Source organism: Kitasatospora sp. P5_F3, from assembly GCF_054049135.1.
In genome coordinates this window covers 1-56,187 of record NZ_JBFUMY010000056.1, presented here as the reverse complement: position 1 = coordinate 56,187, position 56,187 = coordinate 1, and the positions used below count along the sequence as shown (strand labels likewise).

Here is a 56,187-nt window from a genome sequence, read left to right as displayed (position 1 = left end):
CGGTGTCGCCGGGCTGGACGCGGCCGTTGTGGACCCCGACCTCGTAGGCGGTGGGGAAGATGTCGGCGAGCAGCAGGGCTGCCTCGTCGGTGACGCCGTCGGGCAGCCTGTGCAGGGAGTTGTCGGCGAACGGGGTGCGGACGTACTCGGCCTGGGTGCCGTCGATGAGGTGGCCGAGGATCCAGCCCCCGCCGCCGGTGCACTGGCCGTACACCGCGCGGCGGCAGTAGCCGCAGCGGCCGCAGGCGGAGATGCAGGAGACCAGCACCCGGTCGCCGGGTGCCAGGGTCCGTACTCCGGGGCCGGTCTCGACGACGGTGCCGACGGCCTCGTGGCCGAGCACCCGGCCCTCGGTGACCTCGGGTACGTCGCCCTTGAGGATGTGCAGGTCGGTGCCGCAGATGGTCACGGCGTCCACCCGGACGACGGCGTCCTCGGGCTCCCGGACGGTCGGGTCCGGGACTTCGCCCCAGGTCCGGCGGCCCGGGCCGTGGTAGGTCAGTGCCTTCATGTCCAGTTCACCCCTCGTGGAGTTCCGGCCGGGGCGCTGCCCCGTCCCTTCCAGCCTTACCGCTGGACGAGCCGGGCGGCGAGGGCCGGGCGGGCCCGGCTGTGGGCCGGTCGGCCCTGTCGCCCGGGGCGGTGCCGGGCCGGGCCGCCTAGGCTGGGAGCGAAGCCAAGCGGACCGCGGCCAGTGCTCGGGAGGAACCGGTGGGCGACGAGGCCGGAGCCGGCTCGGTGCCGCAGCTGCGCCTGGACGACCTCCTGGACGAACTCCAGGCCCGACTGGACGCGGCGCGCGGCACCAGGGACCGGGTGCACAGCCTGTTGGAGGCGGTGCTCGCCGTCGGCCGGGACCTGGAGCTCACCCAGGCGCTGCGGCACATCGTGGAGGCCGCGGTGACCCTGGTGGACGCCGAGTACGGCGCGCTGGGGGTGATCGGCGAGGACCAGTGGTTGTCGCAGTTCATCCCGGTCGGTGTGACGGAGCAGCAGATCGCACGGATCGGGCCGCTGCCGTCGGGCCACGGCCTGCTGGGCGAGCTGATCCGCCACCCGGCACCGCTACGGACCGCGAACATCGCCGACCATCCGGCCTCGTACGGATTCCCGGCCGAGCACCCGCCGATGCACACGTTCGTCGGGGTACCGATCCGCATCCGGGACAAGGTGTTCGGCAACCTGTACCTGACCGAGAAGCGCGGCGGCGGCGAGTTCGACGCGGAGGACGAGTCGGTGCTGGCCACCCTCGCGGTGGCGGCGGGGGTGGCGATCGACAACGCGCGGCTGTACGCCCAGGCGCGGTTGCGCGAGCGGTGGCTGACAGCCAGTGCCGAGGTGACGCGGAGCCTGCTGTCGGGCAGCTCCGAGCAGGAGGTCCTCGATCTGCTGGTGGCTCGGGCGGCCGAGGTGACGGGTGCGGACCTGGCGGTGGTCGCATTGCCGGTGACGGGCTCGGACGAACTGGAGGTGCGGATCGCGGTCGGGTTGGGAGAGCGGCAGCATCGCGGCCTGGTGGTCCCCGTGGAGGGTTCGTTCGTCGGGGAGGCGGCCCGCACGGGTGAGCTGGTGGTGAGCTCCGATGTCCGTAAGGACCCTCGGATCACCGCCGGACCGCCTCGCTGGGAGGGCCTCGGTCCTGCCGTTGCGGTGCCGATCGGCACGACGGAGCACGGCCTGCGGGGCGTGCTGATGTTGGCCAGGGCGGCGGGCCGGCCGCTGTTCGAGGCGGACGAGTCGGGACCGCTGCTGGGTTTCGCCGGACAGGCGGCGGTCGCGATGGAGCTGGCCGAGCGGCGCCGGGACTCCGAGCAGGTGGCCCTCCTCCAGGAGCGCGACCGGATCGCCCGGGACCTGCACGACCTGGCCATCCAGCGGCTGTTCGCCACCGGGATGACCCTGCAGGGGGCTACCAGGTTCATCGACCACCCGGAGGCCACCGACCGGGTGCTGCGGGCGATCGACGATCTCGACGAGACCTCGAAGACCATCCGGGCCACCATCTTCGGGCTGCGGACCAGGGAGTCCGGGCCGGCCGCGCGGGGGACGCGGGCGCGGGTGGTCGAGGTGGTCGAGCGGGCGGCGGAGGTGCTCGGGTTCATGCCGGGCCTGCGGATGACCGGCCTGCTGGACGTGACGGTGCCGCCCGAGGTCGTGGACGAGGCGCTGGCCGTCCTGCAGGAGGCGCTGTCGAACGCCGCGCGGCACGCGGAGGCGACCAGGGTGGAGGTGTCGGTGGCGGCCGGGGCGGAGCTGCTGCTCACCGTGACGGACAACGGCCGCGGCCTGCCCGCCGGCGGGCGGCGCAGCGGTCTGGCCAACCTGGCCGACCGGGCCGCCGCACTCGGTGGGAGCTTCGAGGCCCGGGCGGGTGCGGAGGGCGGGGCCGAACTGGTCTGGCGGGTACCCCTGCTCGGGTGACGCGGTGTCAGCCGTCGGACTCCAGCACGGCGGCGACCGGCAGCCGGGGGGTCGGAGAGCCCTCGGGTCCGTAGCCCAACCGGATCAGCATCTGTACGTGCTCCGGTCCCAGGTCGGGATCGCGGGCCTCCCAGCGCAGTTGGGGCCACTCCATGGCCTGGTGCAGCAGCGAGGCACGGACCTCGTGCGCGGTCGCCGCCAGCAGGACGTGCTCCAGTGCCAGGCCGGCCCGCAGCCAGTCCACGGGCCGGTCGTGTGTGGTGGTCAGCACCGCGATCCGGGGGGCGCCCTCGAAGGCGGTGGGCGGCAGGTGTTCGGCGGGGCGGAGGGCGGCGAAGTCCCGCATCGGGAGGTGCCCGGTCCGGTCCTGCGGGCCGAGGGCGGCGGCGGGTATGCCGTAGGCGGGGGTGCCCGGGCCCTGGATCCAGGCGCGGCTCTCGCTGCGGTGTTCCGGGTCGGTGGTGTTGCGGCGTTCGGCCTCGGCTGTGAGCTGGAGCAGCCGGTCGGTCTCGGACCGGTCCGGGAAGTGGAGTGCTGCCCCTTCGGTGCGGGCGGCGCGGGTCAGTTGGTCGAGGACGACGGGTGGGACGGGTTCTGCGGTGAACGGTGTGCGGATGGTGTGGCGGCGCCAGATCGCCTCGAACAGTTCGGCGGTGCCGGGAGAGGACGCGGTGGCGTGGCGGTCCAGCTCGACGGAGGCCAGCAGGTCGGGGTCGCTCGCGTCGGGCAGCAGCCACACCTCCGGGGCCCAGCCCAGCTGGCGGGCCGCGACCCGGAGGTTGAGCACGGCGGCGCCCACCGAGATGTGCAGGGCCCGGCCCGCGGGATCGGTGGCCGGCAGCGAGCGCTCACGCAGGGCGCGCACGTCGAGGGTCGAGGACTCCGGGCGCAGGCGGAACCGCCAGGGCTGGCTGTTGTGCAGGGACGGCGCGGCGACGGCGGCGGAGACCAGCTTCTCCAACGCGGCGGCGTCGAGGACGGTGGCGGACATGACGGCCTCTCAGGTGGGCGCAGTTCCGCCGGAGGCCGGCCCGCGCCCTTGGCGCAGGGTCTCCAGGCGGTGGCGGTACTCGTCGGTGTCGATCTCGCCCCTGGCGTACCGCTCGGCGAGCAGCTGCTCCGGACCGGGAGCAGCGGGAGCGGAACCGGGGTGCTGCTCGGACAGGCGGTCCAGCCGGCGGAGCAGAGCGAGGCCACCGACGACGACCAGCCCCAGGAAGAGCAACATGCCGATGGCCATCAGGCCGAAGCCCCAGCCGTTCATGCCGTGGTCGTACTGGTACATCATCGTGGGCTCCCGGTCGGGGCGTGGCGAGGGCTGCTGCTCTCACCGCCACTGTCCGCCCGGCGCACCTGCCGCGGCTTGGGCCGGTCGGCCCCAATACGTGGGCCGACGGGTTCAGTGCGGGCGGCCCGGGTGCTGGTCGGGGTGGGGGCCCGGGTCGGCGTGGGCGGCCAGGACGGCGGCCTGGAGGCGGCGCTCGACGCCGAGCTTGGCGAGCAGCCGGGAGACGTGGTTCTTGACGGTCTTCTCGGCGAGGTACAGCTCCTGGCCGATCTCCCGGTTGGTCATCCCCTCGCCGACCAGGGCGAGGATCTCCCGCTCACGGGGCGTCAGTCGGGCCAGCGTGGCGTCGGGTTCGCTCTCGTCGTGGTGACGCAGGCTCTCCATCAGCTGATGAGTGGTGGCCGGGTCCAGCATCGACTGCCCGGAGGCGACCGTGCGCACCGCGTGCACCAGGTCGGCGCCCTTGACCTGCTTGAGGACGTACCCGGCCGCCCCGGCCATGATCGCGTCCAGCAGCGCGTCGTCGTCGTCGAAGGAGGTGAGCATCAGGCAGACCAGTCCGGGCAGCCGGTCCCGTAGCTCCCGGCACACCGTCACCCCGTCGCCGTCCGGCAGCCGTACGTCCAGGACCGCCAGGTCCGGCCGCAGCGCGGGCACCCGGGCCAGCGCCTGGGCGCAGCTCTCCGCCTCTCCGACCACCTCGATGTCCGGCTCGGCCTCCAGCAGGTCCCGGACCCCTCGGCGGACCACCTCGTGGTCGTCGAGGAGAAAGACCCGCACGGGCCGGTCGGAGGCACGGGGCTCGGTGACGTCCATCGCTGCACTCCTGAGGCCGAAGGGAACCGCTCCTCCGATTCTGTGCGAGCCCGCCGCCCGCTGCCTGAGCGGGCTACCGGCCGTGGGGCCGGACGAGGACACCCTCCAGGCCCTGGACAGCCGGTCCGCTCCCGGGCGCACCGGTGCCGCCGCCGTGCCGATTGACGGTGATGACGGAGCCGAACCCGGCCCGGTGCCCGGCGGTCACCGTCTCCTGGTTGTCCGTGAACAGGACCGCGCGGCCGGGCGTGCTGTGCAGCAGCTTCAGCGCGAGCTGGTGGAGGGCCGGTTCCGGCGGGCCGGCGAGGTGATTGTGCTCGGCGTCGGTGGCGTCGACCATGCCGTCCAGCAGGTGCGCCAGGCCGACGTTGCGCAGCAACTCCGCGCAGTGCCTGCCGGTGGAGACCGCGGCCGTCCGGATCCCGGCGGCGCGCAGGTCGAGCAGCAACAGGGCGGCACCGGTCCTGGCCTTTACGCCCTCGGTGCGCAGGAGTCCCACGAACCGCTGGTCCGCGTGACCGACCAGCAGGTCCAGCAGGTCCGTGCCGGAGGGTCCGAGGTGCCGGCAGGCCAGGTCCGACCGGTAGCCGTGGGCCCGGAGCAGCTCGGCGGCGGTGTCCCGGTCCAGCAGGGCGGTCAGTCCGGTGCGGAGCTCGGCCGGTACGGAGAGTGCCTGCTGGGGACGGCCGGTGGCCCGGGCGTACTGCGCGGCGTAGGAGTCCAGGGTGTCCTGCCAGGCGGCGGCGCGCAGGGCCCGGGAGTCCGTCAGGACTCCGTCGGCGTCCAGGACGGCGGCCGCGACCGTGCCGGGATCGATGGTCACCGAAGCCGGTTCCCGGAGCGGCAGTTGGGATGAGGAGGTCACCGGGGTTCGCCTCCGTCCTGTCGGTCCGGTCAGGGATCACCTCCACCGTCTGCTCTGCTGCACCCCGGCGACAGGGCCCACCGGCCGGGAGGACCGGGGCCGACCGGCCCTCCCGTGGGTGGTCAGCGGGCCAGGTCCCGGCGGGCGAACAGGGCGAAAGCCGCGCCGATCCCGGCCAGGCCCACCGCGGTGAGCAGGCCCAACGAGGCCCACGGGACGGTGCCGTCGGCGAGCGCGTCGCCCGGGGTGTAGTAGTGGAACGGGCTGGCGTAGCGCAGTGGTGCGGCCGGTGACCAGGCGAGGGCGACGAAGTTGAGGGCGAACCCCACCGCGCCGAAGGCGATCACCGTGCCGATCACCTGGGACCGGCTGCGGGCGACGGCGGAGACCGCCAGCGCCGGTCCGATCATGCAGAGCGCGAAGCCGCAGCCCAGCAGCCCGGCCACGAACACGCCGGTCACGGACACCTCCCGGTGCAGGTCCGGGGAGAGGGCCACCCCGGCCGCGATGGTGAGGGTCGCCGCCAGGTTGAGCAGCAGCGCGGCGAGCAGCAGTGCCGCGGTCCGCTCGCCCAGCAGCCGGGCCCGGGAGACCGGACGGACCATCAGGAGTTCGAGAGTGCCGGACTCGACGTCGGCCGCCACCGCGGCGGCGGCCAGCGAGCCGACGGCGGTGAGCTGGATGGCGATCCAGAACGGGTGTACCAGTCCGGCCCCGAGCAGCCCGGGGTAGCTGGCGATCGACACGTCACCGGCCGAGCCGCTGAAGGCCTTGAAGGCTCCTGGCGGGGTCTTGCCGGCTCCGGCGAACAGCTGCATCGGGGAGATCGTGCCGGTGATCACCACGATCAGCGTCTCGAACAGCACGATGCCCAGCACCAGGGCCGCCAGCATCCGCCGACGTCGGTGCAGCGCCAGCCAGAGCAGTGGCAGCCGTGCTCTCATGACTCCTCCTCAAGTGTGGTCGGGGCCTCGGGGTGCGGGGCCTCGCGGTAGAGGTCGAGGAACGCCTCGTCCAGTCCCGCCTCCTCGACCGTCAGATCGGCCACCGGCAGGGTCAGCAGCCCGCGCAGCGCGTCCAGCACCTCGTGCGGCGGCACCAGCAGCTCGACCCGGTCGCCCTGCCACTGCGGCGACCACCGGTCGGCCGGGCCGAGCGGCCGCTGTCCGAGGCCGTCCGCGAAGACCAGCCGGACCCGGCGGGCCCGGGCCTCGCGCAGCGCGGCTACGCTGCGTACCGTCACCAGCCGCCCCGCCCGGACGATCGCCACCCGGCCGCAGGCCCGCTGCACCTCGGGCAGGACGTGGCTGGAGAGCAGCACGGTGCGGCCGGCGGCCCGGGCCTCGGCGAGCAGCTCGAAGAAGGTCTCCTGGACCAGCGGGTCGAGCCCCTCGGTCGGCTCGTCCAGCACCGCGAGCTCCGGGTCGTGCTGGAACGCCTGGACCAGGCCGAGCTTCTGCTTCATTCCCCGGGAGTACTCCCGTACCGTCCTGGCGAGCACCGCGTCCGAGAGCCCGAGCCGGTGGCAGAGTTCCGCCTGCCGGGGTGTCGGTGCGCGTTGCAGGTCGGCCAGCAGGTCGAGGGTCTGACGTCCGGTCAACTCGGGGTACAGGCGCAGCTCGCCGGGCAGGTAGCCGAGGGCCGGGGCCAGTCGGAGGTGGTCGGCGAGCGGGTCGAGGCCGAGCACCCGGACCTGCCCGCTGGTCGGCCGTAGCAGCCCGGCCAGGCAGCGCAGCACGGTGGTCTTGCCCGCACCGTTCGGCCCGAGCAGCCCGAACACCTCGCCCCGGCGGACCGTGATGGCGAGCTGCTCGATGCCGACCGTGCGGCCGTAGTACTTGGTCAGCGCACCGAGTTCGATCGCGGGGGCCGGGTCTGCCACAGGACACCTCCTGGTCGGGCGCCGGAGGAGGGCGCGCCGTGCTGTCGGGATACCCGTTGGGGTGTCGCCTACTCTGTCGGCGCCCGGCAGCCGGAGCGAGAGCCGACCGGTCCACCGGGCCGGGCCGTCCGGCACTGGCCCGCTACCGCGTCGCCCCGGGCCGGGTGGCGGGTGCAGCGGCCGGGGCCTGAGATCATCGGGTCCATGGGCGAACGACTGATTGCGGCATGTGACGGCGCGGCCAAGGGCAACCCGGGTCCGGCGGCCTGGGCCTTCGTGGTGGCGGACGGCGAGGGCCGGCCGCAGCGATGGCAGGCCGGTCCGCTCGGCCACAGCACCAACAACGTGGGCGAGTTGACGGCGTTGGAGCAGTTGCTGGCAGCCACCGACCCGGGCCTGCCGCTGGAGGTGCGGCTCGACAGCACCTACACCCGGGACGCGGTGACCAAGTGGCTGGCCGGCTGGAAGCGCAACGGCTGGAAGACCGCGGCCGGCAAGCCGGTGGCCAATCAGGAGCTGATCCAGCGGATCGACGCGCTGCTCACGGACCGCGAGGTCACCTTCGTCTACGTGCCCGCCCACCAGGTGGACGGCGACCCGCTGAACGCCATCGCCGACCAGGCCGCCAGTGACGCCGCCCGTACCCAGCAGGCGGCCGGCGGCACCGACGTCGACCTCCCGGTGCCCGCCCCCGTCAGTGCCTCCGCGCCCCGGAGCCCGCGTCGGGCGGCCGCCCCGTCGAGCGCTTCCGGCAGTCGGCCGGCCCGGACCCTGAACGCCCGGTTCCCGGGGACCTGCCCGTGCGGACGGTCCTACGGAAAGGGCGAGACGATCACCAAGGTCGGGTCGGGCTGGGGCCACCCGGAGTGCGTGGAGTCGGCCGCCTGACGCCGCGTCGGCCGTGGTGGGCCGAGCGGCCGTGCGGCCGTGCGGGCGGGTGTGCCGAGCTGCGATCATTCAGGTGGGGTCGCCGAGTGGTCGGGTGAGATCGGGTGAGGCCGTGACGAGGAGTCGAGTGCCGACAGCCTTCCGGCAGCGCGCCGAGCACATCGCCAAGGCGGTGTGGCAGCGCGGCCGGGAGATCGAGCTGCTGCACCGCGCGATGGCGTTCGCCGCGCTGTGCTTCGTCACCCTCGTTCCGCTGCTCATCGTGATCGCGGCCGCGTCGCCGACCCGGGGTATCGGAATCTCCGACTGGATCATCGACGGCCTGGGCCTGTCCGGCCGCTCGGCGCAGGCGGTGGACGAGCTGTTCGCCGCCCGGCGTGAGGTGCTGACCACCACCACCGCTCTCGGCCTGGCTGCCCTCTCGTTCTTCGGCATCTCGCTGATGACCGCGATCCAGAACGCCTACGAGCGGATCTGGCGGGTGGAGTCGGCCGCCTGGCACGCCGCGTGGCGACAGGTGGTCGCCCTGGCGGGCCTGATCGGCTACATCCTCGTCGCCGCCTGGAGCGGAGTGCCCTGGCACGACACCGCCGCCCAGCCCGCGCTGCGGGCCTTGGCCACCCTGGTCGGCGGTGTGCTGTTCTTCTGGTGGCTGCAGCGCCTGCTGCTCGGATCCCGGATCCGGTGGCGCACCCTGCTGCCCGGCGCTGTCGCCACCGTCGCCGCCCTGGTCGGCCTGCGGGTCTTCTCCCGGCTGGTCTTCGCGCCGCTGATCGCGTCCAACGCCATCACCTACGGCGTGATCGGCACCGTCTTCGTGGTGCAGTCCTGGCTGATCGGGGTCGGGTACTGCGTCTATGCGGGAGCGATCGCCGGTGAGGCGTTCCACCGCGCGCACCCCTTGCAGCACCTGCACGGCCCGCCCTGATCCGGGCCGGTCCGGCGGATCGCGACGGCGTGGCCCGGGGGCGGTCGCGGTCGGCTGGGGGTATGCAGGAGTCATGGACGTTCGGCGGCGTCTCGCGGATCTCCGGTGGTCTCGGCAGCAGAGCCGCGCGCTGGTGGTCATTCCGCTCGCGCTGATCGTCGTGATCTCCGTGCTGGACGTCCTGGCGCCGCCCGAGGTCCACCTCGGGCCGATGCTGGTCGCCGCGCCCGCGATCACCGCCTCGTTCGCCGGCCCGAGGACGACCGCCGCCGTCGGCGCCCTCGCCGTACTGGCCCAGGCCGTCGTCGCGGCAGCGCGGACCACCCTGGTGGACCTCAACCACTCGGTCCAGATCACCTCGCTGGCCCTGATCTCCGCGCTCGTGACGCTCTTCGCCTACCTCCGTGAGCAGCACGAGAAGAAGATGACCCAGCTGCGTTCGGTGGCCGAGGCCGCGCAGACCGTGGTCCTACGGCCGCTGCCGCCCCGGATGGGCCCGCTGCGGATCGCCTCCGTCTACCTCGCGGCGGAGGCCGAGGCGCAGATCGGCGGCGACCTGTACGCGGCCGCGCGGACCGCGCAGGGCACCCGGTTCCTGGTCGGTGACGTACGGGGCAAGGGCCTGGCGGCGATCAGCGACGCCTCCCTGCTGCTCGGGGCCTTCCGGGCGGCGGCCTACCTGCAGCCGGACCTGCCCACGCTGGTCACCCACCTGGAGGGGGCCGTCTTCCGCGACCGCGAGGATCCGGGCAACCCGGTGGAGGAGGGCGAGCAGAGCCAGGAGTCGTTCATCACCGCGGTCGTCCTCGACATCCCCGACACCGAGCCGACGATCCACCTGGTCGACTGCGGACATCCGCCGCCGTTGGTCCTGCGCGCCGGCAAGGTCAGGTCCCTCGAGGTCGGCCAGCCCGCGCCTCCGCTCGGCCTCACGGGCCTGGTCGGTGCCGACTTCGTCGTCGAGACCTTCGCCTTCGAGCCCGGCGACATCGCGCTGCTCTACACGGACGGGGTGATCGAGGCCCGCGACCAGTCGGGGGCGTTCTATCCGCTGGCGGAGCGGATCGCCTCCTGGCCGCCCTGCGATCCCGGGACCCTGCTGCGGCGCCTGTCCGCCGACCTCGTCGCGCACGCCGGCGGGCGGCTGGGCGACGACGCGGCCATGGTGGCCGTCGAACGGCTTCCGGCGGCACCCGACAGCCCGTGACAGCCGGGCGGACGTGCGGACGGCCCGCCCCGGCGTGCGGGGCGGGCCGTCCTGGCACCGGGGTCAGCAGGTGGTGCCGTACACCTGGAACTCGTACAGCGAGTAGCCGTACGACGTGCCGCGCTGGGTGCCCAGCATCCTGACGTGGCGTCCGCTGCCGGTGAGCGACGTCAGGTCCTCGGTGCCGCCGTGACCGGTGCTGGTCGAGTACACCGTGGTCCAGGTCTGGCCGTCGGGGGAGACCTGGAGGGTGTACGCCTTGCCGTAGGCGGCCTCCCAGGTCAGCTTGACCCGGCTGATCTGCGCGGTGGCGCCCAGGTCGACGCTGATCCACTGCGGGTCGGCGCCCTCCTGGCTGCCCCAGCGGGTGGTGGTGCTGCCGTCCACCGCGTACTGCGGGCCGAGCCTGCTGCTCTCGACCGAGGAGGCGGTGGCCGGGCGGCCCTGGGAGAGCAGGACGGCCTGCCCCGCGCAGCCGGGCGGGGTGGTGACCGCCAGTGCCGTACCGGCCGCCGAGGTGTTGCCCGCCGCGTCCCGCGCCTTGACGGTGTAGTTGTGGCTGGTCGCGGGCGCCACCGAGGTGTCGGTGTAGGCGGTACCGGTGGCGGTGCCGAGCTGGGCGCCGTCCCGGTAGACCTGATAGCCCGTCACCCCGGTGTCGTCGGTGGCGGCGTCCCAGGCCAGGGCGACCGAGGTCGCGGTGACCGCCGTGGCGCGCAGCCCGGTCGGGACGGTCGGCGGCTGGGTGTCGCCCGGGCCGCCGGGCCCGGCCGGGACGACGGTGGCCGGGGTGTTCCAGCCGGAGATCCGCACCGAGGGCGCCGAGCCCAACAGGTCGGCGGCGCGGTACGTCCCGGTCAGGGTGACCGATTCGCCGGGCCAGAGGCTCACCTGGTTGTCGGACCAACGCACCGGCAGCACCGGGGTGTTGGCGGCGTCGACCAGGTGGACGTCGGTGAGCAGGGCCGGTGTGGTGCCGGTCCCGGTGTTGGTCAGGGTGACCGTGGTGGTGGCGGTGCCGTCGGCCGCCGTCGCACTGGCGGCGGTGGCCGAGACGTTCGCCTGGGCCAGCTGGGAGAGTCCGGCCAGCGAGGCGTAGCTGCTGGTCGGCGTGTAGTACCAGGTGGTCTTGCTCCAGTTGAGCACGTCGGGCGTGGTGGACAGCCAGTAGACGTTGCGGCTGACCTCGCGCCCCGAGCCGTCGGTGAGCACCAGCTTGGCGAGGTAGGTGCCGGACAGTCCGCTCACCGTCGCCGGGACGGTCAGCGCGACCGCCTTCCCACCGTCGCCGGGAGCACCGATCCCGGTCGCGGTCTGGTCGAACTTCCTTGTGCCGTCGGTGTTGTAGAGGCTGACCCGGGCGGTCAGGCCGCTCGCCGCCGCGTGCTGGTTGTTGACCACGACCACCGAGCGGTCGTCGTAGGAGTACTGGATGTGCAGCGGCTCGTTGGCCTTCTTCGCGCCGAAGTAGGCGCCGCCCTGGTCCAGGTAGCGGTCGAAGAGCTGCCAGTGCAGGGAGGTCCAGCCGCTGTTGAACATCCAGTAGACGACGCCGGTGGACGGCTTCGTGCTGTCGGTGAAGTTCCGCCCGTACGCCTCGAACTGGGCCCGTACGGCCTCGTAGTTGGCGAGCTGGGCCTTGCGGACGTAGTCGTCCAGGCCGGTCGGCGCGCCGTAGCGGCCGGTCAGTGCCTGGTCGAAGAGGGCCAGGTCGTCGAAGGTCTTGGACGGCGAGCGGTGGTACTGCGCCGTGCTGGGGCTGTTCCACAGCGCGGTCAGCTCGGTCGGCGACATCATCCGCTTCAGGGTGTCCATGGTCGGGATGTCGGGCCCGGCGCTGGTCTCACCGTTGAAGCCGGTGGCGCCGCCCTCCTGCTTGGCGTACCAGTAGTTCGGCGGCACGTAGTCGTACGGGCCGGTCATCTTCAGGCCCGAGCTGCCCAGGATCGGCGAGGAGGTCACCGAGGCGGCGGGGACCACGGGGGTCGGCCAGTCGGCTGCGGTGAGCGCGTCGAGGTAGTTCTTCTCCTGGGTCGCGTCCGGGGCGAAGTCGCTGCCGATCATGAAGGAGATGACGCTCGGGTGGTTGCGCAGCCGGGCCGCCTCGGCGGCCATCGAGGCCTTGGCGATCGGGTAGTCGGCGGCGGTCCAGGTGTCGCCGGGCTCGCCGCCGTTGGTCTGGCCCTCCCACTTGTCGCAGCACTCCCAGCCCGGCAGGGTCAACACGCCGTAGCGGTCGGCGAGTTCGAAGAACTCGTCGGGTTCGATGTGGCCCTCCAGCCGGATCGTGTTGAGGCCGAGGTCGAGCGCGTACCTGAGGCGGTCCTCGACGTAACGCTGGTCCCAGCGCAGGAACAGGTCGGGGGACCAGCCACCGCCCTTGATCAGCAGCGGGCGGCCGTTCACCGAGTACTGGCGGGCGCCGTCGCTGTTCAGCGGCGCCTTGACGTCGCGGATGCCGAACCGCTCGTGCGCGCTGTCGGTGACCGTGCCGGCGACCGTGGCGGTGAGGTCGAGGTCGTACAGCGGTTGCGCGCCTTGGCCGGCCGGCCACCACACCGCCGGGTTGGCCAGGCGTAGTTGGGGATACCCGGCGGGCGTGAAGGCGATGTTCCTGGTCTCGTGGGCGGCCAGCGTGACGTTCTGGCTGAACTGGACCGGGCCGATGCTGCCGGCGACCGTCGCGCTGACGGCGGCGTCGGAGTCGTTGCGGGCCTGGGCCTTCACGGTCAGGTCGGCCGTGGCCAGCGAGGGTAGGGCGAGCGCCGTGCTGACGTGGGCGCCGCGCAGGGCGACCGTGCCACTGCGCCGGATCAGCACGTCGCGGACGATGCCCATGTTCTGGTCGGGGGGCGGCTGGACCCAGTCGATCCACCCCATGGTGAGGTGCTTGGTCGGGTCGTTCGGCTGGATCCGGAAGGCGACGGTGTTGGTGCCCGCCCGGACCAGCGAGGTGATGTCGAGCTCGTGGTGGGTGTAGGCACCGGCCACCTGGGCGGCGGTGGCGACCTGAGTGCCGTTCAGGTAGACGTCGGCGGCGGACATCACCCCGCTGAAGTCGAGGTAGCTGCGGGCGGAGGTGTCGCTGACGGTGAAGTCCGAGCGGTACCACCACGGAACGGTGAAGTCCGCGGCCGGGATGGACTTCATGGCGGTCGAGTAGAACGGGTCGGCGTACTTGCCGTTGGCCAGCAGTCCGGCCAGCACGGTGGAGCGGGGGCCGGTGGGGTACCAACTGCCGGTCGGGTAGCCGGGGGTGGAGATCGCGGCCGCGCTGTCGGTGACGGCGGCGGAGGACCGGATGGCGTAGCCGGCCAGCGGGGTGGTCGCCCCTGGGGCGGCGGTGACCTGGGTGGTCGCGGCTGCGGGGGTGACGGCCGCGGACGTGGGGGAGGTGGCGACGGGGACGGCGAGGGCCAGGATCAGGCCCGCGGCGGCCAGGGTGGCTGTCCGGCCGTGTGCCGTAAGGGCTTTGCGTCGAAGGGACGGTGACATCGAGCGGAGGTGCACGGGGGCCTCCAGGGCTGCCGGAAGGGGCTTGCGGAACTGTCGGACCGTCAGGTTGCGACCTGCTCCTGTTCGGTGCGGAACTCCTCGCGGATCTCGCGCGGGCCGAACGGCCAGGTGCGCTCCGTCCGGGCCCAGAGCACGAAGGCGGCACAGCCGGCCGCGACCCAGATCAGGGACCACTCGATGGGGTGGAAGCCGGGGGCGTTGCGGTCGGCGTACCCGTAGATGACGAGCCAGCCGATCGCGGCGACGATGCTCGGCGCGGGGTAGAGCCACATCCGGTAGGGCCGCTTGAGGTCGGGCTGGCGGCGGCGCAGCACCGAGACCGCGACGATCTGGGCGAGTGCCTGGACGATGACCATCACCGTGGTGAGCAGGTTGATCAGGATGCTCAGCGGCGGGTGCGCCGCGGTGGTGCCGATGTGCCGGCTGAGCAGGAAGCCGGCCGCGGTGATGGTGCCCATGGCGAGCAGCCCGAGCACGGGGAACTGGTGCTTGGGGTGCAGCTTGCCGAAGGACCTGAAGAACACGCCGTCGCGGGCGGCGTCGTAGGGCACCCGGGAGCCGCCGAGCAGTCCGGCGAAGACCGAGGCGAAGGCGGTGATCAGGATCAGTACGGTGACGACCTTGGCGGCGCCCGCGCCCCAGGTCTGTTCCATCACGGCGGAGGCGACCGACTTGGAGGCGATCGAGTCGGGATCGAGCATCAGGTGCCAGTCCATCGCGCCGAGCACGCCGATCTGCAGCAGCAGGTAGATGCCCATGATGCCGACGATCGAGAAGACGATGGCGCGCGGCATCACCCGGCCGGGCTGCTTGATCTCCCCACCGAGGTAGGCGGCGGTGTTGTAGCCGAGGTAGTCGTAGATGCCGATGGTGAGTCCGGCGGCGAAGCCTATCCAGAACTGACCGTGCGTCAGCTCGATGGCGTGGGCGGGCCAGGTGAAGGCGCGGCTGGGGCTGAAGTTGGTGAAGCAGGCGAGGATCACCACGACCACCGAGGTGATCATGACGCCCCACATCACGGTGCTGAGCTTGGCGATGTTCTCGACCTTGCGCCACAGCAGCAGGACGACCAGGGCGCAGAACGCGACGCCGACCAGGTCGCCCTGGCCCTTGGTCATGTCGGGCCAGAGGTAGCCGAGGTACTGGACGAAGCCGACCACGCCGGTGGACATGATCAGCGGGATGAAGATCATCGCCGTCCACACGAACAGGAACGGCACGAGCCGCCCGGTGCGGTACTGGAACGCCTCCCGGAGGTAGACGTAGCTGCCACCGGCGCCCGGCAGGGCGGCGCCGAGCTCGGCCCAGATCAGGCCGTCGGCCAGCGCGAGGACGGCTCCGGCGATGAAGCCGATGATCGCCTGCGGCCCGCCGAAGGCGGCGACCATCAGCGGGATGGTGACGAACGGGCCGATCCCGCACATCTGACTCATGTTGATGGCGGTGGCCTGGAAGAGGCCGATTCTGCGGGTGAGACCTGGGGACACCGGGAGCCTCCGAGCGGGGCGAGGGGGATGCGGGCGGGCTGAGAGCCTGCGCGGGGGTTCAAGTTAGGGAGGATTACTATCCCCGTCAAGGTCTCCGGTATGTGGTGGAACGGTGCGGAGATCGGGGGGAGGCCAAATAATTGGAAACTTTCCTAACGTACGTATTGACCGTGCGTCACCCGGCCCTCGATCCTTTCGATACTCCGCCCCGCTCTTGAACTCCCCAGCCAGGAAGGCAAGGTAGCGCCCATGCTCATGAAGGACACGGCCGAACGCCAGGAGTCAGCCCTCGACCCCGAGGAGGCGGTCTGGCAGACCCCCGAATTCAGCGTCGTCGAGACGGCACTCGAGGTCACCGCGTACGCGCTGAGCACCCGCTAGCCCCGCCGCGATGCTGCTGCACGTGCTGGGCACGGCGGCGGGCGGCGGGACTCCTCAGTGGAACTGCGCGTGCCCTGGCTGTGCCGGGGCCCGCGCCCACCCGCAGCGCCGCCGACGGCACGCCTCGCTCGCCGTTCGGGCGGCGGAGGGCCGCTGGTACCTGGTCAACGCCACCCCCGACCTCGGCGACCAGATCGAAGCCGTTCCCGAGCTGCACCCCGGCCCCGGGATCCGGCGGACACCGATCGCCGGAGTCGTCCTCACCGACGCCGAACTCGACCACACGCTGGGCCTCGCCCGGCTCCGCGAAGCCCGGTCCCTGCGGGTGCTCGCCACCGCCCCGGTGCGCGGGGCACTGCTCGACGGACTGCGCCTCGGCGCCGTACTGGAGCCGTACGCCTCGGTGGAATGGCGGGAGTTGGGGCCCGACCCGGCGCCGCTCGACCCGCACTCCGAGGACCTGTGGATCACCCCGATCCCGGTGTCCGCCAAACGCCCGCGCTACGCCGTGGGCACCGGCCCGGACACCGACAGTTGGGTCACCGCTCTGCTGATCGAGGACCGCTCGAACGGCACCAGCGCCGTCTACGCGCCCGCGCTCGCGGCCTGGCCCGACAGGCTGCAACGAGCAGTCGAACAGGCCGACCTGGTCATCGTCGACGGCACCTTCTGGGACGACCAGGAGCCGATCCGGGCCGGCATCTCCGCGCGCAGCTCGACCGGTATGGGCCACCTGCCGATCGCCGGGCCCGGCGGGACGGCCGAGCGGCTGGCCCCGCTGACGGCCCGTCGCCTCTACACCCACCTCAACAACACCAACCCCCTCGTGGACCCCTCGGCGCCACAGCACAAGCTGCTCGCCGACCTGGGCATCGAGGTGGCCGCCGACGGGATGGTGATCGACCTATGACCCTCGAAGACCGGCTGCGGGCCGTGTCGCGCGACCGCTACCACGACCGCCATCCCTTCAACCGGCGGATGCACGACGGCAGTCTGACTCCGGAGGAGCTGCGCCGCTGGATCACCAACCGCTTCCACTACCAGCGGCACATCCCCGTCAAGGACGCCCTGATCACCGCCAAGTTCGACACCCCGGCGCTGCGCAGGTCTTGGCTGCGCCGGATCCAGGACCACGACGGCCTCCGGGCGGGCGAGGGCGGCCTGGAGAAGTGGCTCCGCCTCGGCGAGGCCGCCGGGATCGACCGGGCCACCCTGACCTCTGGCCGCGAGGTGCTGCCCGGGGTCCGGCTGGCCGTCGACGGCTACGTCAACTTCTGCCGGCTCGGCTCCCCGCTGGAGGCCGTCGCCGCCTCGCTCACCGAACTGTCCGCCCCCGACCTGATGCTCACCAGGATCGACGCCTTCGAACGCCACTACCCGTGGATCAAGGCCGACGGGCTCGACTACTTCCGCACCCGGGTCACCCAGGGCGCCGACGACGGGCAGGAGGCCCTCGGGCTGGTCCTGGGCTGGGCACGCTCCGAGGAGGACCAGGACCGGGCCGTCGCCGCCCTGGCCTTCAAGTGCGACGTCCTGTGGGCGCTGCTCGACGCCGTGGACCGCGCAGGCGAGGCTCGGTGACCTGGCGCCCGGCGCTCCCCAACTCCGCCGTGCTGCGCCACGACCGGGTGCGCGGGGCCGACCTGCTGCTCCTGCCGGAACGGGTGGTCGTGCTGCGTGGATCGGCCGGACGCGTCCTGCGACTGTGCGACGGCAGCCGCGCGGTGCCGGAGATCGTCGACGCGCTGGCGAGCTCCTTCCCCGGCGCTCCGGTCGCCACCCAAGTACCCGAGTTCCTGGAGAAGTTGAGAGAGGGCGGCTGGTTACGATGACCGACCTCGCGCCCCCGTGGGCGATGCTCGCCGAGCTGACCCACGCCTGCCCGCTGCACTGCCCCTACTGCTCCAATCCGGTCGAACTGGCGCGTACCTCAACTGAACTGACGACCGATCAGTGGCGCGATGTGATGACGCAGGCCGCCGACCTCGGCGTGGTGCAGACCCACCTCTCCGGCGGGGAGCCGCTGCTCCGGCCGGATCTGGCCGAGATCACCGCCGCCGCCTCGGCCGCCGGGATCTACACCCAGCTGGTCACCAGCGGTACCGGACTCGACCGGGCGCGGCTGTCCGCACTGGCCGACGCCGGGCTGCGCAGCGTCCAACTGTCCGTGCAGCACGCCGAGCCGGCCGCCTCGGACCGGATCGCGGGCCGACGCTCCTTCGCCGACAAGGAACGGGCCGCTGCGGTCGTCCGCGAGGCGGGCCTGCCGCTCGGGCTCAACGTCGTGCTGCACCGGGCCAATCTGGACGCGGTCGACGCCCTCATCGACCTCGGGATCGCCTGGGGAGCCGAGCGGATCGAACTCGCCAACACCCAGTACTACGGCTGGGGCCTGCTCAATCGCGCCGGCCTGCTGCCCACACCGGGCCAACTGGCCCGGGCCGCCGAGACGGTGGAGCGCAGACGGTCCGGCCCGGCCGGCGGACCCGAGCTGGTGTGGGTGGTGCCCGACCACTTCGACGGCAACGCCAAGCCCTGCATGGGCGGTTGGGGTGCGGTATCGCTGACCGTGACGCCCGACGGGACGGTCCTGCCCTGCCCGGCGGCCGCCACCCTGCCGGACCTCGACCCGCCCAACGTCCGGGACCACCCGCTGCGCTGGATCTGGGAGCGGTCGAGCGCGTTCAACCGCTACCGGGGCACCGACTGGATGGGTGATCCATGCCGCAGCTGCGCGCGCCGGGACGAGGACTTCGGCGGCTGCCGCTGCCAGGCGTATGCCCTCACCGGCGACGCGGCCCGCACCGATCCGGCCTGCCGGCTCGCGCCCGACCACGGCCTGGTACGCCAACTCATGACCCAGGCCGGGACGGTGGATCCGGCCCCGTTCATTCCCCGCCGACCAGGAGGAGAGACATGAGCAGGATCTCGCGCCGCGCGGTGCTGGGCGCCGCGCTCGGCGGCGTCGCCGCAGCCGGGCTGTCCGGACGTGCCCAGGCGGGCACCACCGCACTCGCGGTGTCCAGTTGGAAACAGCGCTGGGCGCCCTCGGCGGCCGTGGACGGGCTGGCCGCGTTCGAGACCGTCGAGGACGACCGGGCCGACTCGCACGTGCCCGGCCAGCCGCACATCTTCGCGGACGGCGACAGCTACCGCTGGAACATGCACATGGTGGACCGGGACACCAAGACCGACCGGCAGCGCCAGGAGGTCACCGGCATGCGTACCCCGGCCGGTGGTGCGTACCTGGAGTGGCTGCCGGGCCAGACCTGGCGGACCACGTACTCGATGTACATCCCGAGCTCGCTCAAGGCGACCACCACCTGGACCGACGTCATGCAGTTGAAGCAGCCCGGCACCGGCACGCTGCCGATCGTCGTGCAGGGGCTGCGCCGGGTGGACGGCGTGCAGACCATCGAACTGACGCTGCCGATCGCGGGAGTCCACGTCGGCCACGCGAACCTCGATCCGCTGCACGACCGCTGGGTGGACGTCGACTTCCAGGTCAAGGTGGGCGACGGTACGTCCGGCCGGCTGCGCTGGGTGCTGCGCAGCGGCGGATCCACCGTCATCGACGTGACCAGGACCGGGGTCGACACCTTCCTGGCCGACCGGGTGCGGCCGAAGTGGGGCATCTACCGCTCGCTGAACGACACTTCGGGCTCGCTCCAGGACTGCTACCTGCGGATCACCGACATGCGCGGGTACCAGCTGGTGTCGGGTACGTCGGGCGTCTACCAGGCCGAGGAAGCCCGGATCTCGCAGGGCACCGTGGACTCCGACCACCTCGGCTACTCCGGCGCCGGCTTCGTCAACCTGGACAACCTGGCGGGCAGTTACGCCGAGTGGACGGTCGAGGCGGGTGCGGCGGCCGGTGCCGTGCTGGACCTGCGCTACGCCAACGGCACCACGGCCAACCGCCCGATGGACATCACCGTCAACGGCGCCCTGGCCGCCGGTGGCCGGGCGTTCAACCCGACCGGGAACTGGGACACCTGGGCCACAAGCTCCCTGCCGGTCACACTCAGGGCCGGCACCAACACGATCCGGGCGACCTCGGCCACGGCCGAGGGTGGCCCCAACCTCGACCAGATCAACCTGCACTGACGAAGCATCAGATCATCACTTGAGAAGCGAGACAACGTGAAGAAGTCCCTGATCAGCTCCCTCATGGTGACCACCTTGGCACCGGCAGCGGTGCTGCTGGCCCCGGCCGGCACCGCCTCGGCGGCGGGCACCCGCTACGAGGCCGAGAACGCGACGCTCTCCCAGGCGGCCGTCGCCTCCAACCACCTCAACTACTCGGGTACCGGGTTCGTCGACTACACCAACATCAGTGGCGGCTACGTCCAGTGGGCGGTGAACGCGGCCACCGCGGGCAGCGCCACCCTGACCTTCCGGTACGCGAACGGCACCACCACCGACCGGCCGATGTCCGTCAGCGTCAACGGCACCGTGGTCTCCGCGAGCAAGTCCTTTTCCGGCACCGGTAGTTGGGACACCTGGGTGTCCACGAGCATCACCGTCCCGCTGAACGCGGGTGCCAACACCGTCCGGGCCACCGCCACCACCGCGAACGGCGGCCCCAACGCCGACTACCTGGAGGTCAGTTCGGGGGCAAGCACCGGGCCCGGCGCGATGGCGGCCGCGCCGTACGAGTACCTGGGCTGGGGGAGTCCGCAGAAGCCGACCGATGTGATGGCGGCCACGGGGGTGAAGTGGTTCACGCTGGCCTTCATCCTCTCCGACGGCACCTGTAACCCGAAGTGGGACGGCAGCCGGGCGCTGACCGGTGGCTCGGACGAGGCGGCGATCAAGTCGATCCGGGCGGCGGGCGGGGACATCGTCATCTCGGTCGGCGGGTGGAGCGGCAACAAGCTCGGCGAGAAGTGCACCAGTGCCTCCGCACTGGCCGGCGCGTACCAGAAGGTGATCAACGCCTACGGCCTGAAGGCACTGGACATCGACATCGAGGACACCGAGTTCTCCAACGCGACGGTCCGTCAGCGGGTGGTCGACGCACTGAAGATCGTCAAGACCAACAACCCGGGGATCGTCACCTACGTGACGATGGGCACCACCCCGACCGGTCCGGACGCCACCGGCAAGGACCTGATTAACCGGGGTGCGGCGGCGGGGCTGGCGAACGACGGCTGGATCATCATGCCGTTCGACTTCGGCGGCCACAGCGGCACCATGGGCCAGGCCACGGTCAGTGCGATGGAGGGCCTGAAGGCGGCGGTGAAGAGCGCTTACGGCTACAGCGACGACGCCGCCTACCGCCACATCGGGGTCTCCTCGATGAACGGCATCACCGACGAGCCGGGCGAGACCGTCACCACCGGCGACTTCAACACCATCCTCGGCTACGCCAAGCAGCACCACATCGCCCGGTTCGCCTTCTGGTCCGTCAACCGGGACCGCCCGTGCGGCAGCGGCACTGATGCCGACGCGTGCAGCGGCATCGCCCAGAACGCGTACGACTTCACCAAGATCGTCGTCCAGTACCAGGGCTGAGGAGGGCACAGCGATGAGACACGGCAGAAGGCTGGGAAGCGTGGGCCTTGCTCTCGCCGGGCTGGTCGTCGGGGCGATGGCGGTGCCGCCGTCGGCGTATGCGGCGGCCACCCGGTACGAGGCGGAGAGTGCGACCGTCACGGCGGGCGTGGTGGAGTCGAACCACCTCGGGTACTCGGGCACCGGGTTCGTCAACGGCGACAACGTGGTGGGCAGTTGGGTGGAGTTCACGGTGAACGCCGCGTCGGCCGGTACGGCGACGATCGGGATCCGGTACTCGAACGGCACGACCGTCGACCGTCCGGCCGACGTGGCGGTGAACGGTGCGGTGGTGTCGGCCGGCCGCTCGTTCGGGTCGACGGGCACCTGGGACAGTTGGGCGACGTCCACGGTCACCGCGCAGGTGACCGCCGGCGTCAACCGGATCCGGCTGACCTCGACCAGTGCGAACGGGCTGCCCAACCTGGACTTCGTGGACGTGGACATCGCGGCGGCGAGCCCCGACTACCAGGCCGAGGACGCGGTGATCTCGCAGGGCGCGGTCGCCACCGACCACACCGGGTACACCGGCACCGGCTTCGTCGACTTCACCAACATCGCGGGCTCCTCCGTGCAGTTCACCGTGAACCGCAGCAGCTCCGGCACCGCCGGGCTGATCCTGCGCTACGCCAACGGGACCACCACCGACCGGCCGATGGACGTCTCCGTCAACGGCACCGTGGTCGCCTCCGGCGTCTCCTTCGCGGGCACCGGCAGCTGGGACACCTGGTCGACCAGGACCGTCAACGCCTCCCTCGACGCCGGCTCCAACACCGTCCGGGTCACCGCCACCACCGCGGGCGGCGGGCCCAACCTGGACCGGCTCACCCTCGGCAGCCCGTCCGGCGGCAACGGCCCGGCTGTGCCCTTCGGCAGTCACCAGTTCCCGTACGCCGCAGGGACGTTGAAGCCGAGCGGCGCGCAGTCGACCGTCGACCAGCAGGTGGTCGACAAGTACAACGCCTGGAAGGCCGCGTTCGTGAAGCAGAACTGCGGCAACGGCTGGTACCAGGTGATATCGCCGGACGCCGACCATCCGTACGTGGCCGAGGGCCAGGGCTACGGCATGGTGGTCACCGCCCTGATGGCCGGTGCGGACAGCAACGCCAGGACCGTGTTCGACGGCATGGTCAAGTACATGATCGCCCACCCGTCGGTGAACAACGCCAACCTGCTCGCGGCCGAGCAGGACACCTCCTGCAAGAGCGTCAACGGCTCCGACTCGGCCACCGACGGCGACCTGGACGTGGCGTACGGGCTGCTGCTCGCCGACAAGCAGTGGGGCAGCGCCGGGAGTTACAACTACAAGGACCTGGCCGTCAAGCACATCAACGCGATCAAGGCCAGTGAGATCAACCCGACCACGCACCTGCTGAAGCTCGGCGACTGGTCCTCCTCCGGCGACCAGTACTACTACATGAGCCGCTCCTCGGACTGGATGATCGACCACTTCCGCGCCTTCAAGAAGGCGACCGGCGACGGTAGTTGGGATGCCATCCGGACCGCCCACCAGAATCTGATCACCTCTCAGCAGGCCACCTACGCGGCCGGCACCGGCCTGCTCGCCGACTTCGTGGTCAACACCAACAGCACCCCGAAGCCCGCCGCCGGCCAGGTGCTGGAGAGCCCGAACGACGGTGACTACAGCTGGAACGCCTGCCGCGACCCGTGGCGGATCGGCACCGACGCGGTCACCAGTGGCGACGCGGCCTCGCTCGCCTCGGCCCGGAAGCTCAACTCCTGGATCAAGTCCAAGGCGGGCGGCAACCCCAGCAACATCGTCACCGGCTACCACCTGAACGGATCGGCCTACGACTCCGGCAACGACATGGCGTTCACCGCGCCGTTCGTGGTCACCGCGATGACCGACCCCGGCTCGCAGGCCTGGCTCGACGCGCTCTGGAACAAGCTCGCCGCGACCTCGATCACCCCGTCGACCTATTACGGCGGCAGCGTCCAGCTGCAGACGCCGCCCGTCCGGCCGTCGCCCCCGACGGCCGGGCGGGCGGCCTGCGTTCGACAACCGGATAGATCATCCGGATCTGCTACGGTGAGGTCAATCGGATAGTTAATCCAGATAGACGGAGTCGTGCCATGAAGCAGACAGCAGTGGTCACCGCAGGAACGGCAGGAATCGGGCTGGAGACCGCCCTCGGGCTGGCCGCGACGGGCCTCGCAGTCACCGTCGTCGGGCGCAACGCCGAGCGCGGCGCCCGGGCGGTCGAGCGGATCAACGCCACCGGACCGGCGCAACCCGCCCGGTTCCTGGCCGCCGACCTCGCCTCGCTCGACGCGGTCCGCGCGCTCGCCGGGCGGATCCTCGCCGACGGTCCGCCGACGGTGCTGGTCAACAACGTCGGGGCGATGTTCCCGGACCGGCAGGACTCGGTCGACGGGATCGAGGCCACGTTCGCCGTCAACCACCTCTCGCCGTACCTGCTGACCGAACTGCTGCTGCCCGCCCTGCGAACCGCCACCCCGAGCCGGATCGTGAACGTCACCTCGGGCGCGACCGGCGTCGCCAAGCGCGTCTTCGACGCCGTCGAGCCGCCCGGCGGGTACTACGGCTTCCACTGGTACGGCCGCGCCAAGCTCGCCAACCTCGCGTACACGCTGGAGCTGGCCACCCGGCTCGACGGCACCGGCGTCTCGGTCTTCGCGGCGGACCCCGGCGGCGCCGCGACCGACATGACGGACGGCACCATGCGCGATCCGAAGATCGTCTCGCCGGGCCTGCGGCTGCTCTGGCCGCTGGTCAGGCGGAAGTTCGAACGGTCGACCTCGGGCCCGGCGTCCGTGGCGGCCAGGTCCTCGGTCTTCGCCGCGACCGACGGCTCGCTGACCGGCAGGACCGGCCTCGTCATCGGACCGCAGGCGCAGCCGGTCACCGCCTTCCGGCCGGCCACGGATCCCCGGATCGCCGAAGCCGTCCGCCGGCTCAGCGAGCGCCTCGCGCCACTCGCGGCCGGGTGACGGGGCGTTAGTTCGCGCTACGGGAATGCGGATGGGCTATCCAGTTAGACTGCACCCATGACGACCGCCCCCCTGCGCAAGGACGCCGCCCGCAACTGGGAGCGGATCGTCGCCGTGGCCCGCGACCTGGTGGACGAAGGCACGCCGCTCCAGCTCAACGACGTCGCCCGGCGCGCGCAACTGGGCGTCGGCACCGTCTACCGGCACTTCCCCACCGCGGAGGCGCTGCTGGAGACCGTCGCCACCCCCTGCCTGGAGGAACTCGCCGCCCAGGGCGAGCAGGCACTGGCCGACGACGACCCGTGGCGCGCCCTGGCCGGCTTCCTGGCCCGCACCATCGAGGCGCAGGTCACCGACGCCTCGCTGTCCGCCGTCACCGCCGCGCCCACCGACGCGCTGCCGCGCACCACCGAACTGAAGCAGGCCCTGTGGTCGGTCGGCGGACGACTGCTCGAGCGGGCCCGCGACGCCGGGGTGGTACGGGCCGACCTGGCCTCCGGCGACCTGGTCCCGCTGATGTGCGGCATCGCCTACGCGGCGACCGTCCATGCCGGTGACCCCGGCGCCCGGACCGCCACCGCCCGCCGGTATCTGACCGCGCTGCTGGAGGGCCTGCACGTCCGGTAGGACGGACTACGAGCCGGTCGGCCAAGTCACCTGCGTCGAGCGGTAGTAGCCGATCCCCATCGCCTTCCAGCGCGGCCCCTGCGCGCCGAGCCGCTGGTGGAACGCGGTGACGTTGTGCGTACTCCAGGGCGACCAGCCGAGCTCGGCGATCGCGGGCAGCCGAGGGAACGTCAGGTAGTCGAGGTCGGCGGAGGTCACCACGGTCTCGGTCCACAGCGGCGCCTCGACGCCGAGCACGGACGACTCGCCCACCCCCGAGAGGTAGGCGCCGGGGTTCCAGCCGTACGCCGTGTCGACGTCGATCAGGCCGGCCCAGGTCTGGCCGAGCTTGGTCCGCCGGGTGTACTTCATGTCGAGGTAGGTCTTGTTGGCGGGCGACATCAGCACCTTCGTGCCCTTGGCCACCGCGGCCGCCAGCGCGGCGTCGGAGGTCGTGGTGCCCCAGTACTGGGCGACCGTCGTCGGCAGTGGAGTGGCGTGGGTGACCTCGTGCCAGCCGATCACCGTCTTGCCGTGCGCCGCGACGATCTGCTGCGCCCGGCCGATGAAGGTCGCGTAGTCCGCGGCGGTGGTCGAACTCGCCTCGTCGCCGCCGATGTGGATGTACTGACCCGGGGTCAGCGCGGCGAGCTCCCCGATCACCTGGTCGATGAAGGTGTACGTCACCTCCAGCGGCACGCACAGCGAGCTGAATCCCACGTTGGTGCCGGTGTAGCGCGGCGGTGCGATCCCGTTGCAGTTGAGCTCGGGGTAGGAGGCCAGCGCCGCGTTGGTGTGCCCGGGCAGGTCGATCTCCGGTATCAGGGTGATGTACCGGGAGGCCGCGTACGCCACGATCGCCGAGTAGTCCGCCTGGGTGTAGTAGCCCCCGGGTCCGCCGCCGACCGCCGTGCCGCCACCGTAGGCGGCCAGGTTGGGCCAGCTGTTGATCGCGATCCGCCAGCCCTGGTCGTCGGAGAGGTGCAGATGCAGCTGGTTGACCTTGTACAGGGCCAACTGGTCGATGTAGCGCTTGACCTGGGCGACGGTGAAGAAGTGGCGGGCGACGTCGAGCATCGCGCCGCGGTGGGTGAAGCGCGGGTAGTCGGTGACCGTGCCGCCGGGCACCGTCCAGGGGCCGGCCTGCACGGTGCCGCTCATCACGCGGGGAGGCAGCAGCTGGAGCAGGGTCTGCACGCCGTGGAAGAGACCGGCGGGCCGGTTGGCCTGGACGACCACACCGGTGGCGGTGCTGGTCAGCAGGTAGCCCTCGTCCCCCACCGAGCCCGGCGCGCCCGAGAGTTGGAGCGCGATGCTGCCGTTGCCGGCCGCCCCGGCCGACACCGGAACGGCGAAGCCGGTCGAGGCGCGCAGGACGCCCGCCAGGTAGCCGCCGACCGCGCCGGCCTCCGGGGAGGCGTCCGTGGCGATGCCGGCGGCGGAGGTGAGGGTGTACGTCGACCCGTTCGCCACGCTGCTCACCGGCGCGGGGACCACGACGTCGGTGAGCGCGGCGGCGGCCGTCGCCGTCGTGTCGGGCACGGCGCTCGCGGCGCCCGCCCAGACCAGGCTTACGGCTGTCAGCGCGGCAATCAGGACCAGCCGTGGCCCGCGACGTAGGACGTCGGGCGAGCCGGGTGCTGGGGTGGGGCGTGGGTTCCTGCTCATCGGGTGGTCCTCCTGCTCGGTCAGCCTGGCGGTACTGGAGCGGGGACGTGCGGGGTGGACGCCTTTCAGGGGAGGCTTAGTCAACGTCCTTAACCAAAAGGGAAGTTAGCGCGGTGGTGTGCGGCGGTCAACGGGGCGGGTTGGGCCGAACCGGTCGGAGTTCGCCCGCAGGCGTTTCAAGGTGGCGCGCGGCGGGACATGGGTCACCGACCGCGCAGTCCGTACCGGAGAGGCAGCAGACCATGGCCAGACTGATCGTCACCGTGTTCGTCACCATGGACGGGGTCATCCAGGCCCCCGGCGGCCCGGGCGAGGACGAGGACGCGGGCTTCGAGCACGGTGGCTGGCAAGTCCCTTACGTGGACGACGAGTTCATGGTTCTGATGGTCGATATCTTCGAACGGACCGCCGACCATCTGCTGCTCGGCCGGAAGACCTACGACATCTTCGCCGGCTACTGGCCCCGCGTCACCGACGCGGACAATCCGATCGCCGTCAAGCTCAACGCGATGCCCAAGTACGTCGCCTCGCGCACCCTGACCGCCCCGCTGGAGTGGCACAACTCCCACCTCCTGGACGGGGAGGCCGCCGAGTCCGTCGCCCGGCTCAAGGCGCAGCTCGATGGTGTGATCATGACGCAGGGGAGCAGCGACCTCATCCACACCCTGCAACGGCACGACCTGGTCGACGAGTACCGACTGCTCGTCAACCCCGTGATCCTCGGTTCTGGAAAGCGGCTCTTCGCCGAGGGCGCCACCCCCACCGCATGGACCCTGACGGAGTCCCGCAGCAGCGGCGCGGGTGTGCAGTTCTGCACCTACCAGCGGGCCGGGAAGCCCGAGTACGGAACCTTCCTGCTGGACGAGGAGGACTGACGACGACTCAGCTCAGGGCAGGACGTCGTAGCTGTAGACGGCGGTCGGGTCCAGCGTGCTGCGCGGGGTGGTGGCCGGGCCGAGCGGGGAGACGATCGGGTCGTCGATCCGGTGGCCCCTGAGAGTCGGGGAGGCGGTCATGCCGGGGCGGTAGCTGCGGCCGTGGCGGTGCATCCAGCCCTCCCAGATCCGGTCCACGTTGCAGTGGTGCAGGAAGAACACCGGGTCGTTGGGGGAGGACGCCGGGCCCATGTCGCCGCCGACCCAGCGGTGCACCTGGTTGTGCAGCCCCGGCCCCCGGAAGCCTTCGAGCTGGTTGCGGAACCCGCGTGATCCCGCGTTCCAGGGCGTGAAGTCGTAGATGGCGAGATCCGGGTCCCCGGCCGGGGGCGGCCGGGTGTCGAAGGCACGGGCCAGGTCGGCGGCGGTGGGCAGGGTGAGCGAGCCGGTCGGCCGTCCGAACGCCCGGCGCAGCCCCCGGTCGACCTGGCGCAGCGTGACGTCCGGGGCGGTCTCGATCCGGACCCGGAAGCTGTTCGGATCGCCGGCGGTGCGGACGAACGGACCGGTGGTGACCGGCTGCCCCTGGCCGCCCATCCAGGCGGGCTTCCAGATCCGGGCGGACTGCGGGGCCGCGAGCGAACCGTCGGCCGACCAGTCCCAGTAGGGGAGGCCGAAGTCGGGCTCCCCCAGGACCCGTTGGAGGTTGGCCTCCAGAAGTCCGAGCATGACCCGGTGCCACGGCAGGAACACCGGGCCCCGGTGGGCGCCGTTGCGCACCATCCAGTCCCCGCCGGGCGGCACCGGCGAGGTCATCGCCAGGTGGTGCCAGATGACGAACAGGTCGTAGGTGTGCACCACCGTGGGCGGACCCGGGATGCCGAACGCGGTGGTGCTCAGCGAGGTGCTCTCCCGCTTGAGCAGGTTCACGCCGTGGACGTACGCGTCGCGCGCGGCGGTGTCGGTGATGATGTCGGTGCGGACGACGGCCATCTCAGCCACCCTCGTGCTCTCCGTGGCCCCCGTGCTCTCCGTGGCCCGGGCCGCCGTCGGCCTCGGGGAAGTCGTCGGGGAAGTTGTCGATCAGCGCCCGGACGATGTCGACGGCGGACCGGACCTGGTAGGCGGGGAGCGCGTGGCAGTGCACCTCGCCGTCGTTCGACACACCGACATGCGCGGGCAGCGGCCGGCCGTCCACGGTGATCTCGTACGTGGTCGTGATGACGATCCGGTGCCCCTGGTAGGCGTCCTCCCGGACGGTCCGGGCGGGACCGTGGTGATGGGTCGGTGGTGGCTGCGGGAGGCCGGCGAGGTAGTCGGCGAGGGCGGCCGGTTCGGCGGCGGTGGTCAGCGCTTGCGGGTCCATGGGACCTCCAGGGCGACGGTGGCGAGTCCCGGGACTCCAGTGTCCCGCTGCCCGCACCGGGCCGCTGCCCCGAACGGGTGACGCCGGTTTGCATGAACGCGGCGGGTTCGGAGACGATCACTGTCCGTGAAGATCACTGCGGAGCCGGAGGTCCCCTGGCTCGTCGAATTAGGGGCCGTGGCCGAAGAGTTGATGAATCGTCACCTCGCTTCGGCCAAGGAGTGGTTTCCGCACCAGTACGTCCCGTGGGGGCAGGGACGCGACTTCGACGGCCCGCTCGGCGGTGAACCCTGGCTGCCCGAGCAGTCGGCGGTCGCCCCGGCCGTCCGCTCCGCGCTGGTGGTCAACCTGCTCACCGAGGACAACCTGCCCGGCTACCACTGGACCATCGGGGCGCAGACCGGCCGGGACGGCGTCTGGGGTGCCTGGCTGCACCGGTGGACCGCCGAGGAGGACCGGCACGCCGCCGCGATCCGCTCCTATCTGCACGCCGGCCGTGCCGTCGACCCGATCGCCCTGGAACGTGCCCGGATGGCCCAGGTCACCGCCGGGGGCGTCCCCGAGCCTGCCGGCGTGCTGGGCGTGGTCGCGTACGCGGCCGTCCAGGAGCTGGCCACCCGGGTCAGTCACCGCAACACCGGCCGGCTGAGCGGCGATCCGGTCTGCGAACGGCTGCTCGCCCGGATCGCGCAGGACGAGAACCTGCACATGGTCTTCTACCGCGAACTGCTGCGGGCCGCCCTGGAGATCAGTCCCGACCCGGTGCTGGCGATGCTGGACCGCACCGTGCACGAGTTCGCCATGCCGGGCCAAGGCATGCCGGGCTTCGACCGGATGGCCGCCGAGGTCGCCGTCGCGGGTGTCTACGACCTGAGGGTCCATCACGACGAGGTGCTGGTGCCGCTGCTGCGCTCGCTGCGGATCTTCGACCTGACCGGTCTCGGGCCGGTCGGCGAACAGGCCCGCGAGCGGCTGGCCGAGCACCTCACCAGGATCGACACCCGCGCCGCCCGCTTCGTCGAACGACGGGCCCAGGCGCTGGCCGTCCGGGCCCAGCGCGCTCTGACCGACACCCCCACCTGCCGAACGGGAGAAGCATGACCACCGTCGCCACGGTCGGCACCAGTGCCGCCGACATCGAGTTCCACTACGACCTCGGCAACGACTTCTACGCGCTCTGGCTCGACCAGACGCTCGCCTACACGGCGGCCCGCTGGGACGGGATCGATCCCGGCGAGCCCGATGCCACCGCCCTGCAGCGGGCCCAACTGGCGAAGCTGGACCACCACTTGGACCTGGTCGGAGCCGAGGTGGGCGGAGCCGGGAGGCTGCTCGACGTCGGCTGCGGCTGGGGGTCCCTGCTGGTCCGGGCCGTCGCCTCCGGCCGGGCCGCCGAGGCCGTCGGCCTGACCGTCTCGCGCGCCCAGCACGACTACCTCGGCAGGCTCGGCCTGCCCGGCGTCGAGGGCCGGCTGGAGAGCTGGGAGGAGCACCGGACCGAGCGGCCGTACGACGCGATCGTCAGCGTGGGCGCCTTCGAGCACTTCGCCACCGACGGGATGAGCCGCGCCGAGCGGCTCGCCGTCTACGCCCACTACTTCGAGCGCTGCCACGGCTGGCTGCGCCCCGGCGGGCGGATGTCCCTGCAGACCATCGCCTACGACGGGGCCGCCGACGGCGGCGGTCCGGTGGGCGAGTTCGTCGGCAGCGACATCTTCCCCGGCGCCCGGCTGCCGAGGCTCAGCGAGATCACCGCCGCCTGTGACCCGTACTTCTCGCTCACCGTGCTCAGCGCCTCGGCCGAGGACTACGCCCGGACGCTCGCCTCCTGGTCCGGCCGGCTGCTGCGGGCCCGGGCGGAGGCGGTGCAGCTGATCGGCGAGGACGGCTACCGGCGGTACCGGCGTTATCTGCGCGCCTCTGAGGTGACGTTTCTGCGCGGCGCCGCGACGCTCTACCGGATCGGCTTCGTGCGGCGTGACCAGCCGCTGAAGCTGTCGGTCTGAGGCCCGCGTGCGTTTCGTGCAGCACGCGAACGCGCCGGTGACCCGGCGGCGGGCCTGGGCGGCGGTCGCCGTCGTCTGTGCCGCACTGTTCCTGATCGGACTCGACTTCACCGTCCTTAACGTGGCGATCCCCGACCTGCGGGCCGACCTCGGGCCGACCCTGGCCGAGACCCAGTGGATCGTGGACGGCTACGCGCTGGCGCTCGGCGGCTGTGTGCTGGCCGCCGGTGCGTTCGGCGACCGCTACGGCAGGCGGCGGGCGTTCGTCGCCGGGCTGGCCGTCTGCGTGGCCGCCTCGGTCGCGGGCTCCACCGGCGACAGCCCGGCGGCGCTGGTCGCCGCCCGCTGCGGGATGGGCGTCGGTGCCGCGCTCTTCATGCCCGCCACCCTCTCCACCATCGTGCACGTGCTCCCCGACCCGGCGGAGCGCCGTCGGGCGATCGGGATCTGGGCGGCGGTGGCCGGGGTCGGCGCACTGTTCGGCCCGGTGGTCGGCGGCTGGCTGGTCCAGCACTACGACTGGCGGGCGGCGTTCTGGATGAACGTCCCGGTGGCGGCGGTCGTGCTGCTGGCCGCCCTGGTAGCTGTACCGGAGTCGCGGGCACCGCACCGGGAAGCACTGGACCGGCTCGGGGCGCTGCTCTCCTGCGCCGCGCTGCTCGCCCTGGTCTGGGCCGTCATCGAGGCGCCGGGCCGGGGGTGGACGAGCGCGGAGGTACTCGGCGCGTTCGGCGCGGCGGCGTTGCTGACCACCGGCTTCGTGGTCCGGCAACTCCGTTGCGCGGCACCGATGCTGCCGCTCGGACTGCTGCGCAGCGGCCCGGTCTGGCCGGCCACGCTGGTGCTCGCGCTGATGTCCTTCGCGATGTTCGGCGCGATGTTCCTGCTGACCCTCTACCTCCAGCAGGTGCGCGGCCTCTCGGCCTGGTCGGCCGGACTGCGGATGGTCCCGCTGTCGCTCGGTCTCGCGGTCGGCGCGGTGCTCGGGCCGGTGCTGGCGCGCCGGCTGGGGGCGCGGGTGCCGGTGACCGGAGGGCTGCTGCTGATCACCGCCGGATTCGTCCAACTGGCCGGTCTCGGTGCCGATTCGGGGGACCCGCCGGTGCTGCTCTTCGAGGCCGTCTCCGGACTCGGCGCGGGCCTGCTGGCGCCGGTGGCCACCGAACTGGTGATGAGTGCGGTGCCGGCCGCCTCGGCGGGCGTCGGCTCGGCGCTCAACGACGCGACCCGGCAGGTCGGTTCGACGCTCGGGGTGGCGGTGCTCGGCTCGGTGCTGGCCACCGCCGTGGCCGAGGGGCCCGACCCGCGCACCGCCTTCGTGGCCGGACTCGCCGACGCCTCGCTGGTGGGCGGGGCCGTCGCCCTGCTCGCCGCCGCGCTCGCCTGGTACCGGCTGCCCGGACGGGCTCCGGTCGAGGCGGCTGCCGTCTCCATCCCCGTGCCGGTCCTCGCCGAGGCCGACCGTCCCTCGCTCACGATCTGACCCTCTCTCAGTTGAAAGGCCCTCACATGTCCGAGTCCTACCGCATCATCGGCGACTGCCTCCGTACGGAGTTCGAGGTCGCCGCCGAACTCGTCCGTCCCGAGGCCGCGTTGGCCGACCTCGCGCTCGACAGCCTGGCCCTGGTCGAGCTCTCCCTGATGGTGGAGGAGCGGCTCGGGGTCACCGTCGCCGACATCAGGCCCGAGAGCACCCTCGGCGAACTGGCCGCGCTCGCCGATGCCACCGTGGCCGCCGACGCCACCATGGCCGTCGGGGCCGCCAGGTGACTACCCGTGCGGTGGCCGTGACCGGGCTCGGGATGATCACCTCGGCCGGGTTCGGCGCGGCCGCCACCTGGGAGCACTTCTGCGGCGGCCGGTCGACCGCCCGCGCCGACCCCGAACTGGCCGGGCTGCCGGTGGACTTCTCCTGCCCGGTCGAGGCGTTCGACGCCCCCGGCCTGCTCGGCGGGCGGCTGAGCCGCCGACTCGACCGGTTCTCCCAACTGGCCGTGCTGGCCGCCCGGGAGGCGGTCGCGGACGCCCGGCTCGACCCGGCGCAGTGGGACGGCACCCGGGTCGCCGTGGTGCTCGGCGTCAGCGCCACCAGCTCGGCCACCCACCCGGCCGAGTACGCCCGGCTGAACGCGGGCCGCCCCGACCGGGTCTCGCCGATGATGCTCCCGCGCAGCATCCCCAACATGGCGGCCGGCGAGGTCAGTCTGGACCTCGGCGCGCTCGGGCCGAGCCTGGTCACCAGCACCGCCTGCGCCTCCGGCACGACCGCCCTCGGCCTGGCCTGCGACCTGCTCCGGGCCGACGCCTGCGACCTGGTGCTGGCCGGTGGCACGGACAGTGCCAGGACCAGCATGGTGGCCACCGCCTTCGACCAGCTGCGCGCGCTCTCCCGGCGCCGGCACGACCCGGCGGGCGCCTCCCGGCCGTTCGACGCCGACCGGGACGGGTTCGTCCTCGGCGAGGGCGCGGGCGTGCTGGTGCTGGAACGGGTCGAGCACGCCCGGGCCCGGGGTGTCCGCCCGCGCGCCTACCTGGCGGGCCGCGGCTCCTCCTGCGACGCCTACCACTTCACCAAGCCCCGCCCGGACGGTGCGGGCCTGGCCCAGGCACTGCGGGCCGCCCTGGCCGACGCGGGGCTGGCACCGCACGAGATCGGGCACGTCAACGCGCACGGCACCGGCACCGCGCTGAACGACGCCGCCGAGGCGGCGGCCCTGCACCGGGTCTTCCACCGGCCGCCGCCGGTGACCGCCAACAAGAGCATCATCGGCCACAGCATGGGCGCGGCCGGGGCGATCGAGGCGGCGCTGACCGTCCTGACGCTCCAGCACCGACTGATCCCGCCCACCGCCAACCTGGACCGGCTGGACCCGGCGATCGACCTCGACGTGGTCACCAAGGTGCCGCGCCCGACGGACGCCACCGCCGCCGTCTCGGTGTCCAGCGGCTTCGGCGGCCAGAACGCGGCCGTGGTCCTCACCGCTGCCTGACCTGCACCCCGTACGCGTGAATCGGAGCCCCGCCATGCCCGCAACCCCGACCGCCCCGCTCGCGCTCTCCGAGCCGCCCACCCCGCCCGGGCCCAAGGCGCCGCCGAGCGTCCGCAGCCGCCGGGCCGGCGGCCCGCTCGGGCGGGCCAGGCTGGCCGTCGCCCGGTGCTACAGCCGCCTGCTGATGCACCGTCCGCCCACCGACTGGTCGGTCCCGACGGCCGACGGCCGGTACGGGCCCGACCTCCCCGGCCCGCAGCAGCCGATCAGCCTGCTGATGCTCGGCGACTCGCTGGCCCAGAGTCTCGGGGCCGGCCGCCGGGAGGAGACCCTGGGGGCCAGGCTGGCCCAGGCGCTCTCGGACACCGTCGAACTGCCGGTGGACCTACGGGTGTTCGCCCGGGTCGGGGCCACCACCCGGAGCGTCCAGCTGCAGGCGCTGCGGGCGGGGAAGCTGCGTCCCGGCGTTGCCGTGCTGATCGTCGGCGGCAACGACGCCCTGCTCCCGCTGCCGCTCGGCCGCTCCTCCCGCCGTTTCGCCCACCTGCTGCGGAGCCTGCACGAGGCCGGCTGGCAGACCGTCGTCGTGCCGTGCCCCAACCCCGGGTACGCCCCCGGCATGCGGGCGCCCGTGCGCTGGGTCGCGGGCCGCCGCTCGCAGCGCCTGGCCCGGCTGCAGATCCGCACCGCCGAACGGGTGGGTGCCGTGCTCGCGCCGTCCTCCGGCACCGAGTTCCGCGACCGGGCCGCCGAACTCCTCGGCCCGGACGGCGTCCACCCCTCACCGCGCGGCTACGCGGAGCACGCCGAACGGATGCTGCCCAGCCTGCTCACGGTGGCCCGCCAGCTCGGCCCCGCCCACCTCCCGATCGGCTGATCTTCGCCGCGTCCGGGCGGGGCTCCGTGCTGTTCGGGGTGCCTGCGGTTAGCGTGCTGCGGGGGACCGACCGACGCTGACGGAGTGCCATGACCCCGGATCCGCCCCCGCCGCAGGTGACCGCCCGTCAGGTGCTGCGCAACCCGAAGGTGTGGGCCTTCCCGACGGTGATCGTCGGATCGGTGGCGCTGCTGCTGTCGCTGCTCTACCTGGGCGGCATCATCAACCCCAGGGCCGACCTGCACCGGCTGCCGATCGGCCTGGTCAACTCCGACGCGGGCGGCGAGATCGGTGGCCGGCCGGCGAACCTCGGCGAGCAGATCACCGCGGGGATCGCCGCCGCACCCGACCCGGCCGAAGAGGTCTCCTGGCGGGTGCTGAACCGGGCCGACGCGATGGACGGCCTGGCCTCCGGCAAGCTGTACGGGGTCCTGGAGGCCCCGGCCGGGCTGACCACGGCCGTGGCTGCACTCGGCGCGGCCGCTCAGCCGGACCCGCCCAGGCCGACCATGCTGGTGCTCACCAACCCCGGGGTGGGCAGTCTGGCCTCCTCGCTCGCCTCGTCCATCTCGCAGCAGGCCGCCCACCAGGCCTCCCGGCAGCTCGGCGGCACGCTCACCGCACTCCCGGCGGCCCAGGGCGGGGCGGCGAGCAACGCGGCCCGCCTGCTGGTGGAGGACCCGCTCACGGTGGCGGTCGAGGTCGGCCACCCGATCGGCGCGAACAGCGGGCTCGGGCTGACGGCCTTCTACTACTCGCTGCTGCTGGTGCTCTGCGGCTTCCTGGGCGCCAACATCATCAGCAACGGTGTCGACGTCTCGCTCGGCTACGCGGCCAGCGAGCTGGGGCCGCTGCGCACCCAACTTCCGCTGGTGCCGATCACCCGCACCCGGACGCTCGCCGTCACCAGCGTGATGTCGGTGGTGCTGGCGGTGCTGACCTCCAGTCTGGTGATGCTGGCCACCGTGGTGATCCTGGACATGGACGCTTCGCACCTCCCGCTGCTCTGGGTGTTCTCGGTCTGTGCCAGCGCGGCGGTCGGGCTCGGGGTGCAGGCGCTGATCGCGGCGTTCGGCGGGATCGGTCAGCTGATCAGCATGTTCATCTTCATCGCGCTGTCGCTGCCGTCCTCGGGGGCGACCGTCCCGCTCCAGGCGCTGCCGGACTTCTACCGGGCGCTGGCGGTGTTCGAGCCGATGCGGCAGCTCGGCGACGGAGTCAGGTCGATCCTGTACTTCGACGCGCAGGCCGACGCCGGGCTGACCCGGGCCTGGGTGATGATCGCGATCGCGACGGTCGCGGCGCTGCTGTTCGGCTTCGGGATGACGACCTACTACGACCGGCGGGGTCTGCACCGGGTGCACCCGGAGGTGAGTTGAGCTGCCTGAGCCACCCGGTCGGCCCTGGCGTGGTGGCCCCGGGACGGTATCGGCAGTTGCATGGAGAGTGACCGAATCCCCGTCGATCCGGGAGCCACCATGTACCAGATGTGGGCCGAACACGACCCGGCTGTCGAGCAGCCCTCGCTGCTGTGGCACGTCATCACCAAGGACGACAACGCGAAGTCGCTGTGCGGACGGCTGCTGGGAGCGCCGTCGGAGAACGGCAGCGACCTGGTGCAGGCGGAGAGCTTCTGCGGCCCCTGCATGACCTCTGTTCGGCAGGCGATGGCCCAGCCCACGGGCGGCTGACCCGGCGGCGCTCAGCGCGCCAGGTCGGTCAACCTCCGTGCGGTGTCGGCGAGTTCCGGACTGCGGCCGGGGCGAGCGGCCAGCCGGTCGCGCAGGCCGCGCAGTTCGTGACCGACCAGCGCGGGCAGCCCGGGCGTGGCGCTCTCCAGGGCCGGGCCCAGCAGCGAGATCGCGCTGCCCGGGTCGTCCGCGCAGACCAGGCAGTCGGCGATCCGAACGGTGAACAGCAGTCGGGAGGACGGCAGTTGGTGCGGCCCGAGCAGGCGCAGTGCGGTCCGGGCGGCGCTCACCGCGCGCAGCGCCAGCCGGGGGTCGTCCACGGCGGCCGAGACGTCGCGCAGCGCTGCGGCGGCACCGGCCTCGACCCGTAGCTGCATCGAGGCGATCGAGAGCCAGGGCGCGTCCGACTCGTCCCGCGCGCCGATGTGGTCCAGGTGCAGCCGGGCCCGGCCGATGTGCCGGACGGTCTGCCGGACGTCGCCCGCCAGCGCGTGCGCGCGGGCCTGGCTGACCTGGGACATCGCGGCGGCCCAGTGCCGCCCGGGGGCCACCCGGCTGATCTCCCGGGCGTAGCCGAGCGCGGAGCCGGGGTCGCCGTCCAGCCGCGCCAGGTTGCCCATGTCGCTGAGCGCGGCCACCTGGGTGGCGGGGTCGTCGGCCAGTTCGGACCAGCTGAGGGCGCGGTCGAAGCAGGTCATCGCGGTGGCGTTGCGGCCCTGCTGCATCCGCAGCACGCCCGCCGCGTGGGCGTACTCGGCGGCCAGCCGGACCAGCGGGCGCCGCCGCCCGGCGGGGGTGCCCGGCAGTCGGGCCAGTACCGCCCGCAGGGTGCGCTCGACGGCGGTCGCGGTGTCCGGGTGGGAGTGTGCCTCACCGGCGCGCAGGTGCGCGGCGAGCAGCCCGGCCAGCGCGTGCGCGGTGTCGATGTCCAGCGGTGGCGCGGTCTCCGGGGCGGCAGCGCAGAACGCCAGGTGCAGCGCGGCGAGGTCGGCGGGCGCGGGCACCTCGCAGCCGGCCGCGCCGTGCAGCGGGCAGAGCATCCCGTAGTCGGGGAGCCGGGCCGGTGGCCGGCCGACCAGCAGCGGCAGCGGGAGCGGCGGGAGGTCGGGGGCGGCGCCGGGCAGCGGCGGCCGGGTGAGTCCGGCCGGGACGGGCGGTCCGGCGCGTTCCCCCTGTTCCGCCCGGCGGCAGGCCGCGCTCAGGTCGCCGTCGGCGGCCAGCAGCCGGTCGAGGTGGTCGGCGACCCGGGGAGTGGCCCGGCGGGTGCCGTGTTCGAGCCGGCTGACCGCGGTGTGGTCGTAGCCGATCTCGGTGCCGAGCTGTGCCTGGGTCAGGCCCGCCCGCCGTCGCCAGTGCCGCAGGCGGTCGCCGAACGCCCGCCAGGAGTCGGCGGCCGGCGTACCTGCGGAGGGGGTGTCCTCGACCAGGGTGGAGCCGGCGTCGGTCCGGTACACGGTCGGCCTCCCCGAGTCCTGCGCGAGCTCTCCGCGATCCCTCCGCGCGTATCTGGACGGTACTGGACGAGACCCCGTCCGTACATGACGTGGTCTCAACCTCTTTGCGAAAACCGCAGCTTGACAGAACTTGCCAACTGCACGGAGGGCCGGTGGGAGCCGTTGACCGAGGCATGACGGCGTGTGAGGGTTCCGGCACCCGAACACTGACACCCACTCAGCCGCCCCCCGCTGCGGCCGGTGGAGCGTGCCGTCGGCATGCCGTCCGCGTTCGAGGACCCCCACGTCCGAGGAGCCTCGCAATGAGACGAAAAATCCTGACGGCAGGTACCACCCTGACCGTCCTGGCCGGCCTGCTCGCCGTCACCACGGCCGCGCAGGCCGCGCCCGACCCGTCCCCGGCCACCGTCGCACCCCCGAGTGCGCTGGCCGCCGCCGTCTCCGCCGCCGACCAGGCGGCCGCGGCGGGACTGGACGCCCTGGCCAAGGGGCCGGGCGAGAGCTACGAGCGGCACGCGGTGACCCCGTGGCTCGGTGGGCTCTACTCCGTTGCGTACGAGCGGACCTACCGTGGTCTGCCGGTGGTCGGCGGCGACGCCGTGGTGCTCGCCGACGGGCAGGGCCGGATCCGCGGTGTGCAGTCGGCGTCCACCGGGGCGGTCGGCGTGCCGACCACGCCGAAGGTGACCGCCGCGAGCGCCGAGCAGACCTCGCGGGCCCAACTCCCCACCGTGGACGGGGTGGAGTCCAGCCGCCTGGTGGTCCGGGTGAAGGACGGCCGCTCCAAGCTGGCCTGGGAGACCGTTCTGAAGGGTCGGACCGCAGCCGCGCCCAGCACCCTGCACGTGTTCGTGGACGCCCGCTCCGGAGAGGTGCTGGACAGCTACGACGACGTCCGTGCCGGCACCGTCAACAGCAAGTGGAACGGCTCCCAGACGATCAACACCACTGCCTCCGGCAGCACTTACTCGCTCCGTGACCCCGGCCGTCCCGGGCTGAGCTGTGCCGACTACAGCTCGGGCGCGGTGTTCTCCAAGTCCAGCGACACCTGGGGCAACGGGAGTTCGACCAGCAAGGAGACCGGCTGCGCCGACGTGATGTTCGCGGCGCAGAAGGAGTGGGACATGCTCCGCGACTGGCTGGGCCGCAACGGCCACAACGGCAACGGCGGCAGCTGGCCGGTCAAGGTCGGTCTGAACGACGTGAACGCGTACTGGGACGGCTCCTCGATATCCATCGGCCACAACAACGCCAACGAGTGGATCGCCGCGATCGACGTGGTGGGCCACGAGTTCGGCCACGGCATCGACCAGTACACGCCCGGCGGGGCCGCGAGCAACGAGGCCGGTCTCGGTGAGGCGACCGGCGACATCATGGGCGCGCTCACCGAGTCGTACGCCAACCTGAGTGCCCCGTACGACGCCCCGGACTACACCGTCGGCGAGATGATCAACCTGGTGGGCAACGGCCCGATCCGGGTGATGTACAACCCCTCGCAGGTCAGCGGGAACCCGAACTGCTACTCGTCCTCGATCCCGAACACCGAGGAGCACGCTGCGGCAGGCCCGATGAACCACTGGTTCTACCTGCTGGCGGAGGGCTCCAGCCCGGGCGGTGGCAAGCCGACCAGCCCTACCTGCAACAGCAGTTCGGTGACCGGGGTGGGGATCCAGAACGCCGGGAAGATCTTCTACGGCGGCATGCTGCTGAAGACCAGCGGCATGACCTACAAGAAGTACCGGACCGCGACCCTGACGGCGGCCAAGAGCCTCGACCCGACCTGTGGCTACTTCACCCGGGCCAAGGCGGCCTGGGACGCGGTCAGCGTGCCGGCCCAGGCCGGTGACCCGACCTGTACGCCGTCCGGCAACAACGACTTCGGGCTGACCCTCGGTCAGACCTCCGGCTCGGTCCAGCCCGGCGCCTCCACCACGGCGACGGTCAACACCTCGGTCACCTCGGGCAGCGCGCAGACGGTGAACCTGACCGCCTCCGGTGCGCCGGCCGGTGTCACGGTGTCCTTCAACCCCTCCTCGGTGCAGGCCGGTTCGTCCTCGACGGTGACCTTCGCGGCCGCCGCCACGGCGGTGGCGGGCACCTACACGATCACGGTCACCGGAACCGGTACGGTCAGCCACACCGCGCAGTACACCCTGACGGTGGGCGGCGGCGGCAACCCCGGTGGCAACGCGCCGGACATCGACGTGGCCCAGGTGCAGGCGCACCTGACCCAGCTGAACACCATCGCCTCGCAGAACGGCGGCAACCGGCGGGCCGGCACGGCCGGGCACTCGCAGTCGGTGGCCTACATCAAGGCCAAGCTCCAGGCGGCCGGTTACACCGTCTCCGAGCAGAGCTGCACCTCCTGCAGCTATGTCTCCAACAACCTGATCGCGGACTGGCCGGGCGGCCCGACCGACCAGGTGACCATGTTCGGCGCCCACCTGGACAGCGTGGCGGCCGGGCCCGGCATCAACGACAACGGCTCGGGCTCTGCGGTGCTGCTGGAGAACGCGCTGGCACTCGCCCAGGCCAACCCGACCCTGACCCGGCACGTCCGGTTCGCCTGGTGGACGGGCGAGGAGCAGGGTCTGCAGGGCTCTGCCCACTACGTCGGCCAGTTGAGCTCCGCGCAGCGCAGTGCGATCAAGGGCTACTACAACTTCGACATGGTCGGCTCGCCCAACGCCGGCTACTTCATCAACAACATCAACTCCGCGACCTCGGCGCCGATGAAGGCGTACTGGGACTCGCTGAGCCTCCAGCCCGAGGAGAACATCGAGGGCCAGGGCCGCTCGGACGACTACTCGTTCCAGCAGGGCGGCATCCCCACCTCCGGGTACGCGGCCGGCGCCAGCGCCACCAAGACCGCCAACCAGGCCACCAAGTGGGGCGGTACGGCCAACCGGGCGTACGACTCCTGCTACCACCAGTCCTGCGACACCACCTCCAACGTCAGTGCCACGGTGCTGAACCGCAGCGCCGACGGCGTGGCGTACACCCTGTGGAAGACCTCGGTCGGCGGCACCGTCCCGACCAACGACTTCTCCGTCTCGGTGAACCCGGCCACCGGCAACGCGACTCCGGGCAACTCGGTCAGCGCGACCGTGTCCACCGGCGTCACCTCGGGCAGCGCGCAGACGGTCAACCTGACCGCCTCCGGTGTGCCCGCCGGTGTCACGGTCACCTTCAACCCCGCCTCGGTGCAGGCAGGTTCGTCCTCGACGGCGACCTTCCAGGTGGGTACCTCCACCGCCGCCGGCACCTACAGCATCACGCTGACCGGCACCGGCTCGGCCACCCACAGCACCACCTACCCCGCCCCCCCCCCCCCCCCCCACCGCCATGTCCGGTGTCAACGAGTGTCGCCGCCCCAGTCCCAGCGCTGCGGGTCGCCCGGGCGGGGGCGGTAGCGGGCCCGGCYGCCCGCTCCGTACGCGCCGATCTCGGTCGGCAGGGCGGCCCCGACCGCCAGCTGCTCGCCGCTCCAGCCGGTGACGTCGAGCAGCAGTCCGTCCAGCGGCCCGGCCACCAGCTCCCGGTAGACCCGGCCGGGGCGGGGCCCGGCGTCCTCGTGGTCGCTGCCGTAGACCCGGCCCCGGAGCAGTTCATCGTCCATACCCGCCAGTTTCCCGCTCAGCACTGACAGTGCGACGCGGTCAGGACTTGTGGCCGAGCGATACGAGTACACCGCCGCCGTGGCCGCCGTCGTGCCGGTCGCGGCGTTCACCCGTACGGGTGTGGCTCGGTGCGGCGCGGGGTGTGCTCCGTTCGGATGTGTCCGGTTGTGACCAATAATGACGTTCCATGTGCTTCTGTGCGGCTGTTTCGATCTGTCGGTCCGTCATCGCCCCCAGGGGAGCGCTCTGTTGAGGCGGGAGGCGGTCGCGGTCACCGGGCTGGGGTTGCTCGCGCCGAGCGGTGTCGGGGTGACGGCGGCCTGGGACGGCCTCTGTGCCGGGACGTCGTTCGCGGTCGCCGACCCGGAGCTGGCCGGGCTGCCGGTGGACTTCTCCTGCCGGGTCCCGGAGCTGGACGTCAAGGAGTTGCTGGGGCACAAGCTGGCCCGGCGGCTCGACCTGTTCACCGTGCTGGCCCTGCTGGCCGCCCGCGAGGCGACCGCGAACGCCGGTCTGGACAGCACGAGTTGGGACGGCACCCGGGTCGGGGTGGTGATGGGGGTGGGGATCGGCAGCATGCAGAACTGGCAGCCGGAGTTCGACCGGCTGGCGGCGGCCGCGCCGGAGAAGGTCTCGCCGCTGGCCCTGTCCCGCAGCCTGCCGAACATGGCGGCCGCCGAGATCGCCCTCGACCTCGGCGCACTCGGCCCCAACCTGGTGGTCAGCACCGCCTGTGCCTCCGGCAGCAGCGCCATCGGCATGGCCCGCGAACTGCTGCTGGCCGGCTCCTGCGACCTGGTGCTGGCGGGCGGCGCGGAGTCGGCCCGGATGCCGATGCCGGCGGCCTGCTTCGCCCAGATGCGGGCCCTCTCCCGCCGCTCGTCCGACCCGGCCGGCGCCTCCCGGCCGTTCGACCTGGACCGGGACGGCTTCGTGCTCGGCGAGGGGGCGGCCGTCCTGGTGCTGGAGCGTCAGCAGCACGCCCGGGCCCGGGGCGCCCGGATCCGGGCCCAGCTGGCGGGCTTCGGCTCCTCCTGCGACGGGTACCACATCACCGCCCCGCACCCCGAGGGGGACGGCGCGGCCCGGGCCCTGCGCGGCGCGCTCGCCGACGCGGGTCTCGACCCGGCCGACATCGGCCACGTCAACGCGCACGGCACCGGCACCCCGCACGGGGACGCGGCCGAGGCCAGGGCGCTGCACTCGGTCTTCGGCAGCCCGCCCCCGGTCACCGCCCTCAAGGGCGCGATCGGCCACGCGATCGGCGGTGCCGGGGCGATCGAGGCGGTCTGCACCGTGCTGGCCCTGGAACGCCAGCTGATCCCGCCCACCGCGAACCTGGACACCCCCGACCCGGCCTGCGACCTGGACGTGGTCACCAAGGTGCCGCGCCCGCACCGGATGGCGGCCGCGGTCAGCAACTCGTTCGGCTTCGGCGGGCAGAACGCGGTGCTCGCCTTCACCCGCCCGTAGCGCTTCCGCCCTCGAGTCCGTACCGGAGGAGAGCTGACACGACTGACCTGACGTCAACCGCCGGACCCCACCGCCCGGCTGATCGCCTGGTGGGAGCGGCTGGGCTGGGTCCACGACGTCCGCGGGCCGGATCGGCGCGGGAGCGTCGTGCAGCGCCGATAGGCTGATCCGTATGGTGGATCTCGGTGGGGCAGCGCAGCGGACGGCGGACCAACTGGCCGAGGAGCGGGCCGGGGTGGTGGTGGCCGCGCTGGCCGACGGCGGGGCGGAGATCCGCTCGGCGGGCGCGGTGGCGACCGACACCGTCTTCGAACTCGGCTCGGTCAGCAAGGTGTTCACCTCGTTGGCGCTGGCGGCACTGGTCACCGAGGGTCTGGTCGAACTGGACCAGCCGGTCGCCGAGCTGCTCCCCGAGGCGGCCGGTCTGCGCCGGCGCGGCGAATCGGTGACGCTGCTTCAACTCGCCCAGCACACCTCGGGGCTGCCCCGACTGCCGCACGGCATGCTGCTCCCGGCGCTGTTCAACCCCGGCCGCCCCGACCCGTACGCGAAGCTCACCGAGCCGGTGCTGCTCGGCACCCTGCGCCGGACCAGGCTGGGAGCCGTACCGGGCAGCCGGTTCCGCTACTCCAACCTCGGGGCGGGACTGCTCGGCCTGGCGCTGGCCCGCCGGGCGGGCACCGACTACGAGGGGCTGATCGCCGACCGGATCACCGGGCCGCTCGGCCTCGTCGACACCGCCGTCACCCCGGCCGACCCCTCGCGCCTGGCCCAGGGGCACGACCGGCGCGGCCGCCCGGTCCCCGGCTGGGACCTGGCGGCGCTGGCGGGCGCGGGCGGCCTGCGTGGCACCGCAGCCGACCTGGTCACCTTCCTGAAGGCCCAACTGGCCCCGGAGCAGACACCGTTGGCCGAGGCGATCGCGCTCAGCCGTACCCCCGAGCACCGGATGAATCCGTTCTCCTGGATCCACCTGGGCTGGATGGGCCAGCGCCTGCACCCCCGCCAGGGCGGCCACCTGCAGCTCTGGCACAACGGCGGGACGGGCGGCTTCTCGTCGTTCCTCGGCTTCGACCCGGGCGCCGGGACCGGGGTGGTCGTGCTCACCAACACCCAGCGCTCGGTGGACGGTTCGGCCGGGGCGCTGCTGACCGACCTCTCGACGGCGGCTGGTGACTCGGCGGATGACTCGACGGCGGCGGGTCAGGAGGTCGGGTAGCGCCAAGTGCCGGGCGGGGCCTGGTAGTCGGGCAGCCAGCTGGCCAGGACCTGGGCCGAGGGGTAGAACATCGGCTCCGGCAGCGCGTCCACGGGCACCCGCTCCCAGCCCGCGCAGGCGTGCGGCTCGGTGACCAGCGCGGGCAGGTCGCACGGCGGGGCCAGCACGGCGGCGGTCAGCCGGGGCCGGCCGAGCCCGTGGTCGAGCAGGACGGCGAGCACCCGCATCCGCTCGGCGGGCAGCACGATGCCGGTCTCCTCGGCCAACTCCCGGGCGGCGGCCTGCTCGAAGGACTCGCCCGGGTGGTCCACCTTGCCGCCGGGCAGGCTCCAGGTGGGCAGCTCGCCGGGCGTGATCCGACGGCCGATCAGCACCCGGCCGTCGGTGCTCGGCACGATCACGCCCGCTCCCAGCAGTGGCGCCACAGCAGTCAACTCCTACCAGGGGGAGGGGGCGTAGTCCTTGAGGAAGCAGCCGTACAGGTCCTCGCCCAGTTCGCCACGGACGATCGGGTCGTAGACCCGGGCCGCGCCGTCGACCAGGTCGAGCGGGGCGTGGAAGCCCTCCTCGGCGAGCCGCATCTTGTCCGGGTGCGGGCGCTCGTCGGTGATCCAGCCGGTGTCCACGGCGGTCATCAGGATGCCGTCGCTCTCCAGCATCTCCTTGGCACTGGTGCGGGTCAGCATGTTGAGCGCGGCCTTGGCCATGTTGGTGTGCGGGTGGCCCGCGCCCTTGTAGCCGCGGCTGAACTGGCCCTCCATGGCGGAGACGTTCACCACGTACTTGCGCCGTGCCTTGGCCGCCGCCATCGCCGGGCGCAGCTTGCTGACCAGGATGAACGGGGCGGTGGAGTTGCAGAGCTGGACCTCCAGCAGCTCGATCGGGTCGACCTCGCTGACGGTCTGCACCCAGCTGTTGGAGTCGTGCAGGTCGGGCACCAGGCCGCCCGCGTCGATCGCGGTGCCGGCCGCGATCCGCTCGACCGAGGCGGAGCCGCTGACCAGGGCCAGCGCGGTGACGTCCTCGGCACTGATCAGCTCGCGGGGCCCGCCCTGGCCGGGCAGTGCGGGGCGGTCCACGCTGCCGCTGCCGAAGCTGCCGATCACGGTGGAGCTGGGCAGCTCACCGGCGGGCAGCGGGGCGTTCTCGGCCAGGACGAGCTCGCGGTAGGCAGCGGGGGAGCGGCGTACGGTCTGCGCGGCGTTGTTGATCAGGATGTCCAGCGGTCCGTCGGCGGCCACCTCGTCGGCGAGCGCGACCACCTGGGCCGGGTCGCGCAGGTCGATGCCGACGATCTTCAGCCGGTGCAGCCAGTCGGCGCTGTCCGGCATCGCCTTGAAGCGGCGGATCGCGTCGTTGGGGAAGCGGGTGGTGATCGTGGTGTGGGCACCGTCACGGAGCAGCCGCAGCGCGATGTACATCCCGATCTTGGCCCGGCCGCCGGTGAGCAGCGCCCGACGGCCCGTCAGGTCCGCGTGGGCGTCCCGGCGGGCCCGGTTGTCCTTCGCGCAGCTCGGGCAGAGCTGGTGGTAGAAGGCGTCCACCTCGGAGTAGCGCTGCTTGCAGGTGTAGCAGGAGCGCGGGCGCTCGAGTATCCCGGCGATCTCGGTCGTGGTCGCGGTGGTGAGGCCGAAGGCCCCGGCCGTCTCGTCGTCGATCCGGCCAGGCGCACCGGTCGCGGTGGCGGCCGTCACGGCGCGGTCGTGCGCGGTCTTCCGGGCCCGGGTCTCCTGGCGGCGGCGCTGCTTGAGGGTGCGGAACACCCCGCCGACGGCCTGCCGGACGGTGATCGCGTCCGGGTGGTCGACGTCCAGCTCGTCCAGTTCGGCGAGCACGCTGAGGCAGAGCTCCAGCCGCGCGGGGTCGATGCCCGGGCCGTACTCGATCTGCTCTTCGATGCCTTGGGTCTCGCCCGCCATTACCGCACTGCTTCCTCTGCCGCCCTACCTGGTTACCGGTCGAACTCTACGGAGTGCGGAGCGGGCGGCCAAACCTCGACCGAAAAGTAATGGCTGCAAAGCGCTTGCGGTGGTTACTCGCTACTCCCTAAGCTGCGTAACAGACGAAGGGCCGGTTGGGCCATTACCGAGGGAGCGGGTATGAACGACTGGAACGCCTGGCAGCGCAGCTGGGACCGCCAGCAGGAGTGGTACATGCCCGACCGCGAGGAGCGGTTCCGGGTGATGCTCGACCTGGTCGAGGCGGTCGCCGGGCCGGCGCCCCGGGTGCTGGACCTGGCCTGCGGGACGGGCAGCATCAGCGAGCGGCTGCTCGCCCGGTTCCCGGGAGCGGTGAGTGTCGGGGTGGACCTCGACCCGGCCCTGCTCACCATCGCGCGCGGCCACTTCGCCGAGGAGCACAGGCTCACCCTGGTCACCGCCGACCTGCGCGACCCGCAGTGGGCGGCCGCCCTTCCGGAGGGCCCGTACGACGCCGTGCTGACCGCCACCGCCCTGCACTGGCTGGACACCGAGGACCTGCTCCGGGTCTACGGCGACCTGGCCGGGCTGGTCCGCCCCGGCGGCCTCTTCCTGAACGCCGACCACACGCCCGAGAATGACATCCCGCTGCTGCGCGCCGCCGACGAGGCGTTCCAGCTGCGCCGCCGCGAGCGCGAGGTGGCCGACGGCGTGCAGGACTGGCAGGGCTGGTGGGCCGCGGCCGCCGCCGACCCGCTGCTCGCCGAGCCGGTGGCGGCCCGCTCCACCGTCTACCGCGACCACAAGGACGGCGCGGTCCATCCGGCCGACTGGCACACCGCCAGGCTGATCGAGGCGGGCTTCCGCGAGGCCGGGGTGGCCTGGCGGTCCGTCAGCGACTCCCTGGTGGCGGCGTTGCGCTGACGGCCGCGACTGCTCCATGGCCCGCCGTGCGGCCGACGGACCGTTTCTGACGGTCCGTCGGCCGTTGTGCTGTCGGAGGTAGTGGGCCGGGCAAGCGTCGGCAAAGGCTTTGGTAACGAACTATTAGGACTCTTGACAGACGACTGGTCTAGTCCAACGATAAGCGTTGTCCATCCGACCGGGATGCGCTGTGGGGGTGTGAATCCGGCCGGCGGGGCTTGCCCTGCCCAGCTCCCGACCACCCCCGACCCGTACGGCGACCGTGCCTCCCTGCACCGCCGTCCCCGCCCCGGTGCCCCTGGCGCGGGCGTTCCGCCACGGCTCCGGCCGAGGCTGCACACGTGGCACCAACCGCCAACGTCCACCCGTCTGTTGGAGAACCCATGCGCCTACGTAGATCAGCCCAGGCCGTCGTGGCCGCCTTTGCGACCCTGGCCGCCTCGGCCGGCCTGATGACGGTCGGGACAGCGACCGCCCAGGCCGCGACCCCACTGCCGACCCGGATCTTCGCCCCGTACTTCGAGGCTTGGACGGGCGCCAACCCGGCCGCGCTGGCCGCGCAGTCCGGCGCCAAGAACCTCACCATGGCCTTCCTGCAGACCGCCACCAAGGGCTCCTGCACGCCGCTCTGGAACGGCGACGCCGCGATGCCCGTCTCCTCGGCGGTCTTCGGTGCCGACATCGCCACCATCCGCGCCAACGGCGGCGACGTCATCCCGTCCTTCGGCGGCTACACGGCGGACAACACCGGCACCGAACTCGCCGACAGCTGCACCGACGTGAACCAGATCGCGGCGGCCTTCGAGAAGGTCATCACCACGTACGAGGTCAGCCGGATCGACCTGGACATCGAGGACAACTCGCTGACCAACAGCGGCGGCATCGACCGCCGGAACAAGGCGATCAAGCTGGTCCAGGACTGGGCGGCGGCCAACGGCCGGTCGATCCAGTTCTCGTACACCCTGCCGACCACCACCCAGGGGCTGGCCGACAACGGGCTGAACGTGCTGCGGAACGCGATCGCCAACAACGCGCGGATCGACGTCGTGAACCAGATGACGTTCGACTACTACGACAACGCCGCGCACAACATGGCGACCGACACCCAGACCGCCACCACCGGCCTGTACAACCAACTGGCCCAGCTCTACCCGACCAGGACCCCGGCGCAGCTGTGGGGTTCGATCGGCATCATCGAGATGATCGGCATCGACGACTTCGGCCCGGCCGAGACCTTCACCCTGGCGAACGCCACCGCGGTCTACAACTGGGCGCTCTCCAAGGGCGTCAACACGCTCTCGTTCTGGGCGCTCCAGCGCGACAACGGCGGCTGCGTCGGGACGGCGGGCTCCGACAGCTGCTCCGGCATCAGCCAGGGCACCTGGGACTTCAGCCGGATCTTCGCGCCGTACACCAGCGGCACCACCACTCCGGTGAACGACTTCTCGATCGCCGCCACGCCCGTCGCCGGTTCGGTGGTCGCGGGCTCCGGCACCACCGCCGCCGTCTCCACGGCGGTAACCTCGGGTTCGGCGCAGAGTCTGGCGCTGACCGTCACCGGTGCGCCGGCGGGTGTCACGGCTTCGGTCAACCCGGGTACGGTGAACGCCGGTTCGGGTGCGACGCTGTCGGTCTCGACCACCGCCGCCACCGTTCCTGGTAGCTACCCGCTGACGGTGCAGGCCACCGGCGCGTCCGGCAGCCACACCATCACCTACACCCTGACGGTGACCGGCACCGGCACCCCGACCGGTCTGGTCAACGGCGGCCTGGAGACCGGCACCCTGGCCCCGTGGACCTGCCAGACCGGCGGCGCCGTGGTCTCCACCCCGGCGCACGGCGGCACCCACGCTCTGCTGGCGGCCGCGACCGCCTCGCAGACCGGCCAGTGCGGCCAGACCGTCACGCTGGCGCCCAACACCAGCTACACGCTGTCCGGTTGGGTCCAGGGCAACTACTCCTACCTCGGCGTGAGCGGTGGTGCCACGGCCAGCACCTGGACCCCGGGGCCGTCAGCGCAGTGCTGACGGCCGGGCCACCGGACTGTCAACTCCGGTGCGGTGGACGGGGGAAGAACCCGCTGGTGCGCGCGGCATACTCGGCCCAGCCCGGCTTGTCGGCGCTGGTGCGTTCGGCCATCGGCTTGCCGCTGCCGTAGGCGAGCAGCCAGTTCATCAGCAGCGGGCTCACCACGACCGCCCAGCCGAGCGGCCGGTCGGCCACCAGCAGGAAGAGGCCCCACCAGACGCAGGCGTCGCCGAAGTAGTTCGGGTGCCTGGTCCAGGACCAGAGGCCGCCGGTCATCAGCTGCCCCCGGTTGGCGGGGTCGCCCTTGAACCGGGCCAACTGCAGGTCCCCGACCGCCTCGAAGGTCAGGCCGACGGCCCAGAGCGCCACGCCGACCACGGCGAGCGGGCCGAGCCGGTCCGGCAGGTACTGGGCGAGCTGGACCGGGAGCGAGACGAACCACAGGATGCCGGCCTGAAGCAGGTAGACCTTCCGCAGCGGGTACCAGGGGCCCGGTCGGCGGGCCAGCATCCGGGCGTACCTCGGGTCCTCCGGGGCGCCCCGGGAGCGTCGTTCGATGTGCCCGGACAGCCGCAGGCCCCAGACCGTCACCAACACGGTCGCCAGCAGCCGCCGGCCGTCGTCCCCGTGGCCGGCCGAGAGCCCGTACCCGGTGAGGGCGACCGCGACGAACGCCAGGCCCCAGGCGACGTCCACGCCCCGGTGCCGACCCGTCCGGACCCCGATCGCGAAGGCGGCGAGCATCACCGCCAGCGCCGCGCAGGCGGTGGCCGCCAGGTTGAGCACGAACGGGTTCACCGCCCGCCCTCCCGGGTCAACAGCAGCTGGCGCACGTCCAGGTAGCCGGTGCGGAACCCGGCCTCGGAGTAGGCGAGGTAGAGCTCCCACATCCGCCGGAAGACCGGATCGAAGCCGAGCGCGGCCACCTCCTCGGTGCGCGCGGTGAAACGTTCCCGCCAGAGCCGTAGGGTCTCGGCGTAGTGCGGGCCGTAGCCCCGGTCCTCCGTCAGGCGCAGGCCGGAGTGACGGGCGGCGGCCCGGGCGAGGCCCTCGGTGGAGGGGATCTGACCGCCGGGGAAGATGTACTTGAGGATCCAGGTGTAGGTATCGGTGCTGGCCAGCATCCGCTGGTGCGGCATGGTGATCGACTGCAGCGCGACCCGGCCGCCGGGGGCGAGCACCCGGTCCAGGGTGTCGAAGTACGCGGGCCAGTACGGCCGACCGACCGCCTCGATCATCTCGACGCTGACCACCGCGTCGTAACTCCCCTCGGCGGAACGGTAGTCGCAGAGCCTGACCTCGGCCCGGTCGGCCAGGCCCGCGTCGGCGATCCGGCGGCGGGCCAGGGCGAGCTGCTCGGCGGAGAGCGTGAGGCTGACCACCCGGGCGCCCCGGCGGGCCGCCCGCAGGGCCAACTCGCCCCAGCCGGTGCCGATCTCCAGCACCGTCCGGCCGGGGCCGACCCGGGCCAGGTCGAGCAGCCGGTCGATCTTGCGATGCTGGGCGTCGGGCATTCCGACCCAGTCCGCCAGCAGGGCGCCGCTCGCCAGGTCGGTCGGGAAGAGCGCGGACGAGTAGCTCATGGTCCGGTCGAGGAAGAGCGCGAACAGCTCGTTGGAGAGGTCGTAGTGGCGCTGGATGTTGCGCCGGGTGTTCTGGGTGCCCCCGCGTTCGGTGGCCGGCCGCCGCTGGACGTACAGCCTGCGCAGCCAGGCGGTGCCCGGCGGCACCCAGGCGGCCGGGTCGACGGCCAGTGCCGTCAGCAGCGCGACCAGGTCGGGGGAGTCCCAGTCGCCCGCCTGGTAGGACTCGCCGAAGCCGATCAGGCCGCCCGCGCCGATCCGGTGCAGGAAGTCCTGCGGCCGATGCAGCCGCAGCACCGGAGCGGTGGCCGGAGCGGTCACCAGGAGCTGCCCGCCCGGGAGTTCGACCCGGACGGCGAACCGGCGGGAGAGCCGGGCGAGCAGCTTGGCGGCGACGGCGGCCCGCAGCGGCGAGGCCGGCACCCGGGCCACGTCCGGCCAGCGGGCGGGGTCGATGTCCGGGAAGGGTGTGGTGGTCGGGGCAGCGACGGAAGTCACGACGGCGGTACCTCTCGGCGGTGGACGGGAAGGCCGCGCAGCAGCAGCCGGATGCCCTGGTAGCGGATGTGCAGGCTGACGGCGAAGGTCATGAACGGGTGGTGCAGGACGGCCGAGAGCAGCGAACGCGTGGTCGCCGGGCGCCGTCGGCCGCGCACCGTGGCGGTGAACGCCCGCCCGCCGGGCAGGTCGAGATGGATGGTCAGCTCCAACCGGGCGGCCGGCTCGGGCAGCCGCATCCGGTAGTCCCCGTCGACCGGGAAGAACGGCGAGACGTAGAACCCCTTCGCCGTCCCGGCCTGCCCCGGCCGCAGCAGGTAACGGTGCTGCCCGCCGTAGGTGTTGTGCACCTCGGCCACGGTGCAGAGCGGTCGGCCCTCGGCGTCCCGGCACCAGTAGACCGTGAGCGGGTTGAAGACGTGACCCAGCGATCGGGCCTGGGTGAGCATCAGGACCTGGCCGTCGCCGAGCCGGACGCCCTCCCCGGCCAGGTAACGGTCGAGGTTCTGACGCAGGCTCAGCCCGGGGGCCCCGGGGTGGTCGGCAGCGCGGAACCGCGCCAGCGGGCGGAGCACGGCCGGTACCGGCGGCAGCCGGTCCAGGTCGACCAGCCAGAGGCAGGTCCGGTGGGCGAAGGCGTGCCGCAGCGGGGTGGTCCGGACGTGGGTGATCCGGCTTTCGTAGAGCGCCGCGCCCCAGGGGCCGGGCAGGGTGGTGGTCATACCGGCACCCCCAGCACGCTGTGGGCGGCCTGGACGCCGGAGCGGCAGCCGTCCTCGTGGAAGCCCCAGCCGTGGTAGGCCCCGGCGAACGCGGTGCGGCCCCGGGAGAGCTCGGGCAGGCGACGCTGGGCGGCCACGGTGGCGGCCGTGTAGACCGGGTGCTCGTACACCGTCCGGGAGACCACCTGCTCGGCGGCCACCGGGCGGTGCCGGTCGTCGTTCAGGGTGACCAGGTAGTCCTCGGCGGTGTCCAGGCCGAGCAGCCGGTTCAGGTGGTAGCTGACCTGGACCTGGTCGGCGGCGCCGTGGCAGTCGGCCATCAGGTAGTTCCAGGAGCCCCGGGCCCAGGCGGCCTGCGGCAGCCGGGAGGCGTCCCGGTGCAGCACGGTCGGGTTGCGGGAGTAACGGAAGGCGCCCAGCACTTCGGTCTCGGCGGGCGTCGGGTCGGCGAGCAGCCGCAGGGCCTGGTCGCCGTGGGTGGCCACCACCACCGCGTCGGCCGGGTACCGCTGCCCATCCTCGGTGGTGACGGTGACACCGTCCGGGTGCCGGCTCACGGCGCGGACCGGCGCGGAGCGGTGCACGGTGGGGAGCCGTTCGGCGATCCGGCGGACGTAGGTCTGCGAGCCGCCGACCACCGTCCGCCAGGTGGGGGAGCCGGTGACACCGAGCATGCCGTGGTTCTCCAGGAAGGTGAACAGGTAGCGGGCCGGGTAGTCGCCCGCCAGGTCCGGTGCGCAGGACCAGACGGCGGCCACCACCGGGGTCATGAAGTGGCTGACGAAGTACTCCGAGAAGCCGCCGTTGGCGAGGAAGCGGCGCAGCGAGGGGTCACCCGCCTCCGGGTGGGCCAGCAGCCGGCGGGCCCGGCGGTGGAAGAGCGGAATCTCGGCCAGCATCCGCAGGTAGTGGCCGTGCAGGACGGCGCCGGGCCGGGCCAGCAGGCCGGCCGGGCCGCGGGCCCCGGCGTACTCCAGGCCGCAGCCCTCGCACCGGACCGACATGCTCATCTCGCTGTCCCTGGTCTGCACGCCGAGCTCGCGGAACAGCCGGGTCAGCTCCGGGTAGGTGCGTTCGTTGTGCACCAGGAAGCCGGTGTCCAGGGCGAGTTCACGCCCGTCGGCCGAGACGGCGGTCTGCGTGTGGGCGTGCCCGCCGAGCCGGGCGTCGGCCTCGAACAGCTCCACCTCGGCCCCGGCCCGGCGCAGCTCGCCGAAGTACTGGTCTGCACCAGTACTTCGGAGCCCGGGGCGGCGTGGATTGCTCCGAACGGGGAGCGGCCGGGCGGCTGTCAGCTGAACGGCAGCAGCAGCACCGGCGCACCGCTGGGGTGGCTCGAACCACCTGCGGGTTCGACGGTGACGCCGACCCCGGCGGCCCCGCCGATCGCGCCGTCCAGCAGCAGCGCACCGTCGGTGGTCGGCATCAGCCCGGCCGGCCGCATGGTGCCCGCGTCGTTGAACCACAGCTCGTACGTGCTTCCGGCGGGCAGTGCGGGCATCCCGGCGGCCAGGAAGGCGGCCTGCCCCCGAGCCTGTGACCAGACCACGGTGCCGACGCCGCTCCCGGCGGGGCCGGTGTTGGTGCGGGCGTCCGGGGCGGTGAGCAGCGACTCGAAGCCCGCCTGCCGCTCCTGGAGCCGGACCGCCTGCGCCCTGGCCTGCTCGGCCCGGTCGTGCTGCTGGACGGCGACCCCGCCGAGCAGGACGGCGGCGGCCAGCGAGGCGGCCAGCGCCAGCCTGGGCAGCGCCCGGCCGAATCGGCCCGGGCGGCGTCCGGCCGCCGGCTCCGGGGTGTGCGGCGGGTGCTGACGGACCGACGGGAGTTGCGCCAGCACCCGCTGCTTCAGCGCGGGCGGCGGCACGGCGGCCTCGGCCGAGCCCAGCCGGGCCAGCGTGGCGGCGAACTCGGCGACCTCCTGCGCGCAGGACGGGCAGGCGGCCAAGTGCCGTTCGAACTCGATGCGTTCGCGTTCGTCGAGGGCGTGAGCGGCGTACGCGCCGGTGGACGTGTGCAGATCGGGCGCGATGGTCATGTCCCCACCCCCAGGCAGTCACGCAGGCGGATGAGGCCGTCCCGCATCCGGGTCTTCACGGTACCCAGCGGCAGGGCGAGCAGCTCCGCCACCTGGGGGTAGCTGTACCCCCGGTAGTACGCCAGGGTCACCGACTCCCGCTGGAGTTCGGTCAGCGACTTGAGACAACGCCGGACCTGCTCGCGCTCCAGTCGCCCTTCCACCTGCTCGGCCACCTCGTCGAAGACCGGGGTGTGCGAGCGGGCGGCGACCTTCTGCTCCCGGTCGGCGGCCGCCTGTGCCGAGCGCACCCGGTCCACCGCCCGGCGGTGAGCCATCGTCAGGACCCAGGACAGCACCTCGCCGCGCTCGGGCTGGTAGCGGGCGGCGTTGCGCCAGAGGTCGAGCATCACCTCCTGGGTCACCTCCTCGGACTGCGCCGGATCCCGCAGCACCCGGCGGACCAGGCCGAAGACCGGCCCGGCGACCGCGTCGTAGAGCCGGCCGAAGGCGTCCTGGTCACCGAAGGCGGCCTTGGCGACCAGCTCCTGGAGATCGGGGCCGCGCCGCTGGGGGCCGGAGAGCTGGACGACACTGCTCACCTGGCCACCTCCCGGCCTCGGTGCGGGCCGATGTGGGGCATGCGGTTACCTCCAGAGCTGCCGACGGGTCACCCCGCCGGTCGGTGCGGACTCGACACCCATTGTTCGGAGCCGTGGCCCGAGCGGATGGGTCCCCCCGCCGGGGAGTTCCGAACCGATCCGGCGGGCGGTCGGCTCCGAATGTCCCCCGCCCCGGAACGTCACCCCGAAGGACCGTCACCATGCCTGCCGACCAGCGCCCGCACCGCCTGCTCGATGTCCGCGAGATCCACGCCGAGCCCGAGGCGCTCGCCTCGGCGCGCGGCCGGCAAGTGGTGGAGCGCTTCCCCGCCGCCCGGATCGTCGAGGTGGCCTCGCACTGGGGCATCCCCGGGCTGCACGGCAACCAGGGCAACGTGGAGCGGTGGGCCAGGATCAAGAGCGAGGTGCTGGTGCTCGGCGTGAAGAAGTCGCTCACCGCCCGCCCGAACGGCCGCTCCGCCGACTGGATCGCGCCGAGTTCCGCCAACGGCTGCGCTCTCGCCTGCGCGTACTGCTACGTGCCGCGCCACAAGGGGTACGCCAACCCGATCACGGTCTTCACCAACATCGACCGGATCATCGGCTACCTCGGCCGCCACGTCGCCCGGCAGGGCCGCAAGCACGAGCCGAACCAGTGCGACCCGCGCGCCTGGGTCTACGACATCGGCGAGAACAACGACTGCTCGGTGGACGCCCTGGTCTGCGACAACACCGCCGACCTGATCCGGGCCTTCCGGAACTGGCCCAACGCCAAGGCCTCGTTCGCCACCAAGTGGGTCAACCGCGACCTGCTCGGCCTCGACCCGAGGGGCCGCACCAGGATCCGGTTCTCGCTGATGCCGCCTGCCGACGCCCGACTGCTGGACGTCCGCGCGGCGTCCGTCCCGGACCGGCTGGCCGCCGCAGGGGACTTCCAGGCGGCCGGGTACGAGGTGCACTTCAACCTCTCGCCGGTGGTGCTCAGGCCGGGCTGGCAGGCGGACTGGGCCGAACTGCTGCAGCGGATGGACGACTTGCTGCCGACCGCGGTGAAGCAGCAGTCCGCCGCCGAGATCATCATGCTGACGCACAACCAGGGATTGCACGAGGTGAACCTCGGCTGGCACCCCAAGGCCGAGCAGGTGCTCTGGCAGCCCTGGCTCCAGGAGCCCAAGCGGTCGGAGAACGGCAGTTGGAACGTCCGCTACCGGGCGGGCCGGAAGGCCGAGGCGTTGGCCGAACTCCGTTCCCTGATCGACCGGTTCGCCCCGTGGCTGCACGTCAGGTACGCGTTCTGACGGGTGCGTCGAGGCCGATCCGGAGAGAGTTCCCGATCCGACCCATCCGGCGGTGCCAGTGCACCGAATGGGGACCGTGAGCACACCACAGCCCCGTCGCAACCGTCCGGTCCGGATCGCAGCAGCAGCCGTGATCGGCCTGGCGGCCGCCGTGGCGGCGGTCGGAGCCGGTGAGTTGGTGGCGGTCCTCACCGGACCGGACACCGCCCCCGTGCTCGTGGTCGGCTCGGCCGCGATCGACCTGACGCCCACTCCGCTCAAGGAGTTCGCCGTCCGGAGCTTCGGGACAGACGACAAGCCGATCCTGCTGGGCGGCATCCTGCTCACCATGGCGGGGCTCGCGGTACTGGCCGGACTGCTCGCGGTACGGCGACGTCTGTTCGGGGCGGCCGTCTTCGTGCTCTTCGGTGGGCTCGGCGTCTGGGCCGCACTGTCGCGGCCGGTGTCCGGCCCGGCCGACGCGCTGCCCGCAGTGGCGGCGGGTGCGGTGGGCGCGGCGGTGGTGGCGTGGCTCGCCATCCGGCTGCGCCCGGCGCGGCTCGGGCC

General features: G+C 72.6%; 51 protein-coding genes and 2 pseudogenes (1 of these 53 only partly in view). 31 read left to right on the top strand and 22 right to left on the bottom strand.

Features of this window, described 5'->3' with window-relative positions; all coding sequences use genetic code 11:
• On the bottom strand, positions 1-511 hold the 5' end (the start) of the coding sequence (locus tag ACXJMZ_RS27365) for a zinc-dependent alcohol dehydrogenase family protein (RefSeq protein ID WP_457032707.1). The gene continues 533 nt to the left of window position 1, outside the view; only the first 511 of its 1,044 coding nucleotides appear in the window; its start codon is at positions 509-511; the stop codon falls past the left edge of the window.
• A 200-nt stretch (positions 512-711) separates the two neighbouring features.
• Between ACXJMZ_RS27365 and ACXJMZ_RS27360 the strand changes: the two genes are divergently transcribed.
• On the top strand, positions 712-2,421 hold the full coding sequence (locus tag ACXJMZ_RS27360) for a GAF domain-containing protein (RefSeq protein WP_457032706.1): 1,710 nt from the start codon (positions 712-714) through the stop codon (positions 2,419-2,421).
• A gap of 7 nt (positions 2,422-2,428) precedes the next feature.
• On the opposite strand, the gene ACXJMZ_RS27355 is transcribed toward ACXJMZ_RS27360, so the two are convergent.
• The 6 genes from ACXJMZ_RS27355 to ACXJMZ_RS27330 all read right to left on the bottom strand — a co-directional run bounded on the left by ACXJMZ_RS27355 (position 2,429) and on the right by ACXJMZ_RS27330 (position 7,272).
• Positions 2,429-3,412 (bottom strand): Acg family FMN-binding oxidoreductase, encoded by a 984-nt coding sequence (locus ACXJMZ_RS27355; protein WP_457032705.1) that lies wholly within the window; start codon positions 3,410-3,412, stop codon positions 2,429-2,431.
• A gap of 9 nt (positions 3,413-3,421) precedes the next feature.
• On the bottom strand, positions 3,422-3,709 hold the full coding sequence (locus ACXJMZ_RS27350) for an SHOCT domain-containing protein (RefSeq protein WP_457032704.1): 288 nt from the start codon (positions 3,707-3,709) through the stop codon (positions 3,422-3,424).
• 111 nt (positions 3,710-3,820) lie between these two features.
• Positions 3,821-4,525 (bottom strand): response regulator, encoded by a 705-nt coding sequence (locus ACXJMZ_RS27345; RefSeq protein ID WP_457032703.1) that lies wholly within the window; start codon positions 4,523-4,525, stop codon positions 3,821-3,823.
• Positions 4,526-4,598: 73 nt separating this feature from the next.
• Positions 4,599-5,348, bottom strand: coding sequence for an HAD family hydrolase (locus ACXJMZ_RS27340; RefSeq protein ID WP_457032702.1), 750 nt, complete (start codon positions 5,346-5,348; stop codon positions 4,599-4,601).
• 164 nt (positions 5,349-5,512) lie between these two features.
• On the bottom strand, positions 5,513-6,334 hold the full coding sequence (locus ACXJMZ_RS27335) for an ABC transporter permease subunit (protein WP_457032701.1): 822 nt from the start codon (positions 6,332-6,334) through the stop codon (positions 5,513-5,515).
• On the bottom strand, positions 6,331-7,272 hold the full coding sequence (locus tag ACXJMZ_RS27330) for an ABC transporter ATP-binding protein (protein WP_457032700.1): 942 nt from the start codon (positions 7,270-7,272) through the stop codon (positions 6,331-6,333). The genes ACXJMZ_RS27335 and ACXJMZ_RS27330 overlap by 4 nt, the downstream gene beginning before the upstream one ends.
• A 204-nt stretch (positions 7,273-7,476) precedes the next feature.
• On the opposite strand from ACXJMZ_RS27330, the gene ACXJMZ_RS27325 reads away from it, so the two are divergent.
• From ACXJMZ_RS27325 to ACXJMZ_RS27315, 3 genes are all read left to right on the top strand, one after another.
• A complete protein-coding gene (locus ACXJMZ_RS27325; RefSeq protein WP_457032699.1) occupies positions 7,477-8,160 on the top strand; it encodes a ribonuclease H family protein in 684 nt (227 codons plus the stop codon).
• 127 nt (positions 8,161-8,287) lie between these two features.
• Entirely contained in the window at positions 8,288-9,088 is an 801-nt protein-coding gene (locus ACXJMZ_RS27320) for a YhjD/YihY/BrkB family envelope integrity protein (RefSeq protein WP_457032698.1), read from the top strand.
• A 73-nt stretch (positions 9,089-9,161) separates the two neighbouring features.
• Positions 9,162-10,295, top strand: coding sequence for a PP2C family protein-serine/threonine phosphatase (locus ACXJMZ_RS27315; protein ID WP_457032697.1), 1,134 nt, complete (start codon positions 9,162-9,164; stop codon positions 10,293-10,295).
• 63 nt (positions 10,296-10,358) lie between these two features.
• Here the strand turns inward: ACXJMZ_RS27315 and ACXJMZ_RS27310 are convergent, their stop codons facing one another.
• Entirely contained in the window at positions 10,359-13,790 is a 3,432-nt protein-coding gene (locus ACXJMZ_RS27310) for a discoidin domain-containing protein (protein WP_457032696.1), read from the bottom strand.
• Positions 13,791-13,852: 62 nt separating this feature from the next.
• A complete protein-coding gene (locus tag ACXJMZ_RS27305; RefSeq protein ID WP_457032695.1) occupies positions 13,853-15,298 on the bottom strand; it encodes an APC family permease in 1,446 nt (481 codons plus the stop codon).
• A 249-nt stretch (positions 15,299-15,547) separates the two neighbouring features.
• On the opposite strand from ACXJMZ_RS27305, the gene pqqA reads away from it, so the two are divergent.
• The 11 genes and pseudogenes from pqqA (at position 15,548) to ACXJMZ_RS27250 (ending at position 24,835) form a co-directional block, all read left to right on the top strand.
• Positions 15,548-15,679 (top strand): pyrroloquinoline quinone precursor peptide PqqA, encoded by a 132-nt coding sequence (gene pqqA, locus ACXJMZ_RS27300; RefSeq protein ID WP_457032694.1) that lies wholly within the window; start codon positions 15,548-15,550, stop codon positions 15,677-15,679.
• A gap of 10 nt (positions 15,680-15,689) precedes the next feature.
• Positions 15,690-16,589, top strand: a complete 900-nt coding sequence (pqqB, locus tag ACXJMZ_RS27295) for a pyrroloquinoline quinone biosynthesis protein PqqB (protein WP_457032693.1) — start codon at positions 15,690-15,692, stop codon at positions 16,587-16,589.
• Complete coding sequence (gene pqqC, locus ACXJMZ_RS27290) at positions 16,586-17,260, top strand: pyrroloquinoline-quinone synthase PqqC (protein ID WP_457032692.1); 675 nt, start codon at positions 16,586-16,588, stop codon at positions 17,258-17,260. Before pqqB ends, pqqC begins: the two co-directional genes overlap by 4 nt.
• Positions 17,257-17,511, top strand: a complete 255-nt coding sequence (gene pqqD / locus ACXJMZ_RS27285; RefSeq protein ID WP_457032691.1) for a pyrroloquinoline quinone biosynthesis peptide chaperone PqqD — start codon at positions 17,257-17,259, stop codon at positions 17,509-17,511. Before pqqC ends, pqqD begins: the two co-directional genes overlap by 4 nt.
• Positions 17,508-18,599: a pyrroloquinoline quinone biosynthesis protein PqqE gene (gene pqqE, locus ACXJMZ_RS27280; RefSeq protein ID WP_457032690.1), complete on the top strand. Its 1,092-nt coding sequence runs from the start codon at positions 17,508-17,510 to the stop codon at positions 18,597-18,599. Before pqqD ends, pqqE begins: the two co-directional genes overlap by 4 nt.
• A pseudogene (locus ACXJMZ_RS27275) lies at positions 18,596-19,396 on the top strand (Tat pathway signal sequence domain protein); the annotation flags it as partial. The gene pqqE and the pseudogene ACXJMZ_RS27275, both read left to right, overlap by 4 nt.
• On the top strand, positions 19,376-19,786 hold the full coding sequence (locus tag ACXJMZ_RS27270) for a carbohydrate-binding protein (protein WP_457032715.1): 411 nt from the start codon (positions 19,376-19,378) through the stop codon (positions 19,784-19,786). The pseudogene ACXJMZ_RS27275 and the gene ACXJMZ_RS27270, both read left to right, overlap by 21 nt.
• A gap of 36 nt (positions 19,787-19,822) precedes the next feature.
• Positions 19,823-21,196: a CBM35 domain-containing protein gene (locus ACXJMZ_RS27265; protein ID WP_457032689.1), complete on the top strand. Its 1,374-nt coding sequence runs from the start codon at positions 19,823-19,825 to the stop codon at positions 21,194-21,196.
• Between the two features lie 40 nt (positions 21,197-21,236).
• Complete coding sequence (locus tag ACXJMZ_RS27260) at positions 21,237-23,303, top strand: glycosyl hydrolase family 8 (RefSeq protein WP_457032688.1); 2,067 nt, start codon at positions 21,237-21,239, stop codon at positions 23,301-23,303.
• Positions 23,304-23,329: 26 nt separating this feature from the next.
• Entirely contained in the window at positions 23,330-24,208 is an 879-nt protein-coding gene (locus tag ACXJMZ_RS27255; protein ID WP_457032687.1) for an SDR family NAD(P)-dependent oxidoreductase, read from the top strand.
• A 57-nt stretch (positions 24,209-24,265) separates the two neighbouring features.
• Positions 24,266-24,835: a TetR/AcrR family transcriptional regulator gene (locus ACXJMZ_RS27250; protein ID WP_457032686.1), complete on the top strand. Its 570-nt coding sequence runs from the start codon at positions 24,266-24,268 to the stop codon at positions 24,833-24,835.
• Positions 24,836-24,841: 6 nt separating this feature from the next.
• Here ACXJMZ_RS27250 and ACXJMZ_RS27245 read toward each other — a convergent pair whose 3' ends face one another.
• Complete coding sequence (locus tag ACXJMZ_RS27245; RefSeq protein ID WP_457032685.1) at positions 24,842-26,482, bottom strand: beta-N-acetylhexosaminidase; 1,641 nt, start codon at positions 26,480-26,482, stop codon at positions 24,842-24,844.
• A gap of 242 nt (positions 26,483-26,724) precedes the next feature.
• On the opposite strand from ACXJMZ_RS27245, the gene ACXJMZ_RS27240 reads away from it, so the two are divergent.
• Positions 26,725-27,357, top strand: coding sequence for a dihydrofolate reductase family protein (locus ACXJMZ_RS27240; protein WP_457032684.1), 633 nt, complete (start codon positions 26,725-26,727; stop codon positions 27,355-27,357).
• 12 nt (positions 27,358-27,369) lie between these two features.
• On the opposite strand, the gene ACXJMZ_RS27235 is transcribed toward ACXJMZ_RS27240, so the two are convergent.
• Positions 27,370-28,350 carry a tyrosinase family protein gene (locus tag ACXJMZ_RS27235; RefSeq protein WP_457032683.1) on the bottom strand — a complete coding sequence of 327 codons (981 nt, stop codon included), beginning with the start codon at positions 28,348-28,350 and terminating at the stop codon, positions 27,370-27,372.
• Between the two features lies 1 nt (position 28,351).
• Entirely contained in the window at positions 28,352-28,723 is a 372-nt protein-coding gene (locus ACXJMZ_RS27230; protein WP_457032682.1) for a hypothetical protein, read from the bottom strand.
• Between the two features lie 126 nt (positions 28,724-28,849).
• On the opposite strand from ACXJMZ_RS27230, the gene ACXJMZ_RS27225 reads away from it, so the two are divergent.
• From ACXJMZ_RS27225 to ACXJMZ_RS27190, 8 genes are all read left to right on the top strand, one after another.
• Entirely contained in the window at positions 28,850-29,824 is a 975-nt protein-coding gene (locus tag ACXJMZ_RS27225; protein ID WP_457032681.1) for an acyl-ACP desaturase, read from the top strand.
• Complete coding sequence (locus ACXJMZ_RS27220; protein WP_457032680.1) at positions 29,821-30,729, top strand: class I SAM-dependent methyltransferase; 909 nt, start codon at positions 29,821-29,823, stop codon at positions 30,727-30,729. Before ACXJMZ_RS27225 ends, ACXJMZ_RS27220 begins: the two co-directional genes overlap by 4 nt.
• Before the next feature lie 16 nt (positions 30,730-30,745).
• Positions 30,746-32,212, top strand: a complete 1,467-nt coding sequence (locus ACXJMZ_RS27215) for an MFS transporter (RefSeq protein WP_457032679.1) — start codon at positions 30,746-30,748, stop codon at positions 32,210-32,212.
• A gap of 26 nt (positions 32,213-32,238) precedes the next feature.
• Entirely contained in the window at positions 32,239-32,499 is a 261-nt protein-coding gene (locus tag ACXJMZ_RS27210) for an acyl carrier protein (protein WP_457032678.1), read from the top strand.
• Positions 32,496-33,719 (top strand): beta-ketoacyl-[acyl-carrier-protein] synthase family protein, encoded by a 1,224-nt coding sequence (locus ACXJMZ_RS27205; RefSeq protein ID WP_457032677.1) that lies wholly within the window; start codon positions 32,496-32,498, stop codon positions 33,717-33,719. The genes ACXJMZ_RS27210 and ACXJMZ_RS27205 overlap by 4 nt, the downstream gene beginning before the upstream one ends.
• 34 nt (positions 33,720-33,753) lie before the next feature.
• On the top strand, positions 33,754-34,596 hold the full coding sequence (locus tag ACXJMZ_RS27200) for an SGNH/GDSL hydrolase family protein (RefSeq protein WP_457032676.1): 843 nt from the start codon (positions 33,754-33,756) through the stop codon (positions 34,594-34,596).
• 89 nt (positions 34,597-34,685) lie between these two features.
• On the top strand, positions 34,686-35,975 hold the full coding sequence (locus ACXJMZ_RS27195; protein WP_457032675.1) for a DUF3533 domain-containing protein: 1,290 nt from the start codon (positions 34,686-34,688) through the stop codon (positions 35,973-35,975).
• A gap of 60 nt (positions 35,976-36,035) precedes the next feature.
• Positions 36,036-36,287 carry a hypothetical protein gene (locus ACXJMZ_RS27190; protein WP_457032674.1) on the top strand — a complete coding sequence of 84 codons (252 nt, stop codon included), beginning with the start codon at positions 36,036-36,038 and terminating at the stop codon, positions 36,285-36,287.
• An 11-nt stretch (positions 36,288-36,298) separates the two neighbouring features.
• Here ACXJMZ_RS27190 and ACXJMZ_RS27185 read toward each other — a convergent pair whose 3' ends face one another.
• Positions 36,299-37,741 carry a helix-turn-helix domain-containing protein gene (locus tag ACXJMZ_RS27185; RefSeq protein ID WP_457032673.1) on the bottom strand — a complete coding sequence of 481 codons (1,443 nt, stop codon included), beginning with the start codon at positions 37,739-37,741 and terminating at the stop codon, positions 36,299-36,301.
• Positions 37,742-38,043: 302 nt separating this feature from the next.
• Between ACXJMZ_RS27185 and ACXJMZ_RS27180 the strand changes: the two genes are divergently transcribed.
• Positions 38,044-41,154, top strand: a complete 3,111-nt coding sequence (locus ACXJMZ_RS27180) for a M28 family peptidase (protein ID WP_457032672.1) — start codon at positions 38,044-38,046, stop codon at positions 41,152-41,154.
• Here ACXJMZ_RS27180 and ACXJMZ_RS27175 read toward each other — a convergent pair.
• The gene (locus tag ACXJMZ_RS27175; RefSeq protein WP_457032671.1) at positions 41,097-41,360 is read right to left on the bottom strand and encodes a hypothetical protein; all 264 of its coding nucleotides are present in this window, start codon (positions 41,358-41,360) and stop codon (positions 41,097-41,099) included. The two genes, ACXJMZ_RS27180 and ACXJMZ_RS27175, sit on opposite strands and share 58 nt — an antisense overlap.
• Positions 41,361-41,607: 247 nt before the next feature.
• Here ACXJMZ_RS27175 and ACXJMZ_RS27170 point away from each other — a divergent pair, with 247 nt between their 5' ends.
• Together ACXJMZ_RS27170 and ACXJMZ_RS27165 are read left to right on the top strand one after the other, a co-directional pair.
• The gene (locus tag ACXJMZ_RS27170) at positions 41,608-42,834 is read left to right on the top strand and encodes a beta-ketoacyl-[acyl-carrier-protein] synthase family protein (protein ID WP_457032714.1); all 1,227 of its coding nucleotides are present in this window, start codon (positions 41,608-41,610) and stop codon (positions 42,832-42,834) included.
• 172 nt (positions 42,835-43,006) lie between these two features.
• Complete coding sequence (locus tag ACXJMZ_RS27165; protein ID WP_457032670.1) at positions 43,007-44,053, top strand: serine hydrolase domain-containing protein; 1,047 nt, start codon at positions 43,007-43,009, stop codon at positions 44,051-44,053.
• Here the strand turns inward: ACXJMZ_RS27165 and ACXJMZ_RS27160 are convergent.
• The gene (locus tag ACXJMZ_RS27160; RefSeq protein WP_457032669.1) at positions 44,038-44,478 is read right to left on the bottom strand and encodes a nucleotide triphosphate diphosphatase NUDT15; all 441 of its coding nucleotides are present in this window, start codon (positions 44,476-44,478) and stop codon (positions 44,038-44,040) included. The genes ACXJMZ_RS27165 and ACXJMZ_RS27160 overlap by 16 nt on opposite strands.
• Positions 44,479-44,490: 12 nt before the next feature.
• Positions 44,491-45,972, bottom strand: coding sequence for an SDR family NAD(P)-dependent oxidoreductase (locus ACXJMZ_RS27155; protein ID WP_457032668.1), 1,482 nt, complete (start codon positions 45,970-45,972; stop codon positions 44,491-44,493).
• Positions 45,973-46,152: 180 nt separating this feature from the next.
• On the opposite strand from ACXJMZ_RS27155, the gene ACXJMZ_RS27150 reads away from it, so the two are divergent.
• Together ACXJMZ_RS27150 and ACXJMZ_RS27145 are read left to right on the top strand one after the other, a co-directional pair.
• Complete coding sequence (locus ACXJMZ_RS27150) at positions 46,153-46,896, top strand: class I SAM-dependent methyltransferase (protein WP_457032667.1); 744 nt, start codon at positions 46,153-46,155, stop codon at positions 46,894-46,896.
• Between the two features lie 383 nt (positions 46,897-47,279).
• Complete coding sequence (locus ACXJMZ_RS27145) at positions 47,280-48,923, top strand: chitinase (RefSeq protein ID WP_457032666.1); 1,644 nt, start codon at positions 47,280-47,282, stop codon at positions 48,921-48,923.
• Between the two features lie 19 nt (positions 48,924-48,942).
• Here ACXJMZ_RS27145 and ACXJMZ_RS27140 read toward each other — a convergent pair whose 3' ends face one another.
• The 6 genes from ACXJMZ_RS27140 to ACXJMZ_RS27115 form a co-directional block, all read right to left on the bottom strand.
• Positions 48,943-49,668, bottom strand: coding sequence for a DUF1295 domain-containing protein (locus tag ACXJMZ_RS27140; RefSeq protein ID WP_457032713.1), 726 nt, complete (start codon positions 49,666-49,668; stop codon positions 48,943-48,945).
• 50 nt (positions 49,669-49,718) lie between these two features.
• Positions 49,719-51,005 (bottom strand): class I SAM-dependent methyltransferase, encoded by a 1,287-nt coding sequence (locus ACXJMZ_RS27135; RefSeq protein WP_457032665.1) that lies wholly within the window; start codon positions 51,003-51,005, stop codon positions 49,719-49,721.
• The gene (locus ACXJMZ_RS27130) at positions 51,002-51,727 is read right to left on the bottom strand and encodes a DUF1365 domain-containing protein (protein ID WP_457032664.1); all 726 of its coding nucleotides are present in this window, start codon (positions 51,725-51,727) and stop codon (positions 51,002-51,004) included. Before ACXJMZ_RS27130 ends, ACXJMZ_RS27135 begins: the two co-directional genes overlap by 4 nt.
• Positions 51,724-52,935 carry an NAD(P)/FAD-dependent oxidoreductase gene (locus ACXJMZ_RS27125; RefSeq protein ID WP_457032712.1) on the bottom strand — a complete coding sequence of 404 codons (1,212 nt, stop codon included), beginning with the start codon at positions 52,933-52,935 and terminating at the stop codon, positions 51,724-51,726. Before ACXJMZ_RS27125 ends, ACXJMZ_RS27130 begins: the two co-directional genes overlap by 4 nt.
• An 83-nt stretch (positions 52,936-53,018) precedes the next feature.
• Positions 53,019-53,762, bottom strand: coding sequence for an anti-sigma factor (locus ACXJMZ_RS27120; RefSeq protein ID WP_457032663.1), 744 nt, complete (start codon positions 53,760-53,762; stop codon positions 53,019-53,021).
• Positions 53,759-54,343: a sigma-70 family RNA polymerase sigma factor gene (locus tag ACXJMZ_RS27115; protein WP_457032662.1), complete on the bottom strand. Its 585-nt coding sequence runs from the start codon at positions 54,341-54,343 to the stop codon at positions 53,759-53,761. The genes ACXJMZ_RS27120 and ACXJMZ_RS27115 overlap by 4 nt, the downstream gene beginning before the upstream one ends.
• Before the next feature lie 221 nt (positions 54,344-54,564).
• On the opposite strand from ACXJMZ_RS27115, the gene ACXJMZ_RS27110 reads away from it, so the two are divergent.
• Complete coding sequence (locus tag ACXJMZ_RS27110) at positions 54,565-55,641, top strand: spore photoproduct lyase family protein (protein WP_457032661.1); 1,077 nt, start codon at positions 54,565-54,567, stop codon at positions 55,639-55,641.
• A 67-nt stretch (positions 55,642-55,708) separates the two neighbouring features.
• Positions 55,709-56,187, top strand: a pseudogene (locus ACXJMZ_RS27105) (molybdopterin-binding oxidoreductase); the annotation flags it as partial.

What these genes read in the sequence shown, in the direction of transcription:
- ACXJMZ_RS27355 (WP_457032705.1), bottom strand. Translation starts at nt 3,412, where the DNA reads ATGTCCGCCACCGTCCTCGACGCCGCCGCGTTGGAGAAGCTGGTCTCC.
- ACXJMZ_RS27350 (WP_457032704.1), bottom strand. Translation starts at nt 3,709, where the DNA reads ATGATGTACCAGTACGACCACGGCATGAACGGCTGGGGCTTCGGCCTG.
- ACXJMZ_RS27345 (WP_457032703.1), bottom strand. Translation starts at nt 4,525, where the DNA reads ATGGACGTCACCGAGCCCCGTGCCTCCGACCGGCCCGTGCGGGTCTTT.
- ACXJMZ_RS27335 (WP_457032701.1), bottom strand. Translation starts at nt 6,334, where the DNA reads ATGAGAGCACGGCTGCCACTGCTCTGGCTGGCGCTGCACCGACGTCGG.
- ACXJMZ_RS27325 (WP_457032699.1), top strand. Translation starts at nt 7,477, where the DNA reads ATGGGCGAACGACTGATTGCGGCATGTGACGGCGCGGCCAAGGGCAAC.
- ACXJMZ_RS27315 (WP_457032697.1), top strand. Translation starts at nt 9,162, where the DNA reads ATGGACGTTCGGCGGCGTCTCGCGGATCTCCGGTGGTCTCGGCAGCAG.
- ACXJMZ_RS27310 (WP_457032696.1), bottom strand. Translation starts at nt 13,790, where the DNA reads ATGTCACCGTCCCTTCGACGCAAAGCCCTTACGGCACACGGCCGGACA.
- pqqA (WP_457032694.1), top strand. Translation starts at nt 15,548, where the DNA reads ATGCTCATGAAGGACACGGCCGAACGCCAGGAGTCAGCCCTCGACCCC.
- pqqB (WP_457032693.1), top strand. Translation starts at nt 15,690, where the DNA reads ATGCTGCTGCACGTGCTGGGCACGGCGGCGGGCGGCGGGACTCCTCAG.
- pqqC (WP_457032692.1), top strand. Translation starts at nt 16,586, where the DNA reads ATGACCCTCGAAGACCGGCTGCGGGCCGTGTCGCGCGACCGCTACCAC.
- pqqE (WP_457032690.1), top strand. Translation starts at nt 17,508, where the DNA reads ATGACCGACCTCGCGCCCCCGTGGGCGATGCTCGCCGAGCTGACCCAC.
- ACXJMZ_RS27270 (WP_457032715.1), top strand. Translation starts at nt 19,376, where the DNA reads ATGCGCGGGTACCAGCTGGTGTCGGGTACGTCGGGCGTCTACCAGGCC.
- ACXJMZ_RS27255 (WP_457032687.1), top strand. Translation starts at nt 23,330, where the DNA reads ATGAAGCAGACAGCAGTGGTCACCGCAGGAACGGCAGGAATCGGGCTG.
- ACXJMZ_RS27250 (WP_457032686.1), top strand. Translation starts at nt 24,266, where the DNA reads ATGACGACCGCCCCCCTGCGCAAGGACGCCGCCCGCAACTGGGAGCGG.
- ACXJMZ_RS27245 (WP_457032685.1), bottom strand. Translation starts at nt 26,482, where the DNA reads ATGAGCAGGAACCCACGCCCCACCCCAGCACCCGGCTCGCCCGACGTC.
- ACXJMZ_RS27240 (WP_457032684.1), top strand. Translation starts at nt 26,725, where the DNA reads ATGGCCAGACTGATCGTCACCGTGTTCGTCACCATGGACGGGGTCATC.
- ACXJMZ_RS27235 (WP_457032683.1), bottom strand. Translation starts at nt 28,350, where the DNA reads ATGGCCGTCGTCCGCACCGACATCATCACCGACACCGCCGCGCGCGAC.
- ACXJMZ_RS27230 (WP_457032682.1), bottom strand. Translation starts at nt 28,723, where the DNA reads ATGGACCCGCAAGCGCTGACCACCGCCGCCGAACCGGCCGCCCTCGCC.
- ACXJMZ_RS27220 (WP_457032680.1), top strand. Translation starts at nt 29,821, where the DNA reads ATGACCACCGTCGCCACGGTCGGCACCAGTGCCGCCGACATCGAGTTC.
- ACXJMZ_RS27210 (WP_457032678.1), top strand. Translation starts at nt 32,239, where the DNA reads ATGTCCGAGTCCTACCGCATCATCGGCGACTGCCTCCGTACGGAGTTC.
- ACXJMZ_RS27200 (WP_457032676.1), top strand. Translation starts at nt 33,754, where the DNA reads ATGCCCGCAACCCCGACCGCCCCGCTCGCGCTCTCCGAGCCGCCCACC.
- ACXJMZ_RS27195 (WP_457032675.1), top strand. Translation starts at nt 34,686, where the DNA reads ATGACCCCGGATCCGCCCCCGCCGCAGGTGACCGCCCGTCAGGTGCTG.
- ACXJMZ_RS27190 (WP_457032674.1), top strand. Translation starts at nt 36,036, where the DNA reads ATGGAGAGTGACCGAATCCCCGTCGATCCGGGAGCCACCATGTACCAG.
- ACXJMZ_RS27180 (WP_457032672.1), top strand. Translation starts at nt 38,044, where the DNA reads ATGAGACGAAAAATCCTGACGGCAGGTACCACCCTGACCGTCCTGGCC.
- ACXJMZ_RS27165 (WP_457032670.1), top strand. Translation starts at nt 43,007, where the DNA reads ATGGTGGATCTCGGTGGGGCAGCGCAGCGGACGGCGGACCAACTGGCC.
- ACXJMZ_RS27155 (WP_457032668.1), bottom strand. Translation starts at nt 45,972, where the DNA reads ATGGCGGGCGAGACCCAAGGCATCGAAGAGCAGATCGAGTACGGCCCG.
- ACXJMZ_RS27150 (WP_457032667.1), top strand. Translation starts at nt 46,153, where the DNA reads ATGAACGACTGGAACGCCTGGCAGCGCAGCTGGGACCGCCAGCAGGAG.
- ACXJMZ_RS27145 (WP_457032666.1), top strand. Translation starts at nt 47,280, where the DNA reads ATGCGCCTACGTAGATCAGCCCAGGCCGTCGTGGCCGCCTTTGCGACC.
- ACXJMZ_RS27140 (WP_457032713.1), bottom strand. Translation starts at nt 49,668, where the DNA reads ATGCTCGCCGCCTTCGCGATCGGGGTCCGGACGGGTCGGCACCGGGGC.
- ACXJMZ_RS27130 (WP_457032664.1), bottom strand. Translation starts at nt 51,727, where the DNA reads ATGACCACCACCCTGCCCGGCCCCTGGGGCGCGGCGCTCTACGAAAGC.
- ACXJMZ_RS27120 (WP_457032663.1), bottom strand. Translation starts at nt 53,762, where the DNA reads ATGACCATCGCGCCCGATCTGCACACGTCCACCGGCGCGTACGCCGCT.
- ACXJMZ_RS27110 (WP_457032661.1), top strand. Translation starts at nt 54,565, where the DNA reads ATGCCTGCCGACCAGCGCCCGCACCGCCTGCTCGATGTCCGCGAGATC.